The 54,014-nt window shown below is 71.4% G+C and carries 43 protein-coding genes, 1 tRNA gene and 1 pseudogene (1 of these 45 only partly in view); 13 read left to right on the top strand and 32 right to left on the bottom strand.

The features are described 5' to 3' along the window. Positions 1-51: 51 nt before the first annotated feature. Positions 52-741: a DedA family protein gene (locus DY218_RS02330; RefSeq protein ID WP_128554177.1), complete on the bottom strand. Its 690-nt coding sequence runs from the start codon at positions 739-741 to the stop codon at positions 52-54. Between the two features lie 212 nt (positions 742-953). Between DY218_RS02330 and DY218_RS02325 the strand changes: the two genes are divergently transcribed. Both DY218_RS02325 and DY218_RS02320 read left to right on the top strand, forming a co-directional pair. After that, complete coding sequence (locus tag DY218_RS02325) at positions 954-1,322, top strand: YbjQ family protein (protein WP_128554176.1); 369 nt, start codon at positions 954-956, stop codon at positions 1,320-1,322. 7 nt (positions 1,323-1,329) lie between these two features. Continuing rightward, the gene (locus DY218_RS02320; protein ID WP_128554175.1) at positions 1,330-2,754 is read left to right on the top strand and encodes a glutamate decarboxylase; all 1,425 of its coding nucleotides are present in this window, start codon (positions 1,330-1,332) and stop codon (positions 2,752-2,754) included. Between the two features lie 41 nt (positions 2,755-2,795). On the opposite strand, the gene DY218_RS02315 is transcribed toward DY218_RS02320, so the two are convergent. The 6 genes from DY218_RS02315 to DY218_RS02290 form a co-directional block, all read right to left on the bottom strand. Further along, on the bottom strand, positions 2,796-3,584 hold the full coding sequence (locus DY218_RS02315; RefSeq protein WP_128554174.1) for an ABC transporter permease: 789 nt from the start codon (positions 3,582-3,584) through the stop codon (positions 2,796-2,798). Continuing rightward, positions 3,581-4,561, bottom strand: a complete 981-nt coding sequence (locus DY218_RS02310; RefSeq protein ID WP_128554173.1) for an ATP-binding cassette domain-containing protein — start codon at positions 4,559-4,561, stop codon at positions 3,581-3,583. The genes DY218_RS02315 and DY218_RS02310 overlap by 4 nt, the downstream gene beginning before the upstream one ends. 104 nt (positions 4,562-4,665) lie before the next feature. Further along, complete coding sequence (locus DY218_RS02305) at positions 4,666-5,310, bottom strand: PadR family transcriptional regulator (RefSeq protein WP_128554172.1); 645 nt, start codon at positions 5,308-5,310, stop codon at positions 4,666-4,668. Between the two features lie 31 nt (positions 5,311-5,341). Continuing rightward, positions 5,342-5,902, bottom strand: a complete 561-nt coding sequence (locus tag DY218_RS02300) for a DinB family protein (protein WP_128554171.1) — start codon at positions 5,900-5,902, stop codon at positions 5,342-5,344. 105 nt (positions 5,903-6,007) lie between these two features. Continuing rightward, positions 6,008-7,465, bottom strand: a complete 1,458-nt coding sequence (locus DY218_RS02295; RefSeq protein WP_128554170.1) for an aldehyde dehydrogenase family protein — start codon at positions 7,463-7,465, stop codon at positions 6,008-6,010. 105 nt (positions 7,466-7,570) lie between these two features. Beyond that, on the bottom strand, positions 7,571-8,488 hold the full coding sequence (locus DY218_RS02290; RefSeq protein WP_128554169.1) for a helix-turn-helix domain-containing protein: 918 nt from the start codon (positions 8,486-8,488) through the stop codon (positions 7,571-7,573). A 245-nt stretch (positions 8,489-8,733) separates the two neighbouring features. Between DY218_RS02290 and DY218_RS02285 the strand changes: the two genes are divergently transcribed. Then, positions 8,734-9,234 (top strand): ATP-binding protein, encoded by a 501-nt coding sequence (locus DY218_RS02285; protein WP_199566592.1) that lies wholly within the window; start codon positions 8,734-8,736, stop codon positions 9,232-9,234. Positions 9,235-9,295: 61 nt separating this feature from the next. Here DY218_RS02285 and DY218_RS02280 read toward each other — a convergent pair whose 3' ends face one another. After that, positions 9,296-9,517 carry a DUF397 domain-containing protein gene (locus DY218_RS02280; protein ID WP_128554188.1) on the bottom strand — a complete coding sequence of 74 codons (222 nt, stop codon included), beginning with the start codon at positions 9,515-9,517 and terminating at the stop codon, positions 9,296-9,298. 301 nt (positions 9,518-9,818) lie between these two features. Between DY218_RS02280 and DY218_RS02275 the strand changes: the two genes are divergently transcribed. Continuing rightward, positions 9,819-10,310 carry a hypothetical protein gene (locus DY218_RS02275; RefSeq protein WP_233521307.1) on the top strand — a complete coding sequence of 164 codons (492 nt, stop codon included), beginning with the start codon at positions 9,819-9,821 and terminating at the stop codon, positions 10,308-10,310. A gap of 14 nt (positions 10,311-10,324) precedes the next feature. Here DY218_RS02275 and DY218_RS02270 read toward each other — a convergent pair whose 3' ends face one another. Both DY218_RS02270 and DY218_RS02265 read right to left on the bottom strand, forming a co-directional pair. Further along, positions 10,325-12,805, bottom strand: a complete 2,481-nt coding sequence (locus DY218_RS02270; RefSeq protein WP_128554166.1) for an FUSC family protein — start codon at positions 12,803-12,805, stop codon at positions 10,325-10,327. A 123-nt stretch (positions 12,806-12,928) separates the two neighbouring features. Continuing rightward, positions 12,929-14,062, bottom strand: a complete 1,134-nt coding sequence (locus tag DY218_RS02265) for a DUF2786 domain-containing protein (protein ID WP_128554165.1) — start codon at positions 14,060-14,062, stop codon at positions 12,929-12,931. A gap of 132 nt (positions 14,063-14,194) precedes the next feature. On the opposite strand from DY218_RS02265, the gene DY218_RS02260 reads away from it, so the two are divergent. The 5 genes from DY218_RS02260 (at position 14,195) to DY218_RS02240 (ending at position 19,601) form a co-directional block, all read left to right on the top strand. Beyond that, positions 14,195-15,187 (top strand): aldo/keto reductase, encoded by a 993-nt coding sequence (locus DY218_RS02260; protein WP_128554164.1) that lies wholly within the window; start codon positions 14,195-14,197, stop codon positions 15,185-15,187. A gap of 188 nt (positions 15,188-15,375) precedes the next feature. Further along, complete coding sequence (locus tag DY218_RS02255; RefSeq protein WP_128554163.1) at positions 15,376-17,085, top strand: bifunctional 3'-5' exonuclease/DNA polymerase; 1,710 nt, start codon at positions 15,376-15,378, stop codon at positions 17,083-17,085. 116 nt (positions 17,086-17,201) lie between these two features. Further along, complete coding sequence (locus DY218_RS02250) at positions 17,202-18,146, top strand: ABC transporter ATP-binding protein (protein ID WP_233521306.1); 945 nt, start codon at positions 17,202-17,204, stop codon at positions 18,144-18,146. Next, the gene (locus DY218_RS02245) at positions 18,143-19,120 is read left to right on the top strand and encodes an ABC transporter permease (protein WP_128554161.1); all 978 of its coding nucleotides are present in this window, start codon (positions 18,143-18,145) and stop codon (positions 19,118-19,120) included. Before DY218_RS02250 ends, DY218_RS02245 begins: the two co-directional genes overlap by 4 nt. 79 nt (positions 19,121-19,199) lie before the next feature. Next, entirely contained in the window at positions 19,200-19,601 is a 402-nt protein-coding gene (locus DY218_RS02240) for a GntR family transcriptional regulator (RefSeq protein ID WP_128554160.1), read from the top strand. 20 nt (positions 19,602-19,621) lie between these two features. Here the strand turns inward: DY218_RS02240 and DY218_RS02235 are convergent, their stop codons facing one another. The 9 genes and pseudogenes from DY218_RS02235 to DY218_RS02195 form a co-directional block, all read right to left on the bottom strand. Then, positions 19,622-20,317, bottom strand: coding sequence for a maltokinase N-terminal cap-like domain-containing protein (locus DY218_RS02235; RefSeq protein ID WP_128554159.1), 696 nt, complete (start codon positions 20,315-20,317; stop codon positions 19,622-19,624). Positions 20,318-20,583: 266 nt separating this feature from the next. Continuing rightward, positions 20,584-22,401, bottom strand: a complete 1,818-nt coding sequence (locus DY218_RS02230) for an FAD-dependent oxidoreductase (RefSeq protein WP_128554158.1) — start codon at positions 22,399-22,401, stop codon at positions 20,584-20,586. An 81-nt stretch (positions 22,402-22,482) separates the two neighbouring features. Then, a complete protein-coding gene (locus tag DY218_RS02225; RefSeq protein ID WP_128554157.1) occupies positions 22,483-23,397 on the bottom strand; it encodes an AurF N-oxygenase family protein in 915 nt (304 codons plus the stop codon). A gap of 201 nt (positions 23,398-23,598) precedes the next feature. Further along, positions 23,599-24,336 (bottom strand): N-acetylmannosamine-6-phosphate 2-epimerase, encoded by a 738-nt coding sequence (locus DY218_RS02220; protein WP_128554156.1) that lies wholly within the window; start codon positions 24,334-24,336, stop codon positions 23,599-23,601. After that, positions 24,333-25,271 (bottom strand): ROK family protein, encoded by a 939-nt coding sequence (locus DY218_RS02215; RefSeq protein ID WP_128554187.1) that lies wholly within the window; start codon positions 25,269-25,271, stop codon positions 24,333-24,335. The genes DY218_RS02220 and DY218_RS02215 overlap by 4 nt, the downstream gene beginning before the upstream one ends. A 2-nt stretch (positions 25,272-25,273) precedes the next feature. Next, positions 25,274-26,407, bottom strand: a pseudogene (locus tag DY218_RS02210) (sialidase family protein); the annotation flags it as partial. Positions 26,408-26,741: 334 nt separating this feature from the next. Further along, positions 26,742-27,476, bottom strand: a complete 735-nt coding sequence (locus DY218_RS02205) for a FadR/GntR family transcriptional regulator (RefSeq protein WP_128554154.1) — start codon at positions 27,474-27,476, stop codon at positions 26,742-26,744. 393 nt (positions 27,477-27,869) lie between these two features. Then, complete coding sequence (locus DY218_RS02200) at positions 27,870-28,466, bottom strand: TetR/AcrR family transcriptional regulator (protein WP_128554153.1); 597 nt, start codon at positions 28,464-28,466, stop codon at positions 27,870-27,872. Between the two features lie 246 nt (positions 28,467-28,712). Further along, complete coding sequence (locus tag DY218_RS02195) at positions 28,713-29,450, bottom strand: alpha/beta fold hydrolase (RefSeq protein ID WP_407703538.1); 738 nt, start codon at positions 29,448-29,450, stop codon at positions 28,713-28,715. 314 nt (positions 29,451-29,764) lie between these two features. On the opposite strand from DY218_RS02195, the gene DY218_RS02190 reads away from it, so the two are divergent. The 3 genes from DY218_RS02190 (at position 29,765) to DY218_RS02180 (ending at position 32,198) form a co-directional block, all read left to right on the top strand. Then, positions 29,765-30,511, top strand: a complete 747-nt coding sequence (locus DY218_RS02190) for an SDR family oxidoreductase (RefSeq protein WP_128554151.1) — start codon at positions 29,765-29,767, stop codon at positions 30,509-30,511. Positions 30,512-30,593: 82 nt separating this feature from the next. Further along, a complete protein-coding gene (locus DY218_RS02185) occupies positions 30,594-31,484 on the top strand; it encodes an SDR family oxidoreductase (protein WP_128554150.1) in 891 nt (296 codons plus the stop codon). A 63-nt stretch (positions 31,485-31,547) separates the two neighbouring features. After that, positions 31,548-32,198, top strand: coding sequence for a TetR/AcrR family transcriptional regulator (locus tag DY218_RS02180; RefSeq protein ID WP_128554149.1), 651 nt, complete (start codon positions 31,548-31,550; stop codon positions 32,196-32,198). Positions 32,199-32,291: 93 nt separating this feature from the next. On the opposite strand, the gene DY218_RS02175 is transcribed toward DY218_RS02180, so the two are convergent. From DY218_RS02175 to bldG, 11 genes are all read right to left on the bottom strand, one after another. After that, positions 32,292-32,365: transfer RNA gene (locus DY218_RS02175), tRNA-Thr, on the bottom strand. Between the two features lie 113 nt (positions 32,366-32,478). Beyond that, positions 32,479-34,017, bottom strand: coding sequence for an alpha/beta hydrolase (locus tag DY218_RS02170; protein WP_128554148.1), 1,539 nt, complete (start codon positions 34,015-34,017; stop codon positions 32,479-32,481). A gap of 140 nt (positions 34,018-34,157) precedes the next feature. Next, the gene (locus tag DY218_RS02165; protein WP_128554147.1) at positions 34,158-35,369 is read right to left on the bottom strand and encodes a DNA polymerase III subunit delta'; all 1,212 of its coding nucleotides are present in this window, start codon (positions 35,367-35,369) and stop codon (positions 34,158-34,160) included. A gap of 437 nt (positions 35,370-35,806) precedes the next feature. Beyond that, positions 35,807-39,049, bottom strand: a complete 3,243-nt coding sequence (gene tmk / locus DY218_RS02160) for a dTMP kinase (RefSeq protein WP_128554146.1) — start codon at positions 39,047-39,049, stop codon at positions 35,807-35,809. Between the two features lie 98 nt (positions 39,050-39,147). Then, the gene (gene topA, locus DY218_RS02155) at positions 39,148-42,033 is read right to left on the bottom strand and encodes a type I DNA topoisomerase (RefSeq protein WP_128554145.1); all 2,886 of its coding nucleotides are present in this window, start codon (positions 42,031-42,033) and stop codon (positions 39,148-39,150) included. 332 nt (positions 42,034-42,365) lie between these two features. Further along, positions 42,366-42,563 carry a hypothetical protein gene (locus DY218_RS02150; RefSeq protein ID WP_128554144.1) on the bottom strand — a complete coding sequence of 66 codons (198 nt, stop codon included), beginning with the start codon at positions 42,561-42,563 and terminating at the stop codon, positions 42,366-42,368. A 172-nt stretch (positions 42,564-42,735) separates the two neighbouring features. Then, positions 42,736-44,265 carry a N5-glutamine methyltransferase family protein gene (locus tag DY218_RS02145; RefSeq protein ID WP_128554143.1) on the bottom strand — a complete coding sequence of 510 codons (1,530 nt, stop codon included), beginning with the start codon at positions 44,263-44,265 and terminating at the stop codon, positions 42,736-42,738. Between the two features lie 129 nt (positions 44,266-44,394). Beyond that, positions 44,395-44,976: a small secreted protein gene (locus DY218_RS02140; protein WP_233521303.1), complete on the bottom strand. Its 582-nt coding sequence runs from the start codon at positions 44,974-44,976 to the stop codon at positions 44,395-44,397. A 251-nt stretch (positions 44,977-45,227) separates the two neighbouring features. Next, the gene (locus DY218_RS02135) at positions 45,228-47,705 is read right to left on the bottom strand and encodes a sodium-translocating pyrophosphatase (protein WP_128554141.1); all 2,478 of its coding nucleotides are present in this window, start codon (positions 47,703-47,705) and stop codon (positions 45,228-45,230) included. Between the two features lie 283 nt (positions 47,706-47,988). Continuing rightward, positions 47,989-48,429 (bottom strand): ATP-binding protein, encoded by a 441-nt coding sequence (locus DY218_RS02130; protein ID WP_128554140.1) that lies wholly within the window; start codon positions 48,427-48,429, stop codon positions 47,989-47,991. Between the two features lie 102 nt (positions 48,430-48,531). Next, a complete protein-coding gene (gene bldG, locus DY218_RS02125; RefSeq protein WP_119294186.1) occupies positions 48,532-48,873 on the bottom strand; it encodes an anti-sigma factor antagonist BldG in 342 nt (113 codons plus the stop codon). 79 nt (positions 48,874-48,952) lie between these two features. Here bldG and DY218_RS02120 point away from each other — a divergent pair, with 79 nt between their 5' ends. Then, positions 48,953-51,406 carry a DEAD/DEAH box helicase gene (locus DY218_RS02120; RefSeq protein ID WP_199566590.1) on the top strand — a complete coding sequence of 818 codons (2,454 nt, stop codon included), beginning with the start codon at positions 48,953-48,955 and terminating at the stop codon, positions 51,404-51,406. A 24-nt stretch (positions 51,407-51,430) separates the two neighbouring features. Here DY218_RS02120 and DY218_RS02115 read toward each other — a convergent pair whose 3' ends face one another. Both DY218_RS02115 and DY218_RS02110 read right to left on the bottom strand, forming a co-directional pair. Next, positions 51,431-52,723 carry a cytochrome P450 family protein gene (locus DY218_RS02115; protein WP_128554139.1) on the bottom strand — a complete coding sequence of 431 codons (1,293 nt, stop codon included), beginning with the start codon at positions 52,721-52,723 and terminating at the stop codon, positions 51,431-51,433. Further along, a protein-coding gene (locus DY218_RS02110; RefSeq protein ID WP_233521302.1) for a cytochrome P450 crosses the window boundary here: on the bottom strand, positions 52,720-54,014 show its 3' portion. 160 nt of this gene lie beyond the right edge of the window; only the last 1,295 of its 1,455 coding nucleotides appear in the window; its start codon lies beyond the right edge, outside the window; it ends in the stop codon at positions 52,720-52,722. Before DY218_RS02110 ends, DY218_RS02115 begins: the two co-directional genes overlap by 4 nt.

Here is a 54,014-nt window from a genome sequence, read left to right as displayed (position 1 = left end):
GGCTTCTGACCCGGGCCGCCCCCGCCGTACGACGGGAGCGGCCCGGCCGGGTCAGCGCTTGGCGTGGCGCCCGCGCGGCGCCGCGGACGGGCCGTCGCCGCCGCCCTGGGCCGCGGCCTTCTTGGACTTGCTGCGGGCCCGCAGGAACTCGATGACGATCGGCAGCACCGAGATCAGGACGATGCCGACGAGGATCGCCTCGATGTTCTTGTGCACGAACTCGACCTTGCCGAGCGCGGCGCCGAGCAGCGTGACACCGGCGCCCCACAGGACACCGCCGATGACGTTGAACGTGATGAAGGAGCGGTAGTTCATCCGGCTCACACCGGCGATGATCGGCGTGAACGTCCGCACGATGGGCACGAAGCGCGCCAGGACCAGCGACTTCGGGCCGTGCTTCTCGAAGAACTCGTGCGCTTTCTCCACGTTCTCCTGCTTGAAGAGGCGGGAGTCCGGGCGGGTGAAGAGGGCGGGGCCCACCTTGCGGCCGAAGAGATAGCCCACCTGGTCACCGATGATCGCGGCGAGCACGACGAGCACGCAGACCAGCCAGAGCGGCTGGTCGAGGGTCCCCGAGGTCACCAGCAGGCCGGTGGTGAAGAGCAGCGAGTCACCCGGAAGGAAGAAGCCGATCAGCAGACCCGACTCGGCGAAGACGATGACCAGCACGCCGATCAGGCCGAACGTCGGGATCAGATAGTCCGGATCGAGCCAGCTTGGTCCGAGCGCAAGCGTCATCACGGGTCCGGGCTCCTGGGGTGTCGTGTACGGAAACGGCCATGCGGCCGCCCAAAAGTATCAACGCAGCAATTCTGCCCCCGGTTCCACCCCGCGCCACCACCCTGTGCGCGGGCTGTGCCGGGGCTGTCCTTTCCGGGTGCGGCGGGCGGCCGCCGGGGGAAAGCTGGTCGGGACGGCGACCACGAGGCTGCGCGGCAGCGCGGGAGGCAGAGATGGGCATCGAGGACTTCGGGGGCGGTCAGGCGGCACAGTCGGACGTCCTGGTGGTGACCACCAATGACGTACCGGGGTTCCAGGTGGAGCAGATCATCGGCGAGGTCTTCGGCCTGACCGTGCGCTCGCGCCACCTCGGCAGCCAGATCGGCGCCGGCCTCAAGTCGATGATCGGCGGCGAGCTGAAGGGGCTCACCAAGACTCTGGTGGAGACCAGGAACCAGGCGATGGAGCGCCTGGTCGAGCAGGCACGCGCGCGTGGTGGCAATGCGGTCCTGATGATGCGCTTCGACGTCACCGAGGCCGCCGACGTCGGCACCGAGGTCTGTGCGTACGGGACGGCCGCGGTCATCTCGCGCAAGGACTGACACCCCGATGTCCCTGCACCGCGGCGGCACCCCGCACATCCCGGACGACGCCGAACGCCGGCTCGCCCTCAACCCGTTCTACGGCGAGGCGAACCCGGTGAGCGGTATGACCGCCGCTCCCCCGCGGCATCGGCTGCCCGACGGCCCGGTGCCGCCGGCCACCGCGTACCAGCTGGTGCACGACGAGCTGATGCTGGACGGGAACTCGCGGCTCAATCTGGCGACGTTCGTCACGACCTGGATGGAGCCGCAGGCCGCGGCCCTGATGTCCGAGTGCCGCGACAAGAACATGATCGACAAGGACGAGTACCCGCGGACGGCCGAGCTGGAGCGGCGCTGTGTCGCGATGCTCGCCGACCTCTGGCACGCGCCCGATCCGGACGCCGCGGTCGGCTGCTCGACGACGGGGTCGAGCGAGGCCTGCATGCTCGCCGGGATGGCGCTCAAGCGCCGCTGGGCCCGGCGGAACGCCGACCGCTATCCCTCGGCGGACGCCCGGCCGAATCTGGTCATGGGCATCAATGTGCAGGTCTGCTGGGACAAGTTCTGCAACTTCTGGGAGGTCGAGGCCCGGCAGGTGCCCATGGAGGGTGACCGCTTCCACCTGGATCCGGAGGCGGCCGCCGCGCTCTGCGACGAGAACACCATCGGCGTGGTCGCGGTGCTCGGCTCGACGTTCGACGGGTCCTACGAACCGGTGGCCGAGCTGTGCGCGGCGCTCGACCGGCTGCAGGAGCGCACCGGACTCGACATCCCGGTGCATGTGGACGGCGCCTCGGGCGGCATGGTCGCGCCGTTCCTGGACGAGGATCTGGTCTGGGACTTCCGGCTGCCGCGGGTCGCGTCGATCAACACCTCGGGCCACAAGTACGGACTGGTCTACCCGGGGGTCGGCTGGGCGCTGTGGCGATCGGACGCGGAGCTTCCGCAGGAGCTGGTGTTCCGGGTGAACTATCTGGGCGGTGAGATGCCGACCTTCGCCCTGAACTTCTCCCGGCCGGGCGCGCAGGTCGTGGCTCAGTACTACACGTTCCTGCGGCTCGGCCGGGAGGGCTACCGTGCGGTGCAGCAGACCTCACGGGACGTGGCGCGCGGACTGGCGAACCGCGTCGAGGCGCTCGGCGACTTCGAACTGCTCACCCGCGGCCGCGAGTTGCCGGTCTTCGCGGCCACCACGGCCTCCGACGTCACGGCGTACGACGTCTTCGACGTGTCCCGGCGGCTGCGGGAGCGGGGCTGGCTGGTGCCCGCGTACACCTTCCCGGCGAACCGCGAGGACCTGGCCGTACTGCGGGTGGTGTGCCGCAACGGCTTCTCCGCGGATCTGGCGGAGCTGCTGCTGCAGGACCTGGAGCGGCTGCTGCCGGAGCTGCGCCGGCAGCAGGGGCCGATGGGCGGGGACCGGGCGAAGGCCGTCCCCTTCCACCACTGAGCACCCGGGGACCGGGCCCGTGCCCGGTCCCCGGCCCGCAGTCACTTGCTCAGGGCCCGGAACCGCCGTACCGCCAGCGGGAAGAACACCGCGACGATCGCCACCGGCCACACCACCGCGAGCAGCAGCGCATGCTCCGCCGCCCACGAAGTGCCCGCGCCCCCGCCCGCGTTCCCGAACAGGTCGCGGGTCGCGGTCGCCGTGGCCGACATCGGGTTCCACTCGACCGTCGCACCGAGCCAGCCCGGCATCGACTCGGGAGTCGCGAAGGCGTTGGACAGGAAGCCGATCGGCCAGACGAGGATCTGCACGGCGGCGACCAGCTCCGGCCGGCCCGCGACCATGGCCAGATGGATGCCGAGCCAGAGCATCGCGAACCGCAGCAGCAGAAGCAGCCCGATCGCCCCGAGGAACGCGCCGAACGAGCCGTGCCAGCGCCAGCCGACCGCGGCCCCCACCCCGACCAGGACCAGGAGCGACACCGCGGACTGCAGCATGTCCGCGGCCGACCGCCCGACCAGGACCGCACCGTCGGTCATCGGCATCGCCCGGAAGCGGTCGACGACGCCCTTGTTGAGGTCCTGAGTGACCGCGACCATCGTGGCGTCCAGGCCGAAGGCCATGGTCAGGGCGAACATGCCGGGCACCAGATACTCGCGGTAGTCGCCCGCGACCCCCGCCCCGCCGCCGATGAGATAACCGAACATCAGCAGCAGCATCACCGGGAAGGCCAGGCCGACGACGAGCTGCACGGGCTGCCGCGCCCAGTGCGCCAGTTCGCGCCGTGTCATGGTCCAGGAATCGGTCACTGCCCAGCCTGCCGTGCTCATACGGACACCTCCTGCGCCGTCGTCGCCGCCGTATCGTCCGCCCGGTCCGACGGGTCGCCGGTCAGGTGCAGGAAGACCTCGTCGAGGGTGGGCCGGCGCACCGCCACGTCCTCCGCCTCGATCCCGGTCTCCTCCAGGGCCCGTACGACCGCGGACAGGGCCGCCATCCGGTCCGCGACGGGGGCGCTGACCAGGCGCCGGTCCGGGTCGGTGGTGACGTCCGCGGTGCCGGCCCGGTGGCCGATCAGGGCGGCGGCCTCGGTGAGCCGGCCGGCGTCGTGCAGCACGACGTCGATGCGGTCGCCGCCCGTCCGCGACTTGAGCTGGTCGGCGGTGCCCTCGGCGATCGCACGGCCCTTGTCGATCACCGAGATGCGGTCGGCCAGCTGGTCCGCCTCCTCCAGGTACTGGGTGGTGAGCAGCACCGTGGTGCCGCCGCCGACCAGCGAACGGACCGCGTTCCACACCTCCGTGCGGCCGCGCGGATCGAGCCCCGTGGTGGGTTCGTCCAGGAACAGCACCTCCGGTTCGGTGATCAGCGAGGCCGCCAGGTCGAGCCGGCGCCGCATGCCGCCGCTGTACTGCTTGACGGCCTTGCGCCCGGTGTCGGCGAGCTCGAAGCGCTCCAGGAGCGCATCGGCCCGCTCGCGCGCCCGGCGTGCGCCGAGGTGGTAGAGCCGGCCGAACATCTCCAGGTTCTGCCGGCCGCTGAGCTCCTCGTCCAGGGCCGCGTGCTGGCCGAGCAGTCCGATCCGGGAGCGCACCTCACGCTGCCGCCGCAGTACGTCGAGGCCCGCCACCTCGACCTGCCCCGCGTCCGGGGTCAGGAGCGTGGCCATGACGCGTACCGCCGTGGTCTTGCCCGCTCCGTTGGGCCCGAGCACGCCGTGCACCGTGCCCCGTCCGACGGTGAGGTCGAGCCCGTCGAGGGCCCATTTCTCCCCGAACTTCTTGCGCAGTCCTTCGACGACGATCATCACGCCTCCTTCCGTAGTCAAACTTGACCACTCGGGGAAGGTAGTGCCCCGAGAGCGATTGGTCAAACTTGATTAATGAGCGGAGCCGCCCGGCGCGAGCCCGGTCAGGCGACGTCCCCGGGGTGCCGCTCCCCCGTCGCGTACGGGTTCTCGTCCTCGTCCTCGAGCACCGCGACGAAGGGCTCGCCCTCGCCGGCGAAGACGTACGCGCCGCCCTCGATCCGCTCGATCAGACCGCGCGTCCACTCGCGGCCCGCATCGGCGGTATGCAGCCAGAGATTCATGATCTCGCCGATGTGCCCGTACGACTCGGGGCCGTCCTCGCCCGGGGTGTAGTGCTCGCGTACGCCGCGCCGCCACTCCTCGATGCCCTCGATCCGGGCACGGAGCAGCCGGAGCGCCTCGTCCCGCGGCAGGTCCACGATGAAGCCGACCGCGGCCGACTGCACGTCCATCTTCTGGTCGTAGGAGGTCAGGTACTCGCGCAGCATCGCGAAGAACTCCTCGGTGCCGCGCTCGGTGATCTCGTACTCGGTACGGGGCGGGCCGCCGGCGGTGGACGGGGCGACCTCGTGCGCCTTCAACAGGCCCTGTTTCGCCATCTGCTTGAGCGCGTGGTAGATCGAACCCGGCTTCCCGTTCGACCACTCGTGCGCGCCCCAGAACTCGAGGTCGTTGCGCACCTGGTAGCCGTGCGCCCGGCCGTGCTGGCGGACGGCGCCGAGGACGAGCAGCCGGATCGCAGACATGCCCCTGCCTTTCCATTCAAGTTTGACAAGGCTACCCGGGCATGCCCTCCCCCTCCCCGGCCGCCGCCTCCTGCGCGACCAGCTCGAAGGCGGTCCTGCCGTCGAGGGACTCCCGGATGATGTCCGCATGGCCCGCGTGCCGGTCCATCTCGCTGATCAGGCGGAGCAGCAGCCAGCGCAGCGAGACGTCCTCCTTCGGGAACCACGGCTGGTCCGGCAGCGAGAAGGTCTCATCGAGGCTCGGCGCGGACCGTACGAAGTCCTCCAGGTCCTTCGACACCTGCGCCCAGTAGGCGAGTTGGGCGGGAATCGTCTCGTCGCCGATCAGGCGGAAGCACTCGTGCCAGTTGGACTCGTCGCGGGCGACGGCCGGCGGCACGCCCTTGGCGTAGGACAGCCAGTTCTGCTCGACCTCGGCCACGTGCTTGAGGAGTCCGGAGAGGGAGAGCTCGCTCGCGCTCGGCCTGCTCGCCGCCTGCTCCTCGGTGAGGCCGAGCAGCGAACGGCGGATGCCGCCGCGCCCCTCGTCCAGGAATCCGAGCAGCGCGCCGAGCTCGTCGCCGTGAGCCTCTGCGGGTACGTGAGCCACCATGACGGGACCGCCCTTTCGATCCGGAGCCGGCCCTTCGCCGACTTCCTGCGACCGAATCTACGGACCCTTGCGGTCAGTCCCTGTCCGCAACGAGCGGCCACATCCTCAGAGCGGGAAACCGGCCCTGCCGTGCTGCACGGAGATCCACTTCTGGGTGGTGAAAGCGTCCACGGCCGAGTCGCCGTTGAGCCGGCCGAGCCCGGAGTTGCGCTCGCCGCCGAAGGCGACCGACGGATCGTCCTGCACCGTCGCGTCGTTGACGTGGAACATGCCGGTCTCCACCCGCCGCGCGAAGCGCACCCCACGCTCCACATCCGCCGTGTGCACGGCCCCGCCGAGCCCGTACAGGGTGTCGTTCGCCAGGCGTACGGCATGCTCCTCGCCGTCGAAGGGGATGAGCAGCGCGACCGGCCCGAAGATCTCCTGGCGAAGGACCGGGGAGTCCACCGGAAGGCCGGTGAGCACCGTCGGCTCGACCAGATTGCCGACCGTGCGGCCGTGCAGCAGGGCCGTCGCGCCCTCGGCGAGCGCCAGGTCGACGGTGGCGGCGATGGCCTCGGCCTGCGAGGCGTTGATGACCGGGCCTATCTGGGTGCCCGGTTCGCGCGGGTCGCCGGTCTTCAGGGCCCGGACCTTGGCGAGGAACTTCTCGGTGAACTCGGCCTCGACGGAGCGGTCGACCAGGATGCGGTTGGCGGCCATGCAGACCTGCCCCTGGTTCACGAAGCGGCTGAAGACCGCCGCGTCCACCGCGTAGTCCACATCCGCGTCGTCGAGGACCACCAGGGCGCTGTTGCCGCCGAGTTGGAGCACCGAGCGCTTGAAGTGGCTCGCCGTCACGGCCGCCACATGCCGTCCGACGCGGTCCGAACCGGAGAACGAGATGACCTTCGGCACGGGGTGCTCGAGCAGCGCGTCCCCGATCTCCGCGATGTCCGTGACCACCACGTTGAGCAGGCCCTTCGGCAGGCCCGCGGCCTCGAAGACCCGGGCGACCAGGCCGCCGCCGACCACCGGGGTGTTCTGGTTGGGCTTCACCACGACACCGTTGCCAAGGGCCAGGGCGGGGGCGACGGACTTGAGCGTGATGAGGAAGGGGAAGTTGAACGGGCCGACCACCCCGACCACCCCGACCGGGAGCCGGACCAGGCGGTTCTCCCGCCCCGGGGTCGGCGAGGGCACGATGCGCCCCTCCGGGCGGAGCGCCAACTGCACGGCCTCACGCAGGAATTCCTTCGCCAGATGGACCTCGAGGGAGGCCTTCAGACGGGTCCCGCCGAGCTCGTCGACGATCGCCTCGACGATGTCGTCCTCGTACTCCTCGGTGACCTTCAGGGCCCGCTCGATGACGTCGCGACGGGTGAAGGGACTCTCGGCGGCCCAGGCCTGCTGGGCGCGCTCGGCCGCCCGATAGGCCTCGTCGACCTCGTAGCGCGTGGCCACCGTGATCGCGGCGAGCTTCTCACCGTTGTACGGATTGAAGTCGATGATGTCCCACGAGCCGTTGCCGGAGCGCCACTCGCCGTCGATGTACTGGTGCGCCAGGTCGGTGAAGAAGGACATGCGACCCCTTACCCGGGCGCCGGTGCGCCGTCGATACCCCTGCTGCTTCCCTGAGTTGCTGCTGGGCTGCCTCTGCGTCTGATGTCACGTCATCGTACTGGCGTTTCACGAGAGTTGGAGTAGACCACGCAGAAGATCTCGGGTGTCCGATGGCGAGGGGCTGTCTTCGATCAGACCCTCCATCGCCCTTTCGTACTGGGCCACTTCCTCGCCCTTGTCGAGGTAGAGGGCGCTGGTGAGCTGTTCCAGATACACCACGTCCGAGAGGTCGGACTCCGGGAAGCGAAGCAGCGCGAAGGAACCGGACTCGCCGGAGTGGCCGCCGAAGCTGAACGGCATCACCTGGAGCGTCACGTTCGGCCGCTCGGAGATCTCGATCAGATGCTCCAACTGCCCCCGCATGACCTCGCGGTCGCCGTACGGGCGCCGCAGCGCCGCCTCGTCGAGGATGCAGTGCAGGCGCGGGGCGCGCTCGGAGACGAGTATCTTCTGGCGCTCGAGCCGCAGGGCGACACGGCGGTCGATCTCGGCCCCGGTCAGGTCACCGCCGCCGCGCTCGACCACGGCGTGCGCATACGCCTCGGTCTGCAGGAGTCCGTGCACGAACTGGACCTCGTAGACCCGCAGCAGGGATGCGGCGCCCTCGAGTCCGACGTACGTCTGGAACCAGCCGGGCAGGACGTCCGAGTAACTGTGCCACCAGCCCGCGACGTTGGCCTCCTTGGCGAGGCCGAGCAGCGGCCCGCGTTCGGCCTCGGCGGAGACTCCGTACAGCGTCAGCAAGTCCTCGACGTCCCTCGCCTTGAAGCTCACCCGACCCAACTCCATGCGGCTGATCTTGGATTCCGATGCACGGATCGAGTAGCCGGCCTGTTCCCGGGTTATGCCGCGCGACTCGCGCAGCCGGCGCAGCTGCGAACCGAGCAGGATCCGGCGCACCACCGACCCGCCACCGGCCTCGACGGCGCCCGATCCCGGCGATCCCCACGGCTGCCCTGCAGTCACTGCGTCAACCCTCCCCATCACTCAGGCCCCGGATTCTGCCATTAAACGCTCCACCCCGTACACGATCGGTTACGGAAACAGGTCCCTCACAGAACAGCTACGAAAGAAGTCACAGGAAGAAATGACCTGGAACCGGTACGGGATCGTCCAACTCCGGCGCGTGCACGTGCATCTGCCCTTGCATCCGCCCTACGCATTCGGAACGATGGGCCGCGCGCACCACCGCAACATCGCTACCGCCGCGAAACCGGGGAGTGCCTCGCATGGGGACGAACGGATCAACCATGCTCGAGCCGTTAAGGCAGGGGCTACCCCCCATCGACCCCTCGGCCGTGTCGAGCGCAGCCGTCTGCTCGCTGCCCGCGCGGTACGACGCGGTGCGCGGGGCCCGCCGCTTCACCCGCCGGACCCTCGACAACTGGCAGCTCGGCGAGCGCTTCGACGACGTCGCCCTGGTCGTGTCCGAACTCGTCACCAACGCCCTGCGGCACGCGCTGCCCGCCGACACCCCGCGCGACGACGAGCCTCCCGTACGACTGCATCTCATGCACTGGACCTCGCGCCTGGTGTGTGCCGTGCGCGACCCCAGCCGGGAGTCGCCCGCCACTCCGGACGACGAGGAACTGGCCGATTTCTCCGCCGAGTCGGGGCGCGGACTCTTCCTCGTCGACTCGTTCAGCGACAGCTGGGGCTGGCATCCGCTGGCCGGGCGGCTGAGCGGGAAGGTCGTCTGGGCGCTCTTCCGGCTGACCGAAGAGAGCTGACGCCTGCGCGGGGCGGCGGGACGGCGCCGGCCGCGCGGGCGGGGAATCTGGTACGAGCCGGTCAGCTGCCGGCTATGAGGTGGTCGAACTCCCCGTCCTTCACGCCGAGGAGCATCGCCTCTATCTCGGCCCGGGTGTAGACCAGGGCCGGCCCGTCCGGGAAGCGCGAGTTGCGCACGGCGACGTCGCCGCCGGGGAGCCGGGCGAATTCCACACAGGAACCCTGTGAGTTGCTGTGCCTGCTCTTCTGCCAGACGGCACCGTGGAGCTCTGTGGCCGCCATGCCGTTGTACGCGTGGTGCACAGGACGCTCCCGTGAACTGTCCCCGTGGGACGGTGACTGATGAGGCAACATTGATGCAGCGGTCAACTGCCCTGGATCATAGCTGTGTTCACATGCCGATGCATGGGCAGATGCACGTGCACGCGGGGTGTTTGCCTGGTTACAGCCCTTGTCGACCCCTTGCCGAGCTTCGCACGGGGCCCTCACCCGACCCTCACAAACCCGCTCCGGCCGCGGCCCCTTTGGTAGCTTGGCCCGGCTTCGATCCGAGGCCCACGAACTCTCATTGGGGGACTTTCCAGTGCTGAAGCACGTACGCACCTGCGCCGCCGCCGCGGCCGTCGCCGCCGTTCTCGCCGTGAGCGGATGCAGCAGCGACAGCGGGGACGACGGCAAGAAGGACGAGAAGCCGTCGGCGAGCGACAACGGCCAGGGCACGTCCGGCGGTTCGGGCGAGACCGAGGCTCCGGACGGCGGCGCGACGGGCAGCATCGAGGGCAGCTGGGCCACGGTGGCGGACGGCAAGCCGCTCGCCCTCGTCGTCCAGGGCACCCGGGTGGCCATCGCCGGCGCCCATGTGTGCAGCGGGACCGCCACCGAGGAGGCCGGCGAGCAGACGCTCAAGCTGTCCTGCAAGGACGGCAACACCGACCGTACGAAGGGTGTCGTCACCTCGGCCGACGACAAGACCCTGAAGGTCAAGTGGGACGGCGCCGGCGAGGAGACCTTCGCCAAGGCCGACGGCAAAGAGCTGCCGGAGGGCCTGCCGACGGAGGGGCTGCCCAACTCCTGAGCGGGGTGCGGTAGTCAGCGGGGCGAGGGTCCGTCCGGGGGTTGCTGGGTGCCGGCGGGCGGCTTCGTGTCCCTGGACGGCTGTGCCGAACTGTCCGTTCCGTGCACGGACATGGGGACGTCCGTGGTGCCCAGGGCGTCCGACAGTTCGCAGAAGGACTCCATCAGCAGGTCCGCGCCCTGCCGCACGACGCGGTCCGGGACGCCCTCACCCGTCCATGCGTCCAGGGCCGCGCGGATGGGCGCCCAGTCGGGGACGCGGCGTTCGCGCACCGCGCGCGCCGCGTCCTTCGTGCCCTCCTCGATCGCGTCGGCGAGGTGCGCCGCGGACGGCACGGGTGTGGTGCCGTGCTCCGGCAGATGTGCCTCCATCAGCATGGCCGCGCGGGCGATCTGCGCCAGCGCGTGCTCGGCGTCGTCCGCCGCGGAGTGCGAGAGGCCGCGGTGACGCACCGGTTCGCTCTGCGCCCTGGCCACCGCGTCCTGCCAGGCCAGTCTGGCGGTACGGGCGTCGAGCAGGGTGTCCCGTACGGCACTGTCGGGATGGTCCGCGGGCTCCGCGTAGTGGCGGACCACGGCCGCGGCGTATCTGCCGTCCGCGGCCAGCCAGTCGGCGAGCCGGTTGCGCAGCCGGGGCGTCTCCCAGGCCGGGTAGAGCGCGTAACCCAGCATCGCGAGCAGTCCGCCGACCAAGGTCAGGAGCACGCGCTCCGGGACGGTCTGGGTCCAGGCCTCGCCGCCCATGCCGAGCAGGAAGACGACGTACGCGGAGATGGTCACCTGGGAGACCGCGTATCCCGTACGCATCAGCAGGTACGTCAGGCCCGCGCAGACGATCGCGAGCGTACCGGCGAGCGCGGCGTCGGGGCTGAGCAGCTGCACGATGCCGGTGGCCAGGCCCACCCCGAGCAGAGTGCCGCCGAAACGGGCGACGGCGCGGCCGTACGTCTGGGAGAAGTCCGGGCGCATCACCATCACGGACGTCATCGGGGCCCAGTAACCGTGTCCGAGCGGCAGTGCGTCGCCGATCAGATAGCCGGCGACGCCGACCGCCGTGACCCGGATCGCGTGCCGGCGCACCGGGCCGTTCCGCCGGAGCTGATCGCGCATGGCGCGCAGGGCGAGCGGGATCAGGGCGAGGAGTGAGGGGCGGACGAGGAGGGCGGGGCGGGGGGCTTCGGAGTCGCCCGGGTCGCCCGGGTTGTTCGGGTCACTCGGCTCAGTTGTTTCGCCCGGACCCGGATGTTGCGGCTCGTCGGCGTCGTCCCGGTCGGCGGGAACGCTGACCTTCGGGGTGGGGCGGGTCTCGGACGCCGTGGCGTCGTACGGGGTGGACGGCTCGCCGGGCCCGGGGTCGGTCCCCTCTGTCTTCGCCGACGCGTCGGGCGGCGTCGCCGACGAGGCCGGGGCGTCCGGGCCCTTCGGCGCCGATGTCGGGGCGTAGGGATCGTCGGCGAGCAGGCCGGGCAGCAGCGTGGCCCAGCGGCTGCCCGGGCCGTGGTCCGGGTCCGGTGGCGCGCCGGCCGCCTCCGCGACGTCGTCGAGCAGGGCGGTGAGGCGGACCGCTGCCCGGTGGGCCGGGCCGGTCAGTACGGCCTCCGTGTCCGGTGTGCGCAGCACGGCGAGCGCCGGCGGCGGCAGGCGTACGGGCTCGCCGTGCCGGACCGCGCGGGCCGCGGCGTCGAGGACCTGGCCCGCGGCGGCGAGCAGCTCGCGGACCCGTTCGCGGTCCGGGCCCTCCTCCGGTACGCCCACGGCGGGGTCCGCGAGAGAGGCGAGCACCGGGCGGATGCGTTCGGCGAGGCCGCGGGAGCCGCGCAGGTCGGCGGGCCGTCTGCGGGCCTGGCGCCGGGTCACGGCGGCGGCGTCCCTGGCGGTCATCAGCGGCGCGGGGTCGAACGGCGCGACCGGATCGTGCCGCAGGCGGCGCGCGTAGTCCGCCTCCGCGGCCAGCGCGTCCGCCAGGGCGTCACGCTGCGCACCCCATCTGCGGACCGGGAACAGCACGATCAGCGCGGCCTGCACCAGACCGCCGCAGACGATCATCGCGGCGTGGCCCGCGGCCTCCAGGATGCTGGTGGGCAGGGTGATGGTGATCAGCATGATCGCCACGTTGGAGGAGGCCAGGATGCCGACGGTCGGGCCGGCCGACCAGCTCAGCCCGGCGAGGAAGATCCACAGCGCGAGCAGGGCGAGGAAGAGCACGGGTCTGGGGCCGGCGAGATAGCCGAGGAAGGTACTGATCCCGAGGCTCACGCCGGATGCGAGAGCGAGCACGGGCCGCGGCCGCCAGCTGCGCTGGAACGTCGCGATGGCCGCCTGGAACGCGCCGAAAGCGGAGCTCGCGGCGGCGGCGGGGCCGAACAGCTCGAGGCTCACGCCGACGATGACGGCGAGGCCGACGGCGGCCCGTACCGCGATCAGCGGCTCGAGCCGCTTCCGCTCCACGCTCAGCCCGGAGCGGGCGGTGTCACGAAACGCTCGCAGCCAGCTCATTTGGCGAGAATAAGACCGATCGAGCCCGTCCGATGCTCGAGCACGAAGACCACCGGGACCACATCAAGCCCGTCCGGCGATTGCGGACGAGGCCGCCAGGCCGATCGCCTGGAACGGGACCGGCTAGAAGCCGGTTGCGCGCTCCGCGGCTCGCGCTCCGTCGTGCCAACCCGCGAGGTCGTCGGCGCCGCGGACTCGCGTGGACGTCGTGTCGGGGAACAGTTTCTGTGCCCGCGCAGCCACCGCGGCGTCCCGCGCGGTGACCGCAGGGAGGAGATCCCGCGGCGCCTCCTCCTCCGCCTCGCGCGCCGTCGCCGCGAGGCGGTGGCCGATGCGGTCCGCGTACGCGAGCTGGAACGACTGGCGGAAGGTCTTCGTCCGGCGGCGGCCCGCCGCCCGCTGCTCCGCCTCCGCGACGGTCATCGCAGCCGTGCCCTGCACCAGCAGCGAGGCGTACAGGACCTCCACCGCCGCCAGGTCGCTCCCGTACCCGATCACGGTCGAGAAGCCGAACGGCTCGCTCCAGACCGCCCGGCAGTGGTTCGCACGGGCCACCGCGTCCAGGAGGATCGCCTGGGCCGTCTCGTACGGCCGCTCGACACCGATCCGGCAGGCGGCGGGGGTGTCCGCGGCCGGGGCGTGCCCGGCCAGGGCCGCCGCGTCCAGGCTGTGCCGGGCCATCAGCTCCTGCGCCTTGGCGCTGAGCGCCTCGGCCTCCGCGGGATAGCCGGTGGCCTCCGCCTTGGCGAGCAGTGCCCGGATCCGGGCGGGGACACGAGCCTCCGGGTGCGGCGGCGGTACGTGTACGGGGGTGCCGGGGGCCGGGCCGACCGGCTCGATCGCGGGCAGCGCGAGCAGCAGGCGGTACAGCTCGAGCAGTGCCGTGGCGTACAGGAAGGGATCGCGGGGCGGGTCGCCTGCGGGCAGGTCGTCGAGCTGTTCACGCCAGCCGGGCGGGAGGGCGGCGGGATCCGTGCCGTAGGTGCCGGTCTCGTGCCTGATCAGTTCCGCCGCGAGGGAGACGGGGTCGGGGCCGAGCTCGCGCCGCACCATGCGGATCACGTCGACGGGCTGCCAACCGCGCTGCCAGGCCCTGCGGACGAAGTCCGTGCCCCTCCGGAACGCTTCCGTCCGGTCCTCGCCGCGGGCGGCGAGGAGCGCGGCACCGGTGTCGAGACCGGTGTCGTCGCGGCGGCCGGCCGGGGCCGAGTAGAGGGCCGCGGCGAAGGCCCGGTCCACCACGGTCTCGGTCGCCATGCGGCTGCCTCCTGCAGGGGTCGTCGGGTGGGTCTCGTGTGCTCGAGGGCTTGTCCTCGTGTGCGCTTCAACGCTCACACTCACCGACAAGTGCCCGCGCCCCGGATCGGGGCCGGATCAGGGAGGAACCGTATGCGTTACCGCACCATCGGCACGGACCCGGGTACCCGGCGCGAGGTGAGCGTGCTCGGCCTCGGGGCCATGCTGTTCGGCACCAGGACGGACGAGAAGACCTCGTTCGCGCTGCTCGACCGGTATGTGGAGGCGGGCGGCACCTTCATCGACACCTCCGACAACTATGCCTTCTGGGAGAACGGCGGCCAGGGCGGCGAGAGCGAGCGGGTGCTCGGACGCTGGCTGGCCGACCGGGGGATCCGCGACGAGGTCGTCATCGCCAGCAAGCTCGGCGCCCGGCCGCTCGCCCCCGGCACCGGTTACGTCGACAATCCCGAGGGCCTCTCCGCGCGCGTGATCCGCGAATCCGCCGAGGCCGGCCGGGAGCGGCTCGGGGTGGAGAAGCTCGATCTGCTGTACGCGCACATCGAGGACACCTCGGTGCCGCTCGAGGAGACCGTGCACGGGTTCGCGGAACTCGTATCCGAGGGCACGGTCGGCCTGCTCGGCGTGAGCAACCACTGGGCCTGGCGGGTCGAGCGGGCGCGGGGGATCGCCGCGGCGGCGGGGCTGCCGGGGTACGAGGTGCTGCAGTACCACCACACGTATCTGCGGCGGCGTACGGATCTGCCGGGTGAGCTGTCGCCGGACGGATCGCAGGGGGTGGTCGGGGGCGATCTGCTGAGCTACGTCCGCGAGTCGCCCGAGCTGGCGCTTGTCGCGTACACGCCGCTGCTGGCGGGGGCGTACGCGCGCGTGGACCGGCCGCTGCCGGCGGAGATCGCGGATCATCCCGGTACGGGGGCGCGGCTTGCCGCGCTGCGGGAGGTGGCGGCGGAGACGGGGGCGACGGTCCAGCAGGTGGTGCTGGCGTGGTTGATCGCGGCGGACGTTCCGTCCATTCCCTTGGTGGGGGCGTCTTCGGTGGCGCAGCTCGACGAGAGTCTGGAGGCGGTTGAGCTGGTGCTCTCGGGGGAGCAGGTCGCTCGGCTGTCGGGGGCGGGGGGTTGAGTTGGGTTTTGGCCGCGGGCCTCGTCGTGGTCCAGGCCGGGTCGGCCTGCGGCCTCGTCCTCAATCGCCGGACGGGCTTTCTTTGGCCCTGGCGGGCCTCGTCCTCAGACGCCGGACCGGCTCCATCTGTCGCCGGACGGGCTCTGTCTGTCGGAGTGGTTGTCAGTGGGGGCTGTTTCAATCGGGGGATGGGTGTGCGGTGGGTGGTTTCGGGGGGTGAAGGTGGGGGCGAGGTGGTGGTCGTGCCGGTGCGGGGGGACGGGGTGGTCGATGGGGCGGCCGTGCGGGAGGTGGATCTGGCGGCGGCGGTGCGGGCGCGGCCGGATGCGGTGCGGTGGGTGTGGCGGTCGACCGCCGATACGTATCCGCGGCTGCTCGCCGCCGGCGTCCGGGTCGATCGGTGCTACGACATCGAGGTCGCCGAGTCCTTGCTGCTCGGGCACGAGGGGCGGCTCGGCGAGCCGCGGTCGGCCGCCGCCGCGTTCGCGCGGCTGCACGGGCTGCCGGTGCCGGACGACCCGCCGCAGCGGGCCGTGGAGCGGGGCGCCGGCGCCCAGTCCGCGCTCTTCGAGCCCGATTCCGAGTCCAGGCAGCTCCCGCTGGAAGGCCTCCTCGAGGTCTACGCGGACCAGCTGCGCCGGCACCGGCGGACCGAGCATCCCGACCGTATGCGGCTGCTCACCGCGGCCGAGTCCGCGGGCATGCTGGTCGCGGCGGAGATGAACGCCACGGGCCTGCCCTGGCGCGCGGACGTGCACCGCCGGGTGCTCGACGATCTGCTCGGCGAGCGGTACGCGGGCGGGGGCGAGCCGCGGCGGCTCGCGGAGCTTGCGGGCGAGGTGTCGGCGGCGTTCGGCCGGCGGGTGCGGCCCGATCTGCCGGCGGACGTCCTGAAGGCGTTCGCGCAAGCCGGCATCCGGATCAAGTCCACCCGCCGCTGGGAGTTGGAGCCGCTCGACCATCCCGCCGTGCGGCCGCTCCTCGAATACAAGCGGCTGTACCGGATCTGGGTGGCGCACGGCTGGTCCTGGCTGCAGGACTGGGTGGCGGACGGCCGGTTCCGTCCCGCGTATCTGCCCGGCGGCACGGTCACCGGTCGCTGGGTGACCAACGGCGGCGGGGCCCTGCAGATCCCGAAGGTGATCCGCCGCGCCGTGGTGGCCGACCCCGGCTGGCGGCTCGTCGTGGCGGACGCGGACCAGATGGAGCCGCGGGTCCTTGCCGCGATCTCGCACGATCCCGGTCTGATGGAGGTCGCCTCGCGTCCGGGCGACCTCTACCAGGCGGTCTCCGACCGGGCGTTCGCCGGTGACCGGGAGGCCGCGAAGCTGGCGGTGCTCGGCGCGGTCTACGGCCAGACGTCCGGCGACGGCCTGAAGAATCTGGCCCAGCTGCGCCGCCGCTTCCCGCGCGCGGTGGCGTATGTGGACGAGGCGGCGCGGGCCGGCGAGGAGGGCCGGCTCGTACGGACCTGGCTGGGCCGCACCTGTCCGCCGGCGCCCGGGTCCGACGTACGGGAGGAGGCGGGGATTCCGCAGGAGGACGCGGGAGCCGGGGAGGCGCGCGAGGACGAGTGGGTGCCGGGGTACGCGTCGACGAATGTCCGGGCCCGCGGCCGTTTCGCGCGGAACTTCGTGGTGCAGGGCAGTGCGGCGGACTGGACGCTGCTGATGCTCGCGGCGCTGCGGAAGGCGCTGAGTGAAGGGGGGATGAGTGCGGAGGTGGTGTTCTTCCAGCACGACGAGGTGATCGTGCACTGTCCTCTGGCCGAGGCGGATGCGGTGGTCGCGGCGATCTCGGCGGCGGCGGACGAGGCGAGGCGGATCGCCTTCGGCCCGGTGCCGGTGCGGTTTCCGTTCAGCACGGCGGTGGTGGAGTGCTACGCGGACGCGAAGTAGCGCAGGGCTTTTCGTGCACGACCTCGACCGTGCCCAGCTCGGTTGACACGTACACGCGGCGTAGATCATGATTCCACTAGTTGACTAGTGGAATCATGGGGATCGAGGGGAAGCGCGTGTCAGACACCGAACTCCCGGGTGGACCGCCCGGGGCCTGGGCGCTCGAGGCTCGTGGGCTCGGGAAGCGATACCGGCGCGGCTGGGCGCTGCGGGACTGTTCCTTCCGGCTGCCGGCGGGGCGTATCTGCGGCCTCGTCGGGCCGAACGGCGCGGGCAAGACCACCCTGTTGAAGCTCGCCGCGCAGCAGGCGACGGCGACCGAGGGGCGGCTCGCGACGTTCGGGGTGCCGGCCGCCGACTCCGCCGCACTCCCCCGGTTCGCGTATCTCGGGCAGGACAAGCCGCTGTTCAAGCGGTTCACCGTGGCCGAGACGCTGCGGATGGGCCGCGAGCTCAATCCCCGCTGGGACGGCGCCGAGGCGGAGCGGATCGTACGCGCCGGCGACATCCCCCTGGACGCCAGGATCGGCACGCTCTCCGGTGGCCAGCACACCCGGGTCGCCTTCGCGCTCGCCTTCGGCAAGCGTCCCGAACTGCTGCTGCTCGACGAGCCGATGGCCGATCTCGACCCGGTCGCGCGGGACGAGATGAGCGGTCTGCTGATGGCCGAGGCGACCGAGCGGGGCACCACGGTGCTGATGTCCTCCCATGTGCTCACCGACCTCGAGGACATGTGCGACCACCTGCTTGTCGTCGCGCGCGGCCGGCTCCGCCTGGCCGGCGACGTCGACACCCTCGTACCGGCGCACACCCTGGTCACCGGCCTCGCCGAGGACGGCCGCGCGCCCGCGGCACTCGACGCCCACACCGTGATCGAAACCCGGGTGCAGGGACGGCAGTTCCACGCTCTCGTACGACCCGCAGGTGAGCTGTCCGACGACTGGGAGACCGCCGAGCCCAGCATGGAGGAAGTCCTCCTGGCGCATCTGCGCGCACCGGACGCCCCCGCGCTGCTCACCGGCGCCTCCGACCCCGATGCCGAAGGGAACTCCGCCGCATGAGCGCCGTCCTCACCGAAACCCCCGGCCCCGGTGCCGGGCACGCACCTCGACGGCGCCTGCCGCGCGGCCTCGCCTGGCTGGTGCTCACCCAGCACCGCACCCTGACGTATCTGTATCTCGCGGTCCTGGTCCTCGGGCCGCTCTGGATCCTGTACCAGCACCACCGCATGGCCGGCCAGATCGACGCCGGCATCTCCGGCGCGGACGCCAGGATGCAGCTCGCGGGCAACAGCGGATTCGACCAACTGGCCGCCGGGCTCACCTCGTTGCCCGTACTCATCGCGGTGTTCGCCGCGGCCCCGCTGCTCGCCGGCGACCGGGAGCACGGCACGGTGCAGCTGGTGACCACGCAGTCGGTGACGCGCGGCCGGTGGGTCGCCGCGAAGGTGCTGTGGTGCCTGGGCCTCACCGGGGTGGCCGGCATCGTGCTGTCCGTGCTGTTCACCTGGTCGTGGCGCTCGCACCGGGAGTACGTGATGACCTCCTGGCTCGACGGCCAGATCTTCGACAACACCGGTCCGGTGTTCCCTGCCCTGTGTCTGTTCCTCGCCGCCGCCGGGATGACGGTGGGGCTGCTGGTCAAGCGGCAGTTGGCCGCGATGGGGATCACCTTCGTGTTCTGCTTCGCGGTGCAGATCGTGTGGGCCGAGGTCCGCGACCGGTTCGCGGCCACCCGTACCGTCTCGTTCCCGATCGACTCCGGCGAGCCGGCCGTGCTGGACAACGCCTACGAGGTGGACCGCTGGATCGGCACGGCCGACGGCAAGCTGTTCGGCTGGGGCCACTGCGCGGAGCCGACCGAGGCCGCGTCGGACGCCTGCATCAAGCAGAACGGCATCGTCAACGACGTGGTGGAGTACCTGGGTTACGACCAGATGGGCGCCCTGCAGTGGACCGGCGCGGGCATCCTGCTCGCGGGGGCGGCGCTGCTCACCGCGTTCACCGTGTGGCGGGTCGCCCGGACACCGCTGTAGGTCACGGCCCGGGGGACCGGGCCTTCGTACGGTGTCGGAAGTCCAGTAGGTCCAGTAGGTCCAGTAGGAGGAGAGGGCGGTGGTCGTGTTCCGGATCGACCGGCGCAGCGGAGTGGCGACGTATCTGCAGATCGTCCGCCAGGTCGAACAGGCGCTGCGGATGGGCGCGTTGGAAGAGGGCGACCGGCTGCCCACGGCCGCGCAGGTGGCGGCGGCCACCAAGGTCAATCCGAACACGACGCTCAAGGCGTACCGCGAGTTGGAGCGCAGGGGGCTCGCCGAAGTCCGCCAGGGCGCGGGCACGTTCATCACCCGCTCCCTCGCCCGCGCGGAGTCGGAGCCGGACTCACCGCTGCGTGCGGCGCTCGCCGAGTGGATGACCCGGGCGCAGGCACAGGGGCTCGGCCCCGAGGACGTCCGGGCGCTCTTCGATTCGGTGCACGAGGCGGCGTATCCGGCGGGCGGGGGGAGCGGGTCGTAGGGCCAGGACTGGTCGGGGGGTCAGGACTGGTCGGGGGTTCCGTCCAGGATCACGACGTACTTGCCGCGGGCCGGGGTCTCGTCGATGAGGGTCCAGTCGGCCGTGAGGTGGCCGAGGGCGGACCAGGGCTCGCCGACGGGGCCCTCGCCGATGCCCTCGTTCGTCAGGACGCGGTTGATACGGAACGTCAGCGGGCCGGGCTCGACCACGATGTCCGTGGTGCGCGGGCCGGACTCCGTGCGGGTCGTACGGAACTCCGCGGCGGTGTGCGCGGCGCCCGTGTAGTGGTGGGCCACCGACGGGTCGGGGGTGTTGCTCTCGCGCTGGGCCTGGGCCTCCGTCTCGCCGAGGAAGAGGGCGCAGAGCTGGGTGACGAAGACCGGGTCGTGGGCGGCGTCGTAGATCCAGCGGGTGCCGAGGACGCCGTGCTCGGCGGTGCCGAGGAGGGCTTCGTCGGGGGCGTCGGGGAGCGGTGCGCCGCGGTAGGTGAGCGGGGCGAGGTAGTACTGCGGGGTCTCGCCCGCGGTGTCGCCGACGACCATGAGCTCGATGCCGACCTCGCCCGCGGGGTCGTCCAGGCGGAAGCCGCCGAGGCGGGTCAGGGTGGCCGGGGACGGAGCCTTGCCCTTCGCCTGGTACCAGGGCCTGCTGGGCAGCCAGTCGCTGATCAGGTCGAGCTTGGTGGGGGTCAGGGTTGTTCGGTGCACGATCGCCATGTCAGCCACGGTAGCCCTCCCGGGTAGGGGGCGGGGGATCGGTCTGGACTGCGTCCGCGGCTTGTTCTTGTGCGCGGCCTTGCCGCGCGGGGCGCTTGTCCTCAAACGCCGGACGGGCTTCATTACACGCCCGACGGGCCTCGTTTTGGTCTGCAACCACGGCTCCCCCTGTGCGCAGCCATGCCGCGCGGGGCGCTTGTCCTCAAACGCCGGACGGGCTCCATTACACGCCCGACGGGCTTCGTTGAACGCCGGGCGGGCAGGCGCTACTTGCGTAGCAGGTTCCAGCGGGTGGTGCGGGACTTGGAGGCGGAGAGCAGGGCGTCTATGGTGGTCAACTTGACGCGGGGGCGGCCCTGTTCGTGGCCGAGGGTGGTTTCCGCGTGGTGGATGGCCGCAAGGCCGCGCGCGTCCACGACGCGGCGGTTGCGGGCGCGGACGAAGCGGGTGAAGGACTTCGGCTCCCTCGTGGGGGCCGGCAGCGCGCCCGCGACCGCGTCGGCGAGCAGCGTGCCGACCGTCTCCGCCGCACAGGTGCGGTTCGCGCCGATGCCGCCCGAAGGGCCGCGCTTGATCCAGCCGACCACATAGGTGCCCGGCATTCCGGCGACCCGTCCGCCCTCGTGCGGCACCGTGCCCGCGGCCTCGTCGAACGGCAGTCCGGCGACCGGCATCCCGCGGTAGCCGATCGCCCGCAGCATCAGACCGGTCAGGATCTCCGTGATCTCCGTACCGCCACCGCCCTGCGTACCGTCACCGGCCCGCGCACCGCCGCCGTCACCGCCCCCGGTGACCCGTACGCCCCGAACGGCCGGGTCATCGGCCGGAGTTGAGCCGGCGACCAGTTCGGTGGACGAGGAGTGGAAGCGCAGGACGATACGGCGGCCCGGCGCGGGCGGCGCCGTGAGGTCCGGCGTGGTGCGGGTGACGCCCTGCAGCAGCCCCGCCTTGTCGGACGCCGCCGCCGCGTCGATCGTGGTCCCGATGCGCGGATCGTGGTCGTCGACGAGCAGGTCGACACCGGGCAGATGCTTGAGGGCGAGCAGTTCGGACCGGGTGTACGCCGCGTCCTCGGGGCCGCGGCGGCCGAGTACGACGACCTCGCGCACCTTGCTGTCGCGCAGCGCGGCGAGCGCATGGTCCGCGATGTCCGTGCCTGCCAGCTGCTCCGGGTCCGCGACCAGGATGCGCGCCACGTCCAGGGCGACATTTCCGTTGCCGACGACCACGACGCGTTCCGTACCCAGATCGGGGGCGTCGGGCGCGGCCTCGGGGTGGCCGTTGTACCAGGAGACGAACGCGGTGGCCGAGACACTGCCGGGCAGATCCTCGCCCGGGATGCCGAGCCGGCGGTCCGTGGAGGCACCCACCGCGTAGATCACCGCGTCGTGGTGCGCGGCGAGTTCCTCCGCCGTGAGGTGCTTGCCGATCTCGACCCCCAGATGCATCCGGACCCGGGGGTGGTCGTGGAAGCGCGCGAAGGTGTCGCCGACCTTCTTGGTCGCGGGGTGGTCCGGTGCGACTCCGTAACGCACCAGACCTCCCGCCACCGGGAGCCGGTCGACGAGGGTGACCTCGGCGTTGGTGTGCAGAAGCAGGTCCTCGGCCGCGTACATGCCGGCCGGTCCGGTGCCGACCACAGCCACCCGGAGCCGCGCGAAGTCGGGCGGCAGGACCCGGTCGAACGCAGGCCGCCCCCAGGCGTGGAAGTTCGGACTGCCGGCGGCGGGCTGAGCGGCCTCCCGTACCGGAACGGCCTGTTCACCCGTCGCGTCACCGGTCACGTCACCGGTCGCGGCCGAATCCGCATCCTCGGCGCGAGCCCCCGGCCCCGTCTCGTAGTACTCCGCATTGAGCCGGATGTACTCCCGCTGCCCGCCCATCAGACTGTCCGCCGGGAAGATCGCGTCCACCGGGCAGGCGTCCGCGCAGGCCCCGCAGTCGATGCAGGCCTTCGGATCGACGTGCAGCATCTCGGTGCTGCCGAACGCCCGCTCCTCGGGAGTCGGATGGATGCAGTTGACCGGGCAGACGGCGATACAGGTCGCATCGCTGCAGCAGGTCTGGGTGATGGCGTAGGTCATGGTCCGGTCCCGGTGCGAAGAAGCCGAAGAAGAAGCCGAAGAAGAAGCCGAAAAGGAGACGTGGTTGCGGCAGCCCGGTCGTCAGATCAGGTTCGCGCGCTTGTAGAAGTACAGGGCCGGCTTGGTGAGCAGGCGGGCCGAGGCGAGGAACTCCATCAGGCCGGCGCAGCTCGAGCGCATCATCGACTTGTGGTGCTCATTGGCCGCGGCCTCGGCGAGGGCGCGCTCGGAGTCGAGGCCCGCGTTCTTGTAGACCTTCTTGTTCACCATGCTGGTGACGATGACGTACGCGGCGATCGCGATCACCAGGGAGCTGATCCGGCGGCGGACGAAGCCCGCCTTCCGCATCCGCTTGCGCGTCTCGTCGCGGGCGAACTTCATGTGGCGGGACTCCTCGACCACATGGATGTTGTTGATGGTCCGTACGAACGGCACCACCCGCTCGTCCCGCATCCAGTCCCGCTGCATGACGTCGAGGACTTCCTCGGCCACCAGGATCGCCGCATACGCGGACTCGCCGAAGGCCAACGTCTTGAAGGCGCGCCCGAGTTCGACGGCCGCGCGGTGCGGGCGGTACGGCGGGGCCTGCAGCTTCTCGGCGCCGCGCGCGAACATGATCGAGTGCCGGCACTCCTCGGCGACCTCGGTGAGCGCCCACTGGAACTGCGGATCCGTCGGGTCCTTGGCGTAGATGTCCCGCAGCACCATCTGCTGCAGGATCATCTCGAACCAGATGCCGGTGCTGGCGACCGAGGCGGCCTCCTGCCGGGTCAGCTCCTTGCGCTGCGCCTCGGTCATGTCCTGCCAGTACGCGGTGCCGTAGAGCGTGCTCCACTCCGGGCTCGCGCCGTGGAAGTCCTTGTCGAGCGGCGTGTCCCAGTCGACCTCGGTGGCCGGGTCGTACGCGAGCTTCGCCGCCGAGTCGAGCAGTCGCTGGGCGACCTCCTGGTCACTCGCCGGAAGGGACCCCGAGGGCGGAACGGTGCTGCTTGCCATGGTGCGGCTCCTCGATTCGCGTCGAGTCTGAAGATCCTTGGCCGGTGGGGCGGTTGACCGGATGTGCCGGGTACGGGGGTATGCGTGGCACACCACGGGCATACGTGCCGCAGGGGGCGGCACAAGCCCTTGTTAGACGGACCGTATAACAAGGGCGCCGGGGTGCCTACCCCCCGGTAAGAATCCAGTTGCCGCAAGGGGTTACCGGCGGGCACACCCCCGGCCTCCGCCGTGCGCGCCGAGCCCCTCCGTGAAGCGCGCGGTCAGGGCGGTCGGTGCGGTGATCGCGGTGCCGACGACCACGCCGTGCGCGCCGTGCGCGAGCGCCGCGGCGGCCTCATCGGGGGTACGGATCCGGCCCTCGGCGATGACCGGGACGCGGACGGCGGCCGCGAGCTCGGCGACGAGCTCCAGGTCGGGGCCGTCCTGCCGCGGACGGCCGGGCACGTATCCGGCCAGGGTGGTCGAGACGAGATCCGCGCCCGCCTCCGCCGCCGCGACACCCTCCGCCAGGGTCCCGACATCGGCCATCACCAGGGCGCCGGCCTCGTGCACGGCGCGGGCCAGGCCCGGGAAGGTGGTGGCGTCCGGGCGGCGCCGCTCGCCGGCGTCGGCGGCGACCACGGCCGCACCCGCCTCGACGACCGCGAGGGCGTGCCGGATCGTGGGCGTGATGTAGACGTCGTCGCCGCCGGTGCCGCCGTCCTTCCAGAGGCCGATGACCGGCAGGTCCACCGCCGCGGTGACGGCCGCGACGACCTCGGGGGCATTGGCGCGGATCGCGGCGCCACCGCCGAGCTCGGCCGAACGCGCCATCCGTACCAGCGTTTCGGTGTCCCGCATGGGGTCTCCGGGCGGCGCCTGACAGGAGACGATCAGACGGCCCGCGAGGGAGACGGTCAACTCGTGGGCGGTCCAGGGGTGTTGAGGTGCGGTCATCGATGGGCTCCCGGGTGGTGGAGGGGCAGGGTCGCGGTCAGGGCGGCGGCTCCGCGTACGGCCGCGTCGGCACCGAAGCGCGGCGGTACGGGCACGAGTCCGCGCAGCCGGGGCATCAACTCCGCCTGGAACGCGGCATCCAGGGCCTCCCGGTACAGCGCCCCGATGCCGGTCACGCCGCCGCCGACCACGACGCGGTCGGGGCCGAGGGCGTTGGCGAGGCCACCGAGCACCTGACCGGCGGCGGCCGCGCCGGTGGTGATGGCGCGCACCGCGGGCGCGTCCCCGGCCGCGGCGCGGGCGGCCACGGTCTGCAGCCGGTCGACGGGTGTCCCGGTGAGCCGCGCGTAGTGGGCGGCGATGGCCGGACCGGAGGCGATGACCTCGAGATGTCCGGTCGCCCCGCAGGTGCAGGGCAGTCCGGCCGCCGGTGCGCTGGGCAGGTGCCCGAGGTGTCCGGCGATGCCGAAGGCGCCGTGCAGCATCCGCCCGTCCACGGCGACCGCTCCCCCGACGCCGGTGCCGATGGCCGCATACAGGAGCGACCCGAACTCACCGTCCAGTGCGTCCAGTTCGGGCCCCGCGGTGGCGCGTACGTCGTTGTCGCAGGCCACCGGGCGTCCGGTACGGGCGGCCAGGCCGGCGCCGAGTTCGGTGCCGGCCCAACCGGGCAGCGAGTCGGTCGCGCTGGTGACCCGGCCGGTCCGCGGGTCGATCACTCCGGCCGCGGCGACTCCGACCGCGGCGGCGGACCGGTCCGGGTCGACCGCGGCCGCGGCGGCCGCCAGCGCGTCGAGCACCGCCTCGGGCCCCTCCTGGGCCGGGGTCGGCCGGGTGTCCCTGGCCGGCACGCTGCCGTCTGCCGCGAAGAGCGCAGCGGCGATCTTCGTACCGCCGAGATCGAGCCCGATCACGGGAGCGGGCACGGCTTCGATCCGCCGCCGAGCCACTTCAGGCCGAAGGACCGGTAGGTGATGTGCTGGTAGTCGGCGCGCTCGTACAGCAGCCCGATCCGGCCGTCCGGCAGCCTGGTGAGCGTCGAGTAGGCCGACGGGCCGGCGTCGACGAGCTTCTGAGTGCTCCAGGTCCTGCCGTCGTCGCAGGACATCTTGACGGTCAGTCCGCTGCGGCTCGAGCTGTTGGCGGTGTTGCTGAAGAGCAGCCACTTCGACCGGGGGTCGGAGGGGTCCGCGTCCGGGGCGTAGCGCATGATCGAGCCGTTGTTGGCCGGATCGGGCAGCTGCTCGTCCTGCTCGAACGGGGTGTACGTGACACCGCCGTCGCTGGAGTACGCGACCGTCCGGTACGGCGCTGAGCGGTTGTTGAGCATGATCCGGCCGTCGGACAGTTCGACGGTCTTGTTCTCGTCGCCGCCGGGACCGACCGGCCGGCCCGTCCGCCAGGTCTCGCCGTGGTCGTCGCTGTAGGCGGAGACCGCGTAGTTCTGTCCGTCGTGGCGGACGGCGTACTGCTGGATCAGCCGCCCCTCGTACGGGCCGTGCCGCAGCTGGATGCCCTCTCCGGACGCGGCGAACATGCCGCCCCACGCGGGATCCTTGATCTGCTCGGTGATACGGCGGTGGGTCCAGGTCCTGCCGTCGTCGTCGGAGTAGCTGTAGTCGGTCTGCTGGACGTCCGGGTCGTCCTCGTCGTTGCCGGTGTGCGAGCCGAGGAAGCCCTGGTTCACGGTGGCGGAGTAGAAGGCGAAGACGCGTCCGGTGTCGCGATCGACGAGCAGGCTCGGATCACCGTTGCCCTTGGGGGCGTCCTCCTTCCGTAACACCTGCCGGCCCTGCCAGCTGCTGCCGCCGTCGGTGCTGCGGCGTATCACGACACCGATGTTGCCGGGCAGGTCCGCCGCCGACGGCCGGGCGTCGTAGACCGCGAGCAGGGTGCCGGCGTTGGTCGTGGTGAGCGCCGGAATGCGGTAGACGGGCGAGCCCACACCCGCGGTCGCCAGATCCTGCCCGGTGCGCTCACCCGGCACGGGTTCAACGGCCCTGGCAGGCAGGCCAGTTGCCACTACGAGGACGGCGGCCGAGAGGACGGCCGCGCGGACGATGCGCTTCATGACGATCGCTCTCCTCAGAGACGAGACACACAGAAGACATCAGACGTCTGACAGGCACCGGGGACCCTAGGCAGCACAAGCCCCACCGTCAAGACACCAGACCCCCTCCCAAGCCCGCCAACTCGCCCACCCGGCACGCGAGTCCGGCCTTGAACCCGAGCTCACGGACTCGGCCCGCGCCGCACAAACTCAGCCTGTCCGGCGTTTGAGGACGAGCCCGAAGGGCGAAATTCCAGCCCGTCCGGCGCTTGAGGACAAGGCCCCCGCCGGGGCGGAGGCGGAGGCGGAGGTGGCAGTAGGCGCCCCCGGGTAAACCACAACACCCACCCCCGACCTACGCCGCGCCCCGCGCCCCCGCAATCCGCCGCCGCAACGGCGCATAGTGCTGACTCAAAGCCGAGAGAAACCCCGCCACATCCCCCGCCCGCCCCGCGTCCACAATCGCCTGATGCACAGCGATCGTCGAAGCCTCACAACCCCCCTCGACCCCGTCGAGACGCGGCGCCACCACGGCATACACCTCCCAGAACGCCATCGACAGCTGCCCGATCAGCTCATTGCCCAGCGGCTCCACCAGCTTCGCGTGGAACGCCCGGTCCGCCTCCACGAACCCACCCGCGTCCTTCGCCCCCGCCTCCCGCATCCGGCCCACCAGACCGTCCAGCTCGTCGAGTTGGGCCGTGCTGAGCAGCGACACGATCCGCTCCGCCATCCCGCGCTCGAAGAGCTCCCGTACGTCGACGAGATCGGCCATCACCCGGAAGTCGTCGTCGGGCGAGAGCATGCCGCGGAAGGTGAGGCTCTCCACCAGGGCGGACAGGCTCAACCGGCCGACGTACGTGCCGTGCCCGTGCCGCACCTCGACGATGTCCAGGGCATTGAGGATCTTCACCGCCTCGCGGACACTGGAGCGGCTCGCGCCCAACTCCTCGCACAGCGCCGCCTCGCTGGGCAGCGGATCCCCCGGGCGCAGCTTCTCCTCGAGGATGTGACGCTTGATGCCCTCGACGACCTCCTGCCGCAGCGACTGCCGGACGGCCTTCGCGCCGGGCGCATGCCTACCGCTCACCCCTTGACCCCTCTCGGTAGCTCGGCCCGCCTTCCCACGCTAGCAGCGCATCAGACGTCTGACGCCTGCCGATCCCACCACCACGACCTGCACCACTCGGTCCACGGCAGCCACGCTGCGGCGGCCGAACTCCTCGTGCAGCAAGGGAGTTGGCCGCGAACCCNACTCGGTCCACGGCAGCCACGCTGCGGCGGCCGAACTCCTCGTGCAGCAAGGGAGTTGGCCGCGAACCCGCTCGGCTCAGGACCACGTTCCTCTCAGGACCATGTTCCGCTCAGAACCACGTTCCGCTCAGAACCACGTTCCGCTCAGGACCACGTTCCGCTCAGGACCACGTTCCGCTCAGAACCACGTTCCGCTCAGAACCACGTTCCGCTCAGAACCACGTTCCGCTCAGGACCGCCCGACAGAGCTCCATATCCGGTCCGGCAGGACCGCCGCCGCCTCGTCGAGATCGACGTCGTCCAGACCGGACACCCACCGGCGGGCCACCGCCACCACCGGCCCCATGATCAGCGCCTCCAGCAACGGCGCCGGGAGCGGGGCCAGTTCACCGGCCGCCACCCGCCCGTGCAGCCACTCGGCCAGCGGCGAGAGCCGCGCCTCCTGGGCATCGCGCAGCCGCCGCGTGTCCGCCATCCCCTGCCGGTCGGCATACGCCGAGTGCAGCAGCCGGGCCGCGTCCGGATGCTCCCGCACGAAGGTGAAGTAGCCACCGATCAGGGCCTGTACGCCGGAGCGCGCAGTGCCACACCCCGCGATCGCGGCGCCGAGCGCCTCGAGCAGCCGGCCGAGCCAGCGCACCAACAACGCGTTCAACAACCCGTCCACGCTGCCGAAGTGATGGTAGAGACTGCCGAGGCTGACGCCGCTCGCACGAGTCAGGGCACTGACCGTGATGCCCTGTTCGCCGGCTTCCGCATACAACCGGAGTGCGGCGTCCAGGAGACGGCCGGCCGTCTCCTCTCCTCGCTGCTGCTTCGGACTCATGGTGGCCCTCAGCGTAGAGCACGACGATTCCGGTTCCGTCCTGCCGTTCCTAGAGCGATCTTCTAGAAACTCCTTCCACTTCGACGCATCCATGGTCCAGACTGAACACCGCGCCCGAGCCTGCGCCGGTCCCCCACGCGCTCAGGGGGAGGCACGCGGGATGTGCGGCCCTCACCCGGCCCGCACCGGACCGGACTCGGGGGAGGCTCGGGCGCGACCCACCACCGATCCCCCGCCAGACGCCCCTCAGGCCTCGCCCTCCCTCTCCCCCTCCAGCTCCCGTGCGAAGCGGCGTACCGCATCCGTGAAGGCCTCCGGCTGGTCGAAATTCGCCAAGTGCCGTGCCCTCGGGATCAGTTCGATACGCGCCCGCGGATGCTGCGCCGCGAACTCCCGCTCGCCGGAACGGAACACCGTGTCCTTCTCACCATTGAGAATGAGCACGGGCGCCGCCACATCCCGCATGTCCTCAGGACCGAACCTCCCCAACACCTCACCCCACGCTTCCGGCAGTACGTCGAAGGCGTACCCGGCCCGCACCGTCGCGCCCGCCACCTCCGGCGGATACATGCGGCGCAGCACCCGGTCGTTCCACCGCGTCAGACGCTCCTGCGGTATCCGCGGCACCAGACCGGCCACCCATCGGTACGGAATCGCCCATCGCCCCCGAGTCGACGCACTGGCCCCCGCGAGCACCATCCCCCGCAGCAACTCGGGCCGCTCCCTCGCGAATTCGAGCGCCACATACCCTCCGAGCGAGTGCCCGACGACCAGCGCGGGCCCCTCCCCGAGCGCCTCCACGGCCTCCGCCACCACATCCGTGGCGGCCGACAGACTCCACGGCTCGCCCCGCCGCTTTCCGTGCCCGGGCAGATCCACCGCCTCGACCGCGAACTCCTCCCGCAACGGCCCCAGTTGCGCACTCCACTGCCCCGCACTGAATCGCGTCCCATGCACCAACACAATCCCCGGCACCACACCCACCCCGCCTTCCGTGACTCCCCGACCACACCCACCATCTGCACGCGCCACCGACTGTAAACGCCCCCACTGACAAGCCCCGACCCCCGCCCGGGAGCCGGGCCGTGTACGGACCCGCGGAACCTCAGGCTTCGTCGGTCCAGTAGCGCACGGCACCGGTGGCCGCATCGGCACTGTCGCGTGTCGCGGTGGCTGCGGAGGACGGCGTCGGCGAACAGATGCGCAACAGCCCAGACAACTGGACGCCCCGTTCATTTCGTGGTTATATGAACGCAGCGTCCAAATGAAGAATGCAGGCATCGACGGAGGAAACGGTCATGAACAGCACGACTCCAGCCCAGGACCGCGTCGCGCTCGTCACAGGCGGCTCGGGCGGCATCGGCAGCGCCGTCGTCCGTCGTCTCGCCGACGAAGGCTTCGCGGTCGCCGTCCACTACGCCGGCAACCCCGCCCGCGCCGAGAAGCTCGTCGCGGACATCGTGAGCGCGGGCGGATCAGCCATCGCGGTCCGCGGCGACGTGGCCGACGAGACCGAGATGGCAGCCGCGTTCACGGAAGCCGAACAGGCCTTCGGCGGACTCGACGTCGTCGTCAACACCGCCGGCATCATGGTGCTCGGCCCGATCGCCACGCTCGACCTCGACGACCTCGACCGGATGCACCGCACCAACATCCGCGGCGCGTTCGTCGTCTCCCAGCTCGCGGCGAACCGCCTCCGGGCCGGCGGCGCGCTGATCAACTTCTCCACCACGGTGACCCGCACGCAGTTCCCCACGTACGGCGCCTACGTCGCCTCCAAGGCAGCCGTCGAGGGCATGACACTGATCCTCGCCCGGGAGATGCGCGGCAAGGACATCACCGTCAACGCGGTCGCCCCCGGCCCCACCGCCACCCCGCTCTTCCTCGACGGCAAGGACGAAGAGACCGTCACCAACCTCGCCAAGGCCGTCCCGCTGGAACGACTCGGCCAGCCCGAGGACATCGCGGAGACCGTCGCGTTCCTCGCCGGCCCCGCCCGCTGGGTCAACGGCCAGATCATCTACACCAACGGCGGCCTCGCCTGACCCCTCCCGTCCGAGTCCCCTCCCGCCCGAACCGTCCACTCCCATCCGAACCCTCCACGCGGTCACGCGAAAGGCAGCAGACATGAACAGCATCGTCGTCATCACGGGTGCCTCCAGCGGATTCGGCGCCCTCACCGCCCGGACCCTCGCACTCGCCGGTCACACCGTGTACGCGGGTATGCGAGAGACCACCGGGCGCAACGCCCCCGCCGTACAGGCCGCCCGCGACTTCTCCACCGAACACGGCGCCGACCTGCGGCCGATCGAGCTCGACGTGAACTCACAGGACTCCGTGGACACCGCCGTCGCACAGATCGAGGCCGAGCACGGGCACATCGACGTCCTCGTCCACAACGCCGGCCACATGGTCGTCGGCCCCGCCGAGTCCTTCACCCCCGAGCAACTCGCCGAGCTCTACGACGTCAACGTGCTCTCCGCCCAGCGCGTCAACCGCGCAGCGCTGCCGGGAATGCGCCACCGCGGGGCCGGCCTCGTGATCTGGGTGTCCAGCTCCAGCGTCAAGGGCGGCACACCGCCGTACCTCGCCCCCTACTTCGCGGCCAAGGCAGGCATGGACTCCCTGGCGGTCTCCTACGCCGCCGAGTTGTCCCGCTGGGGAGTGGAGACGTCCATCGTCGTGCCGGGATCGTTCACCAGCGGCACCAACCACTTCGCCCACGCCGGGCACCCTGCCGACCGTACGACCGAGGCCGAGTACGAGACCAAGTACACCGGACTCATGGAACAGGTCTCCGAGAAGCTCGCCGCCCTGGCCCCCGCCGATGCCGACGTCTCCATGGTCTCCGACCAGATCGCCCGGATCGTCGGCCTGCCCGCAGGACAGCGCCCCTTCCGGGTCCACATCGACCCGGCGGACGACGGCTCCGCCGAGGTCTCCGAGGTCGCCGACCGCATCCGCCGCGAATTCCTCACCCGCGTCGGCCTCGGGGACCTGCTCGCCATCGCCGGGTAACTACACGATCATGTCACCGCAGCGACAGACCACCACGCGTCCAGAACAGAGCACCACGCGTCCATGAGCCGACAGGAAGGCACCGTGCCCCATCCACCGAGCAACCCCGCAGACGAGCAGCCGACACCTCGCCGCGGACGGGGCCGCCGCCCCAGCGACGAGGTGCGCGCCGACGTGCTGCACACCGTGGGCGAGATCCTGCTCGACGAAGGGCTCGCGGACTTCACCATCGAACGCGTCGCCCGCCAGTCCGGGGTCAGCAAGACCACCATCTACAAATGGTGGCCGTCGCGCGGCGCCCTGGCCCTGGACGGCTACTTCCACAAGGTCGAGACCACCCTCGCCTTCCCCGACACCGACGACATCCGCGCCGATCTGACCACGCAGCTCCACGCCTTCGGGCACCTGGTCGGCGACACCCCGGCCGGCCGACTCCTCGCCGAACTCATCGGCGCCGCCCAGACGGATCCCGAACTCGCGACCGCCTACCGCTCGCTCTACTCGGCCGAACGCCGACGCCTCGCCGTGACACGGCTGCTCCGCGCCCAGGAATCCGGCCAAGTACGCCCCGAGGTCGACCCCCAAGTCGTCGTCGACCAACTGTGGGGCGCCGTCTACCACCGCCTCCTGATCCCCGACGAGCCCATCAACCCGACCTTCATCACAGCCCTGCTCGACAACCTCCTCACCGGCATCATGACTCCCGGCCACTAGCCGACCACCGCGTCCCAACCCGACAGACGCCCTGCACGAACCATGCAAAGCAAAAGGTCCAGAACAGTGACTACCTGTCCTGGACCTCCACCGAGCCGCCTTCGGGATTCGAACCCGAGACCTACGCATTACGAGTGCGTTGCTCTGGCCATCTGAGCTAAGGCGGCGTGCCTGCTGTCGCGGAAAGACCTCTCCCGCACGGGAAGAGGTTCGCATCAGCGGCGACGGCAAGTCTACAGGCTTTTGCGGGTGCCTCGGACCAGGGGCCCGGCGCCCCTGGTCAGCACTTCGTGCCGTCCTTCGGGGGCTTGCCCTGCAGGAGGTAGCGGTTGATCGCGGTGTCGATGCAGTCGCTGCCGCGGCCGTACGCCGTGTGTCCGTCGCCGTCGTACGTCAGGAGGGTGCCGGAGCTGAGCTGGCCGGCCAGGGCCTGCGCCCATTTGTACGGGGTGGCGGGATCGCGGGTGGTGCCGACGACCAGGATCGGGGCGGCTCCGTCGGCCTCGATGCGGTGGGCGGTGCCGGTGGCGTCGACCGGCCAGTCCGAGCAGTTCAGGGAGGCCCAGGCCAGGCCCTCGCCGAAGACCGGGGAGGCCTTCTCGAAGTCCGGCAGGGACTTGACGACGTCGGCCGGGCCCTTGAACGCGGGAGGCAGGTCGAGGCAGTTCACCGCGGCGTTCGCCGACATCAGGTTCGCGTATTTGCCGTTCGGCTCGCGCTCGTAATAGCTGTCCGAGAGGGCGAGCAGGCCCGCGCCGTCGTTCTCCTTCATGGCGGTGGTGAGGCTGTCCCTGAGCTGGGGCCAGGTCGCCTCGTCGTACATCGCGGCGATCACGCCGGTGGTGGCGAGCGACTCGCCGAGCCTGCGGTCCTCGCCCGTCGGGATCGGCTTGGCGTCGAGGCGGCGGAAGAAGTCCTTGAGGCGGCGGCCCGCGTCCGCGGGGGACGCGGTGCCGAGCGGGCAGTCCTCGAGCTTGACGCAGTCCCGGGCGAAGGCCTGGAAGGCGGTCTCGAAACCGGCGGTCTGGTCCCTGTTCATCCGGCGGGCCGACAGCTCCGGGTCCATCGCACCGTCCAGGACCAGACGGCCGGTGCGCTGCGGGAAGAGTCCGGCGTACGTCGCCCCGAGGAAGGTGCCGTACGAAGCACCCACGTACTGCAGCTTCTTGTCGCCGAGCGCGGCCCGCAGGACGTCCATGTCGCGGGCCGCCTCGACGGTGGAGACGTGCGGCAGCATGCGGCCCGAGTTCTTCTCGCATCCCTCTGCGAACTTCTGGAAGGAGGCGACGAGTTGCTGCTGCTCGCCGTCGTCGTCCGGCGTCATGTCGGTCTCGGTGTACGCGTCCATGCGGGCGCCGTCCAGGCACTTCACCGGCTCGCTGCGGGCCACGCCGCGGGGGTCGACGGCGACCATGTCGTACTGCGCACGGACCGGCTCGGGGAAGCCGATGGCAGCGTACGCCTGCAGGTACTCGACGGCGGAGCCGCCCGGGCCGCCCGGATTGACCTGGAGGGTGCCGAGGCGCTTGCCCGGGCCCGTGGCCTTCTTCCGGGCGACGGCGAGCTTGATGTCGCCGGCCGACGGCTCCTCGTAGTCGAGAGGGGCTCTCATCGTGCTGCACTGGAAGCCGGGGACGCCGCAGTCGCGCCAGGTGAGCTTCTGCCCGTAGTACGGCTCGAGGCCCTCCGGGGTACTCGCCGGGAGTGCGGACGACGAGGCGCCGGTGGACGAACTCCCCGACGAACAGCCGGAGATCAGCAGGGCAACGGCCGCGAGCAGAGTGCCGCCGGTGCGGAGCAGAGGGCGCCTGGATTCCATGCCCGCGAGGGTAACTCTCCGGTGAGCGGCTACGCACACTCCGTGTCCGTCAGGGCTCGTACGAGTGAGAGTCAGAGTGAGAGTGAGATACGCGCGGGGTGCACGGGTGCACGGGTGCACGGGTGCACCGTCCGGGACGGTCAGCCCGCGCGCAGCGCGACCGCCATCGCCTCGACGGCGAGCAGCGGAGCCACGTTGCGGTCGAGGGCCTCGCGGCAGGCGCCGATCGCCTCTATGCGGCGGAGCGTGCCCTCCGGGGATCCGTCCCGGGCCAGTCGCTCGAGGGCGTCCTGCTGGTCCGTGTTGGCCAGGGCGGTGCGGGAGCCGAGCTGGAGGGCGAGGACGTCGCGGTAGAAGGCGGTCAGGTCGACCAGGGCCAGGTCGAGGCTGTCGCGCTGGGTCCTGGTCCTGCGGCGCTTCTGGCGGTCCTCGAGCTCCTTCACCGCGCCGGCCGTGCCGCGCGGCATCCGGCCGCCCTGGGCCGCACCGAGGGCGGCCCGCAGCTCCTCTGTCTCCTTGACGTCGATCTCCTCGGCGACCTGCTTCGCGTCCTCGGCGGCGGCGTCGATCAGCTCCTGGGCCGCCTTGAGGCAGCCGCCGATGTCGGCGACGCGCAGCGGCATGCGCAGGACGGCGGCGCGGCGGGCGCGGGCCCGCTCGTCCGTGGCGAGGCGGCGGGCCCGGCCGATGTGGCCCTGGGTCGCGGCGGCGGCGGTCGCGGCGGCCTCCGGCTCGACGCCGTCGCGGCGGACCAGCATGTCCGCGACCGCGGCCACGGAAGGGGTGCTCAGGACGAGGTGACGGCAGCGGGAGCGGATCGTCGGCAGCACGTCCTCGACGGAGGGGGCGCAGAGCAGCCAGACGGTGCGGGGGGCGGGCTCCTCCACTGCCTTCAGGAGGACGTTCCCCGCGCCCTCGGTGAGGCGGTCGGCGTCCTCGAGCACGATGACCTGCCAGCGGCCGCCTGCGGGGGACATCTGTGCGCGGCGTACCAGGTCGCGGGTCTCCTTGACGCCGATGCTCAGCAGATCCGTGCGGACGACCTCGACGTCCGCGTGGGTGCCGACGAGGCTGGTGTGGCAGCCGTCGCAGAACCCGCAGCCGGGTGCCCCGCCGAGCGCGCGGTCCGGGCTGGTGCACTGCAGGGCGGCGGCGAACGCCCGGGCTGCGGTGGAACGGCCGGATCCGGGCGGGCCGGTGAACAGCCAGGCATGTGTCATCCGCGACGCCTCGGGCACCTCCGCGCCCTGCGCCTGCGCCTGCGCCGTGACCAGGGAGTCCGCGTCCCTGGCCGCGCCGTCGAGCTGCGCCGACACCCGCTCCTGGCCCACCAGGTCGTCCCATACGGCCATGGGGCACCGCCCTTCTGCTTCCCGTCTCGTACCGCGGCCTCGTACCTCGGCGTCGCCGCGGCCTCGCACCTCGGTCACCGCACCACGCTGTCAGTACCGGTGATGCATGGCGCCGCATCACACGTGCCGGTCCGTGCGTGCCGGTCCGTGCCCGGTCCGTGCGTGCCGGTCCATTGTGGAGCACGGGTCGGACATCGCCGGACTGCCGATGGACGCGGTACGCACCGAGGCGGCCTCGCACCCGGGGCCGCGCCACCTCGACAGCACGCCGCCTGCCGGGTCATACGCGCAGTCACCGCGGCCGCGTCCCACGGCAGCACCCCGACGGGGCAGTCGGCGACAGCATCCCTACGGACCCACACCAGGCACGGTTGTCCGGGTCGGACCGGCGCCCCGCCCCGCCGCCCGTCGGAGGCCTGTACGGACGGTGGGTGGGGTCAGCCCCGGCCCCGGCCGCCGCCGTCGTCCTCGTCGTGCGGGCCGAGGAGTTCGTCGGCGAGGGTGGGCAGGTCGTCGAGCGGGGTCTCCTCCGCCCAGTCCGACCGCGGACGGCGCCGCGGCGCCTCGGCGGACGGATCGACCTGCGGGAGCTCGCGGGTACGGTCGCTCCCCGAGGGCTGCTGGGTCTGCCGGGACTGCTGGGGCTGCTGGGCGCGGTCGCCCTGCGCCGGACGCTCGTCCCGGAAGTAGCCGGGCGGCACACGGTCCGTCCCCGCTCCGCCCCGCTCGCCGGGACCGTCCTCCGGCGCGGGCGGCTGCGGCAGCACAGCAGTCTCGTCACCGGCGGAGCCGTCCGGCACCGAAGGCAGCACCGTGGTCTCGTCGGCGGGCCCTGCGGACACCGGAGGCAGGGCGCCCGTCTCGTCGGCGGCAGGCCCGTCGGGGACCGACGGCAGCACCGTGGTCTCGTCGGCGGCCGCGCCGCCCCGCGCGGCGTCGGACGGCGGTACGAAGACCGGCGTCGGCACCGTCGTCTCGCTGTCCGCCACCGGTGCCGACGCCGTGCCGTCATCGCCCACGACGGGCGTGGGCACCGTCGTCTCGTTGTCGACGGCCGGGCTCGCCGGCCCGCCGCCACCGACCACGGGTGCGGCCCCGGCCGCCGCCGCAGCCTCCGCCGCCCGCCGTGCCTCCTCCGCGCGCAGCAGGGACTCCTCGGCCTTGCGCTGCTTCTCCCGGCGCCGTTCCTCGGCCTCGGCCCGCAGCCGCTCCTCCTCCTCGGCCTGCCGACGCCGCCGCTCCTCCTCGGCGGCCCGCACCTGCTCCTCGGCCTCGCGCCGCCTGCGCTCCTCCTCGGCGAGCCGGCGAGCCTCCTCGGCCTGCTGCCGTGCCTCCTCCGCGCGGCGCTCGGCCTCGACACGGCGGGCCTCCTCCAGCTCGCGCCGCTTGCGCTCCTCCTCCTCGGCGCGGAGCCGGGCGAGCTGCTCCTGGCGCTCGCGCTCGATCCGCTCCTCCTCGGCCTTGCGCGCGGCTTCCTCCTCGGCCTTCCGCCGGGCCTCTTCCTCGGCTGCCTTGCGGGCCTCCTCCTGGGCGTGCAGTTCGGCCTCGGAGAGCGGCAGCATGCGGTCGAGCCGGTGGCGTACGACCGTGGTGACCGCCTCGGGGTCCTGTGCCGCGTCGACCACCAGATAGCGGCCCGGGTCGGCCGCGGCGAGGGTCAGGAAACCGGACCGTACGCGCGCGTGGAACTCGGCCGGCTCCGACTCGAGCCGGTCCGGCGCCTCCGTGAAACGCTCCCGGGCGGCCTCCGGCGAGACGTCAAGCAGCACCGTCAGATGCGGGACAAGGCCGTCCGTGGCCCAGCGGGAGATCCGCGCCACCTCGGTCGGCGACAGGTCGCGGCCGGCGCCCTGGTAGGCGACGGACGAGTCGATGTACCGGTCGGTGATCACCACCGCGCCGCGCTCCAGGGCGGGCCGTACGACGGTGTCCACGTGCTCGGCGCGGTCCGCCGCGTACAGCAGGGCCTCCGCGCGGTGCGAGAGACCGGCGGACGAGACGTCGAGCAGGATCGAGCGGAGCCGCTTGCCGACCGGGGTCGCACCCGGCTCGCGGGTGAGGACCACCTCGTGTCCCTTGGCCCTGATCCACTCGGCGAGCGCTTCGGCCTGAGTGGACTTGCCGGCGCCGTCCCCGCCCTCGAGGGCGATGAAGAAGCCGGTGGCGGCGGGCGCCTGCACCGGGTCGCCGCCGCGCAGCGCCTCCCCGAGGTCGCGCCGCAGCGGGACACCGGAGCGGTCGTCGGTACGGGCGAGCACCAGCGCGGCGACCGGCAGCAGCAGCGCGCCGGCCAGCATCAGCGTGAAGGCGGCACCGCCGTGCGCGAAGACGAACTTGCCGGTGACCAGGCGGTGCGGCCCGATCACCGCCGTGAGCAGCGGTCCGGCGAGCGCGGCGACCGCGATGCTCAGCCGGACGACGGCCTGCAGGTGCTCGGTGGTCCTGGCCTGGCGGAAGTCCTCCACCTCGAGGTCCAGGAGTGCATGCCCCGTGTTCGCCGCGACGCCGGCGGAGAGGCCGGCCAGGGTCACGATCAGGAGCACGGTCGTCGGATCGGGCACCAGGCCGGCGGCGAGCAGCGCGACACCGGTGACCGCGGTCGCCAGCGCGAGCAGCCGGCGCCGGGACAGCGCCGGCAGCACCGAGGGCGCGACCCGGATCCCGAGCGCGGAGCCGCCGGTCAGGCCCAGGACGAGGAGCCCGAAGAGCACCGGCCCGCCGTGCAGGTCCTCGGTGTGCAGTACGGCGACGGCGACCGAGGCCGCGATCGCGCCGGCGACCGAGGCGCAGGCGAGGACGATCAGCGGGACGGCGCTGGTGCGTCCCTTGTCGACGCCCGATCCGGTCTTCGGCCGGCGCAGGCCCTCGAGCGGGGACCGCGCGCGCGGTGTCTCCGAGTCGGGCAGTTCGATGAAGTAGACGACGGACAGCGAGGCGGCGAAGAGCCCGGCAGCGACGTACGAGGCGAGGGCGGCCTGATGCTGCTCGAACCAGACGAGGCCGGTACCGATCAGATTGCCGATGAGCGTGACGCCGATGAGCGCGAGGGCGGCGACGGGCAGCGAGACGAACGTCGTCCGCAGCGTGAGCCGGCGCAGCGCGTCCAGATGGTCGGGCAGCGGGCGCACCGCGGCGCCCTCTATCGGCGGCGCGGGCAGCAGCGCGGGCGCCGCGCTCTCCCGCGCCACGGTCCAGAACCGCTCGGTGACACCGATGACGAACCCGGTGACGAGCAGTACGGCGAGCGCACTGTCCGGTGTCCAGTCGATCCACAGCGGCGCGACGATCAGGAGCAGCGCCCGCAGTCCGTCGGACACGATCATGGTCCAGCGCCGGTCGAGCGGGCCGCCGGGCGAGGTCAGGGCGGTGAGCGGTCCGAGCAGCACCGCGCCGAAGAGCAGCGTGGCGAGGATCCGGACGCCGAAGACAGCCGCGACGGCGAAGGCCTCGCCGCGATATCCGCCGCCGAAGGCCCCCTCGACCCGGGCCGCCTGCCAGGCGAGCACCACCAGGACGAGCAGTGCGAGCGCATCGCCCACGCTCCCCACGAAGTGGGCGCTCCACAGGCGCTTCAGCGGGGCGGTCCGGAGCAGGGCGCGCACGGCGCGCTCCCGGGAATCGGCCGCCAGGGCATCGTCGCGGTCGCCGTTCCCGACCGCCTGCTTGTCCGCTCGCGTCATCCCGACAGCCTATCGGCAGCCCCTGACACCCCGGAGCCCCGTCCGAACAAACGGACGGGGCTCCGGGACGGTGCTCAGCGGTACGCGGCCGGTCGGCGTCAGTCGTCCGAGGAAGCCGCCGCCGCGGTTGTCTTCTTCGCCGGTGCGGCCTTCTTGGCCGTCGTCTTCTTGGCCGTCGTCTTCTTGGCCGTCGTCTTCTTGGCAGCCGTCTTCTTCGCTGCCGTCGTCGTCTTCTTGGCGGCGGTCTTCTTCGCTGCCGTCTTCTTGGCCGCGGTCTTCTTGGCGGGTGCCTTCTTGGCCGCCTTCTTCGCGGTCTTCTTGGCAGGGCCCTTGGCGCGCTTCTCGGCGAGCAGCTCGAAGCCGCGCTCGGCGGTGATCTCCTCGACGGAGTCGGCCGCCCGGAGCGTCGCATTCGTCTCGCCGTCGGTGACGTACGGGCCGAAACGGCCGTCCTTCACCACGACGGGCTTGCCGCTGACCGGGTCCTCACCGAGCTCCTTGAGCGGCGGCTTGGCGGCGGCCCGGCCGCGCTGCTTGGGCTTGGAGTAGATCTCGAGGGCCTCCTCGACGGTGATCGAGAAGAGCTGCTCCTCGGTCTCCAGGGAGCGCGAGTCCGTGCCCTTCTTCAGGTACGGGCCGTACCTGCCGTTCTGCGCGGTGATGTCGACGCCCTCGGCGTCCTGGCCGACGACGCGCGGCAGCGACATCAGCTTCAGCGCGTCCTCGAGCGTGACGGTGTCCAGGGACATCGACTTGAACAGCGAGGCGGTACGCGGCTTCACCGCGTTCTTGCCGGTCTTCGGGGTGCCCTCGGGGAGCACCTCGGTGACGTACGGGCCGTACCGGCCGTCCTTGGCGAGGATCTCGCGGCCGGTCTCCGGGTCGGTGCCGAGCGCGAAGTCGCCGCTGGGCTTGGCGAGCAGCTCCTCCGCGTACTCGACGGTCAGCTCGTCGGGGGCGAGGTCGTCGGGCACGTCGGCGCGCTGGTGGTTCTCGGCGCCCTTCTCGCCGCGCTCGACGTACGGGCCGTACCGGCCGACGCGGAGCACCACGTCCTCGCTGATGGGGAACGAGGAGACCTCGCGCGCGTCGATCGCACCGAGGTCGGTGACGAGTTCCTTGAGTCCGCCGAGGTGGTCGCCGTCGCCGTTCCCCGCGTCGGAGGCCGCGCCCGAGACGTCGCCCTCACCGAAGTAGAAGCGCCTCAGCCACGGCACGGCCTGCGCCTCACCGCGGGCGATGCGGTCGAGGTCGTCCTCCATACGGGCCGTGAAGTCGTAGTCCACGAGCCGCCCGAAGTGCTTCTCCAGGAGATTGACCACGGCGAAGGACAGGAAGGACGGCACCAGGGCGGTGCCCTTCTTGAAGACGTAACCGCGGTCCAGGATCGTCCCGATGATCGAGGCGTACGTGGACGGGCGGCCGATCTCGCGCTCTTCGAGCTCCTTGACCAGGCTGGCCTCGGTGTACCGGGCCGGGGGCTTGGTCGCGTGGCCGTCGACCGCGATCTCCTCGGCGGTCAGGCCGTCGCCCTCGGCGACCTGCGGGAGGCGGCGCTCGCGGTCGTCCAGCTCCGCGTTCGGGTCGTCGGCGCCCTCCACGTAGGCCTTGAGGAAGCCGTGGAAGGTGATCGTCTTGCCGGAGGCGCTGAACTCGGCGTCCCGGCCGTCCGAGGCCGTGCCGCCGATCTTGACGGTGACCGAGTTACCGGTCGCGTCCTTCATCTGGGAGGCGACGGTCCGCTTCCAGATCAGCTCGTAGAGCCGGAACTGGTCACCGGTCAGACCGGTTTCGGCCGGGGTGCGGAAGCGGTCGCCGGAGGGGCGGATCGCCTCGTGCGCCTCCTGCGCGTTCTTGACCTTGCCGGCGTACGTGCGGGGCTTGTCCGGCAGGTAGTCGCTGCCGTAGAGCTGGGTGACCTGGGTGCGGGCCGCGGTGACCGCGGTGTCCGACAGGGTGGTGGAGTCCGTACGCATGTAGGTGATGAAGCCGTTCTCGTACAGCTTCTGGGCCACCTGCATGGTCGCCTTCGCGCCGAAGCCGAGCTTGCGCGAGGCCTCCTGCTGCAGCGTCGTCGTACGGAACGGGGCGTACGGAGAGCGGCGGTACGGCTTGGACTCGACGGAGCGGACCGCGAACTGCGCGTCCTCGAGGGCCGCGGCGAGCGCCCGCGCATTGGCCTCGTCCAGGTGCAGGGTGTTCGCACTGCCCGGCTTGAGCTCACCGACCGAGTTGAAGTCCCGGCCCTGCGCGATGCGCTTGCCATCGACGGTGGTGAGGCGCGCGACGAGCTTCGCGGGGTCGGAGGAGTCGCCGGTGCGGCCCGTGCCGAAGGTGCCGGTCAGGTCCCAGTACTCGGCGGAGCGGAAGGCGATGCGCTCGCGCTCGCGCTCGACGACGAGCCGGGTGGCCACGGACTGGACACGGCCTGCCGAGAGCCGCGGCATGACCTTCTTCCACAGGACCGGCGAGACCTCGTAGCCGTAGAGGCGGTCGAGGATGCGGCGGGTCTCCTGGGCGTCGACCATGCGCTTGTTGAGCTCGCGCGGATTGGCGACGGCGCCCTGGATGGCGGCCTTGGTGATCTCGTGGAACACCATGCGCTTGACCGGGACCTTGGGCTTGAGGACCTCGAGGAGATGCCAGGCGATCGCCTCGCCCTCGCGGTCCTCATCGGTGGCGAGGAGGAGTTCGTCGGAATCCTTGAGCAGGTCCTTGAGCTTTTTGACCTGGGCCTTCTTGTCCGCGTTGACCACGTAGATCGGCTGGAAGTCGTGCTCGACGTCCACCCCGAGGCGGCGCACCTCGCCGGTGTACTTCTCGGGCACCTCGGCGGCGCCGTTCGGCAGGTCGCGGATGTGCCCGACGCTCGCCTCGACGACATAGCCGGGGCCCAGATAGCCCTTGATCGTCTTCGCCTTGGCAGGCGACTCGACGATGACGAGTCGGCGGCCGCCCTGTGCGGTCTCGCTGGTCGGGGACAACGTGGCTCTTCTCTCCGGTCGACACTGAGTGGATTGCGGACAGTCGGTGCGCTGACTCTGCGTTCAGCACGCTGACGCTGCGGAGTGTGACGGTACATCCCGCCCCCGTGTCAAACGGGAAAAGCCCGCAACGGCCACTCGAACGGTAACCCGACTACCGCCATTCCTGCCGCCCGGAGTACGGACCTGCTGTCCCGCCCGTTTCCGGAGTGCTTCTTCTCAGATTCCCGGTGATCTTCTCCCCTGTGCATCCGGAGTGCTTCCAACGCGCGCGTCCCACGCGCGCGCCATATTGCCCACGAGCCCTTCCGGGTATTCCGGAGTGCCTCGCCTCAGATGCGTGTGAAGCACCACACCCCGAGGAGCAGCGCCCCGGCCCCGGCGAGTGCGGTCAGTGCGGCCGATGTCACGGGATTCACTCCGTGCGCGACCGGCGCGCGATGCGCGACCCGCGCGCCCGTCCACGTCAGCAGGCCCGCGCCGAACAGCGCGAACACCACACCGGCGAAGATCGCTGGTCCGCTCTCCATGCCCCGTCTTCCTTCCACCGTCGTCCCACCCGCGGTCCAGGAGGACCGCCATCCAGGAGGGCGACGCTGACATGTCAGAGCCACCAGGGAGCGTCGCCGGGCCGAACCCCGGGTGAACGGCGGACGGGAAACCCCGATACGGCGGACCCGGCGCCGCGCAGGCCGGTCCCGGTCAGCCGACGGGCTCCAGGAAGCCCTGCTCGACGAGCAGCCTGATCTGCTCCGGGCTGCGCTCCCGCAGCAGCACCGGGTCCTCGCCCATCAACTGCGCGATGGCGTCCAGGATCCGGCCCGCACTCAGCGAGCCGTCGCACACCCCGGCGAAGCCCGCGCCGACCGTGTCCACCTGGGTGGCCCGGCGCATCCCGCGGTGCTGACGGAGGACCACATGCTCGGGATCCTCGGAACCCGGCAGTCCGACCTGCTCCTGCACGACCTCGCCGGCCAGCTCGAAGTGCCCTTCGAGCAGCGCCGCGTCGTCGTGCTCCCGCAGCCAGTCCTGCCGCTCGAAGTGCGCCCGTACGGTGTCGCCGAGCGGCTGCTCCACGGGGTGCGGCCACTCCTCCACGACGATCGACGGCGTCCGGGCACCGGACTTGCGCAGGGTGATCCAGCCGAAGCCCACCGCCCGGGTGTCGAGCGCCTCGAACTCGTCGAGCCAGGCCTCGTAGCGGGCGGCGTACGCGTCCGGGTCGGTGCGGTGGTCGCCCGCGTCGCGCAGCCAGAGCTCGGCGTACTGCGTGACGTCCTGGACCTCGCGCTGCACGATCCAGGCGTCGCAGCCGCGGGGCACCCAGGAGCGAAGGCGGTCCTGCCACTCCTCGCCCGCCACGTGCTGCCAGTTGGCGAGGAACTGCGCGTAGCCGCCCTCGTTCAGACGCTCCCCCGCCTCCTGCACGAGGGTCCGGCACAGGTCGTCGCCGGCCATCCCGCCGTCCCGGTAGGTGAGCCGGGCGCCGGGCGAGATGACGAACGGCGGATTGGACACGATCAGGTCGTACGTGGCGTCCCCGAGCGGTTCGAAGAGGGAGCCCTGCACGAGCTCGGCCTCCGGCGCTCCCGACAGGGCGAGGGTGAGCCGGGTGATGTGCAGGGCACGGGGGTTGAGGTCGGTGGCCGTCACCCGCGTGACGTGCTGGGCGGCGTGCAGCGCCTGGATGCCGGAGCCGGTGCCGAGGTCCAGGGCGCTCGCCAGCGGCGTACGGACCGTGAGGCCGGCCAGCGTGGTGGAGGCGCCGCCGACGCCGAGCACCACGCCCTCGTCGTGACTGCCGATGCCCGCGGCACCGCCGACCGCACAGCCCAGGTCGGAGACGATGTACCAGTCCTCGCCGGACGGGCCGCCGTAGGGCCGTACGTCCACGGTGGCGCGCAGCTCCTGCGCGGCGCCCTCCCCCGTACCTTCACCCGCGACCGTCAGCCAGCCGTCCGCCAGGCAGGCGTCCACCGGCAGAACGTCGGCCACGCGCGCGTGGGGCACGGTCTGCTGGAGCAGGAAGAGCCGCACCAGGGCGGGCAGCGGGCCGCCGCCGCGGGTCGCGCGCAGGGCGGGCACGGTCTCGCTGCGGGCGAGCGCGGTGTAGGCCGGGGCGCCGAGCAGATCGAGGAGTCCGTCGACGGTGAAGCCGGCGGCGAGGAAGGCCTCCCGCAGCCGTGCCGCGGTCGGGGAGTTGTCGGTCCTTGGCAGAGTCGTCGTACGCACCCGGCCATTGTCCTCCGCGGGGTGCGGCCCGGCTGCCGCACCCACGCCGAACGGGTCCCGCCGGATCGCCCGCGCTCCGGCCGGACCGGGAGCGGGCTTCCGCCGGACCGGGAGCGGGCTTCCGCCGGGTCAGGCGCTGGACGGACTCGGCGAGATGCTCTCCGACTTGCACTCGGACTGCTGGGAGATGGCGTCGCCGACCTCGCCCTCGAGCAGCGTCTTCAGCGCGCCGTCACCCTGCTTCTGGATCTCGCCGAGGTCCTTGCCGACCTTCTCGAGCCCCTTGGAGAAGGCGTCGAGCCCCTTGGCCGAGTCGTCCTTCGCGTCCAGCTTGTCGACCTGCTTCTTGAGGTCGGCGTAGCCCTTGGACGCGGCGGTCAGGTCGGCGATGGCGTCCTTCTGGATCTTCTCGCCGTCGTCGACCGGCGGCGGTCCCGCCTTCTTCAGTGCGGCCGCGATCGCCTTGTCCGCGTCGGAAATGGCCTGGAAGGCCTCCGAGTCGGCCTTCTTGACGTCCTCCGGCTTGCCGTCCGCCGCGGTCGAGATGATGGTCTGCTGGGCCTTCACGCTCTTCTCGAGCTGAGGCTGGATCTGCCCGCAGAGCGACTTCGCCCAGTCGTTCAGCTCGTCGTCCTTGTCGTCGCTGCAGCCCGACAGGGCCAGTACCAGTACCGCACCGCCGGACAGTGCGGCTGCAAGCTTCTTGTTCACCGGATTGGTCCCTTCCATGGCTCTCGGCCCCGGAACATACACGCCAAGTGGGCGACAACCGCGAGTCGTACGTCCGCTTCGAACACGATTGAAGCCATTTGCACCAAGGAGAGCAGTATCACGGAAACAAAAGCGGGGCGGACGACGCATCAAAAAGCGTCGCCCGCCCCGCCGTTGAGCCCAGCGGTGAACTCACGGGCCGGATCTCGGGACCGCCCCGCAGGTCGGTCCCGGCCCGACCCCTGCCGTACTCAGGACGAAACCGGGGCCGTGTCCGCCGAGTTGGCGACCCGTTCGGTCTCCGTGTCGTCCCCGACGGTGATACTGCGCCGTTTGGAGACGTAGACCGCGACCATGATGACCGCGATCGCAAGCACGGCGATCACCGCCCGTACGCCGGGACTGGCGTCGTCGCCGTAGCTGAACTGTACGACCGCGGGGGCGATCAGCAGCGCCACCAGGTTCATCACCTTGAGCAGCGGGTTGATCGCGGGGCCCGCGGTGTCCTTGAACGGGTCGCCCACGGTGTCGCCGATGACGGTCGCGGCATGGGCCTCACTGCCCTTGCCGCCGTGATGGCCGTCCTCGACGAGCTTCTTGGCGTTGTCCCAGGCGCCACCGGAGTTGGCGAGGAAGACCGCCATCAGCGTGCCCGCCCCGATCGCCCCGGCCAGGAACGCGCCGAGCGCACCGACACCGAAGGTGAAGCCGACCGCGATCGGCGTCATCACCGCGAGCAGACCCGGCGTCGCCAGCTCCCGCAGTGCGTCCTTGGTGCAGATGTCGACGACTCGTCCGTACTCCGGCTTCTCCGTGTAGTCCATGATCCCGGGATGCTCGCGGAACTGCCGCCGCACCTCGTACACCACCGCGCCGGCGGACCGCGACACCGCGTTGATCGCGAGCCCGGAGAAGAGGAACACGACCGCGGCGCCCAGGATCAGACCGACCAGGTTGTTGGGCTGGGAGATGTCCATCACCAGGTTCATCGGAGCCCCGTCGCCGAGCTTCTCCCCCACGTCCCCGGCCGCTTCCGCGATCGCGTCGCGGTACGAGCCGAAGAGCGCGGCCGCCGCGAGTACGGCGGTGGCGATGGCGATGCCCTTGGTGATGGCCTTGGTGGTGTTGCCCACCGCGTCCAGGTCGGTGAGCACCTGGGCGCCGTCGCCCTCCACGTCACCGGACATCTCGGCGATGCCCTGGGCGTTGTCGGAGACCGGACCGAAGGTGTCCATGGCGACGATCACACCGACTGTGGTGAGCAGTCCGGTGCCGGCGAGTGCCACCGCGAACAGCGCCAGCATGATCGACGTACCGCCGAGCAGGAAGGCGCCGTACACCCCGAGACCGATCAACAGCGCGGTGTACACGGCGGATTCGAGGCCGAGCGAGATACCGGCCAGGATCACCGTCGCGGGCCCGGTCCCCGAGCTCTTGCCGACGTCGCTCACCGGACGCCTGCTGGTCTCGGTGAAGTACCCGGTCAACTGCTGGATCAGCGCGGCGAGCACGATGCCGATGGCCACCGCGACCACGGCGAGGACCCGCGGGTCGCCGCCCTTGGCCTGGATCACCGCGTCGGTGACACCGTCGAGTTCGGCGTACGTGGACGGCAGATACGCGTACACCGCGCCCGCGACGAGTACCAGGGAGATCACCGCGGAGATGAAGAAGCCGCGGTTGATCGCCGTCATGTTGGTGCGGTCGCCGCGGCGCGGTGCGACCGCGAAGATGCCGATGATCGCGGTGACCACGCCGATCGCGGGCACCATCAGCGGGAACGCCAGACCGGCGTCGCCGAAGGCCGCCTTGCCGAGGATCAGCGCGGCGACCAGGGTGACGGCGTAGCTCTCGAAGAGGTCGGCGGCCATGCCGGCGCAGTCGCCGACGTTGTCGCCCACGTTGTCCGCGATGGTGGCGGCGTTGCGCGGGTCGTCCTCCGGGATACCCTGCTCGACCTTGCCGACCAGGTCCGCGCCGACGTCGGCGGCCTTGGTGAAGATGCCGCCGCCGACTCGCATGAACATGGCGATGAGCGCGGCGCCGAGACCGAAGCCCTCGAGCACCTTCGGCGCATCCGCCGCGTACACGAGCACCACGCACGCGGCACCGAGCAGGCCGAGCCCGACGGTGAACATGCCGACCACGCCACCCGTACGGAACGCGATCTTCATGGCCTTGTGGGAGACGGCGGTGAGATCCTGCGCCCCGGCCGGCGCGGGGGCGGCACCCTCCTTTTCACCGGATGTCGTATCCGTACTCGATGCCGTGTCCGTACTCGCGGAGGACGGGACCGCGGTGGCTTCGCGGGCGGCGGCCGCCACCCGGACATTGCTGCGGACGGCGAGCCACATACCGATATAACCGGTGGCCGCCGAGAAGAGCGCGCCGATCAGGAAGAAGATCGATCGGCCGGCGCGCTGATTCCAGTCGTCCGCGGGAAGCAGCATGAGCAGGAAGAACACCACGACGGCGAATACACCGAGGGTGCGCAACTGCCGTGCCAGATAAGCATTTGCCCCTTCCTGTACTGCCGCCGCGATCTTCTTCATGCTGTCGGTGCCCTCGGACGCGGCGAGCACCTGGCGCACCAGGACTCCGGCCACGGCGAGGGCCACCAGGGCCACGACTCCGACGAGCACCACGATGAGGCGGTTGTCGGACGTGAGCACTGCGGCTGCGAAGGTTGAGGGATGGTCCAGCTGATGAGGGGTAGAAAGCCCCGCCATTCGTCCTCCTTGACGCTTGGGCTGAGCTCAAGATGTGGACGGATTGTAGGGAGCGGAACCTGATCAAAACAGTGGGCTGCAAACGGAATTGCTCTTGGCCGCTCGTCAGCAAATGATCGCACTCAAAGATTACGCCCGATAGTGCTAATGCCCCAAAGGCATTGACTCGGCATTCGCCGCGGAGCCGGTCGAAGATCGACGATCTACCGAAAAGAAAAAAGGCCCTGATCACCAGGGCCTTCGCTCGGAGTCTCGGGGCGACACCTCATGCGGTGCCGTCGGGTCACGTCGCCAGCGGCTCCGGCGCCGTCGGCCAGCTCATCCTGATGAGCCCGCCCTCCTGCGACGAGGAGACCTCCACGTCGTCGACGAGTCCGCTGATGACGGCGAGGCCCATCTCGTCCTCGCCCTCGGCCTCCGGGTCGTCCAGGGCCGCGACGATCCCCGGCACCGAGCCGCTGTTCACCGCCGTGTGCGGCGCCTCGTCACCGACCTCGATGGAGAACTGCTTCTCCTCCTCGGTCAGCGCCACCCGGACCGGAGCCTCGATCCCATGGCTCTGGTGCAGGCCCACGGCACGGGAACAGGCCTCCCCGACCGCCAGTCTGACCTCGTCGAGAACCGCCTCGTCCACCCCGGCCCTGCGCGCCACCGCGGCCGCGACCAGCCTCGCTGTCCTGACGTGCTCCGGCAGCGCACTGAAGCGGAGTTCAACGGTGGGCATGCGTCCCCCTCGGATCTTCGAGCGTGCTTACGGGGGGCCGGGCCCGCGGGCCCGGTACCCCCCTTCGAGCTTCCCGGGCTCGGGGCCCGGGGCGCACCCACCTCAGTCGGTGGCCGCCACCGCCTCGTCGACCGAGGCGTGAATCGGGAACACCTTGGTGAGCCCGGTGATCCGGAAGATCTTCAGAATGCGCTCCTGATTGCACACCAGGCGCAGCGAACCCTCATGGGCCCGCACTCTCTTGAGACCGCCGACCAGCACACCGAGGCCGGTCGAGTCGAGGAAGTCCACACCCTCCATGTCGACGACCAGATGGAAACTGCCGTCGTTCACCAACTCGACCAGCTGCTCGCGCAGCTTGGGTGCGGTATATACATCAATTTCGCCACCGACCTCGACGACCGTACGATCGCCGACGGTACGGGTCGACAGGGACAGGTCCACGGATCCTCCAGCACCTTGCTATCGAGCGCTCGCCCCTCGGACGCCTGGAACCCCAGGCCTGAGGCGGTCGCCAGCCGCGATGGCATTCAATCACCTATGGGCAGGCGTGCACGACGCCTTCGGACCATTGTCCGTCACGCCGGTGACACACTCGGTGCCGATGGCCAAGAAACAGCGCCCCGAGCACGCCCCGCCGGGCACCTCCGCACGGCCTTCCCCGCACACGGTCCTGGACCGGCTCGCCGCGGGGGAAACCCGGGCTGCGCGCATCACCCATACGGAGCACTTGCCCCCGCGGGCCGGTCGCCATGCCGTCTGGCCGCACCGCATCCGCTCCGAGGTCGTCGCCGCGGTGCAGGCGGCCGGGATCGCCGATCCGTGGGCCCATCAGGCGCAGGCCGCCGAGCACGCGCTCGACGGCCGCAGTGTGGTCGTCGCGACCGGCACGGCGTCCGGCAAGTCCCTGGCGTATCTCGTGCCCGTCCTGTCCGCCCTCCTGGACGGCTCCGAGGCGGCCAACGGGCGCGGGGCCACCGCGCTCTATCTGGCGCCCACCAAGGCCCTCGCAGCCGATCAGCGCCGCTCGGTGCAAGAGCTCGCCGGCCCGCTCGGCAAGGCGGTACGGCCGGCGGTCCACGACGGCGACACCCCCTTCGAGGAACGCGAGTGGGTGCGCCAGTACGCCAACTACGTACTGACCAACCCGGACATGCTGCACCGCGGGATACTCCCGTCCCACCCCCGCTGGTCCTCGTTCCTGCGCGCCCTGCGCTACGTCGTGATCGACGAGTGCCACACCTATCGCGGCGTCTTCGGCTCACACGTCGCCCAGGTCCTCCGCCGACTGCGCCGGCTGTGCGCGCGCTACGGATCCGATCCGGTCTTCCTGCTCGCCTCCGCCACCGCCGCCGAGCCCGCGGCCGCTGCCGGGCGGCTCACCGGACTGCCCGTCGAGGAGGTCGCCGACGACGCCTCACCCCGCGGCGAACTGGTCTTCGCCCTGTGGGAGCCGCCGCTCACCGAACTGCACGGCGAACAGGGCGCCCCGGTCCGCCGTACCGCCACCGCCGAGACGGCCGATCTGCTCACCGATCTGACCCTGCAGGGCGTGCGCTCGGTGGCCTTCGTACGGTCCCGCAGGGGCGCCGAACTGATCTCGGTGATCGCCAAGGAACGGCTGGCCGAGATCGATCGGTCGCTGACCGGTCGGGTGGCCGCGTACCGGGGCGGCTATCTGCCGCAGGAGCGCCGCGCCCTCGAGCGCGCCCTGCACTCCGGCGAACTGCTCGGCCTCGCCGCGACCACCGCGCTGGAACTCGGCATCGACGTCTCGGGCCTCGACGCCGTGGTCATCGCCGGCTACCCGGGCACCCGGGCCTCGCTGTGGCAGCAGGCGGGTCGCGCCGGCCGGACCGGGGAGGGGGCGCTCGCGGTCCTGGTGGCCCGTGACGACCCGCTGGACACCTATCTCGTGCACCATCCGGAGGCGATCTTCCGGCGGCCGGTGGAGGCCACGGTGCTCGACCCGGGCAATCCGTACGTCCTGGCACCGCATCTGTGCGCCGCCGCGGCCGAACTCCCTTTGACCGAAAATGATCTGTCGCTCTTCGGGCCGGGCGCGGCGGAGGTGCTCCCTCAGCTGGAGGCGGCGAAGCTCCTTCGGCGCCGCGCGACCGCCTGGCACTGGACCCGCCGCGAACGGGCCGCGGACCTCACCGACATCCGGGGCCAGGGCGGCCCGCCCGTGCAGGTCGTGGAGGCGGGCACCGGACGACTGCTCGGCACGGTGGACGCGGCCGCCTCGCACGCCGCGGTGCACGAGGGCGCGGTCCACCTGCACCAGGGGCGTACGTACCTCGTCGAGGAGCTGGACCTCGAGGACTCCGTCGCCCTGGTGAAGGAGGCGAACCCGCCGTACTCGACGACGGCCCGGGACACCACCTCCATCTCCGTACTGGAGACGGAGGTGACCGTGCCGTGGGGCGAGGGGCAGCTGCACTACGGCTCCGTCGAGGTCACCAGCCAGGTCGTCTCCTTCCTGCGCCGCAGGCTCATCACCGGTGAGGTGCTCGGCGAGTCCAAGCTCGATCTGCCGCCGCGCACGCTGCGCACCCGGGCCGTGTGGTGGACGGTCACCCAGGATCAGCTGGACGCGGCGCGGATCGGCCCGGAGATCCTCGGCGGCGCGCTGCACGCCGCCGAGCACGCCTCGATCGGCATCCTGCCGCTCTTCGCTACCTGCGACCGCTGGGACATCGGCGGCGTCTCGGTGCCGCTGCATCCGGACACCCTGCTGCCGACCGTGTTCGTGCACGACGGGGAGCCGGGCGGCGCCGGCTTCGCCGAGCAGGCCTTCCGTACGGCCCGGGAGTGGCTCACCGCCACCCGCGAGGCCATCGCGTCCTGCGAGTGCGAGGCCGGCTGCCCGTCCTGCATCCAGTCCCCGAAGTGCGGCAACGGGAATGAACCCCTGCACAAGCGGGGCGCCGTCCGCCTCCTCACCGAACTCCTCAAGGGCGCGCCGGAGTCCTGACGGACCGGCCGGATGCCTGTATGCCTACTGGCCGCTCCCCTGCGGCCGGACCGGGAGCCGCTGCACGCTGTTCCCCACGAACGAGGCATGGCGCGGGAGTTCGGGCTCGGGCAGCGCCAGGTCGAGGTCCGGGAAGCGGACGAAGAGCTGCTCCAGGGCGATGGTCGCCTCCATCCTGGCCAGCGGTGCACCCATGCAGAAGTGGGCGCCGTGGCCGAGCGAGAGGTGCCGCCTCGTGCCGCGGGTGAGGTCGAAACGGTCCGCCTCGGGGCCGTACGCCTGCGGGTCGCGGCCGGCCGCGGAGTAGCCGGCGAGGACGGGCGTGCCCTTGGGGATGGTCGTACCGTCCAGGGTGAGGTCGCGGGTCGGGTATCGGAACGGGAAGTAGCTGACCGGGCTGTCCCAGCGCAGGGTCTCCTCGACCACGTCCGACCAGGTGGCCTTTCCGGCCTGGACCAGGGCGAGTTGGTCGCGGTGGGTGCACAGGGCGCGGACCGCGTTGGTGATCAGGTTCAGCGTCGTCTCGTGGCCGGCGATGATCGTCAGCATCAGGGTGCCGAGCAGCTCGTGCGGGCCGAGCCGGTCGCCGTTCTCCTCGCGGGCCGCGATCAGGGCGCTGGTGAGGTCGTCGCCCGGGGCGGCGGCGCGGGCGGCGGCGACCTGGCTGAGCACCTCCACCATCTCCTTGTTCGCCGCCATGGCCTCCTCGGGGCCGATGTCGGTGGCGACGATCTGGTTCGAGAGGTGGTGCAGGCGGTCGTGGTGCTCGGCGTCGACACCGAGCAGTTCGCAGATGACGCCCATCGGGAGCGGCAGCGCGAAGTGCCGGCGCAGGTCCGCGACGCCGTCGCCGTCCGCCGCCGCGGCGTCCAGGCCGTCGAGCAGCGACTGCGTCAACGCCTCGATGCGCGGTTGCAGTTCGGCCACCCGACGGGCGGTGAACGCCTTGCTCATCAGGGACCGAAGACGCCGGTGGTCGGCACCGTCCGCGGTGGTCATGCCCTGCACGGTGGCGAAGGTCTTCAGCGGCCAGCCGTCGGGTATCCGGCCTTCCTGCAGCTCGGTGAAGTGCTGGGCGTTCTTGGCCACGTCGGGGTGCGCAAGGAACTCCTTGAGCGCGTCATGACCGAGTACGGCCATGCCCTCGACGTCGCCGGGCAGGGTCACCGGAGTGACGGCGCCCTGGGCGAGCAGCCGGGCGTTGGCGGCGTGCGGGCAGCCGCCCGCGGGGTCGAGGCGGTGCGATGGCCTGGGCGCATCGGCGCTGTCGTCCGCGGTGCCCGTGGTGGACGCGGGTGCGTTCGGCGGTGTGGTCAACGGAGGCTCTCCTGCTCGTGGGACGGAAGAACGGCCGGGTGCTGGGCGGCGGATGACTGCTGCTGGGCGCTCGACGGGGGCTGAGGGTGCGCCGTGTGCTGAGGGTGTGCCGTGTGCTGAGCGTTCGCCGACTGCTGAGCGCTGGGCGACCGGCGCCTGCGGAGGTCGGTGAAGGTGACCGGCAGCGCCGCGAGCCCCTTGCTCCAGGGCGACTTGATCCACTCCAACTCGTCCGGGGATATGGACAGTTCGAGATCGGGCAGCCGGTGCAGGATCGTGTCCACCGCGGTACGGGTGATGAGCCTGGCCGGGTCCTGCGCCGGGCACAGGTGTGGGCCGGCGCCGAAGGCGAGGTGCGCGCGGTTGCCCACCACGGGGCTGCCGTCGTCGGGCAGGATCTCCGGGTCCATGTTCGCCGCGGCGAGGCCGAGTATGAGCATGTCGCCGGTGCCGATCTGCCGGCCGCCGAAGAGCATGTCGCGGGTGGCGTAGCGGGCCGGGAAGTTCTGCGTGGGCGGGAAGCGCCACAGGACCAGGTCGAGGGCGTCGTCCACGCTGAGCCTGCCGCCGGTCAGCGAGGAGCGGAACTGCGGGTCGCAGAGCAGGATCCGCAGGGTGGTCGCGATCCAGTTGACCGTGGTCTGGTTCCCCGCGACGAACATCACGACCAGGTTGTGCAGTACTTCGTCGTCGGTGAGCTGCGCGGGGTGGTGCAGCAGGGCCGAGGTGACATCGTGGCCGGGGCGGCGGCGCTTCTCCTTGATGAGGGCGTCCAGGATGGCGCCCATCCGCCTGCTCGCGTCCGCCGATGCGCTGGTGGCGGCGACGGTGCCGGCGACCGCCTCGACCAGCTGCCGGCCGGTGTGTTCGTCGACGCCGAGCAGGGCGGTGATGACTCGCATGGGCAGCTGGCGCGCGTAGTCGGCCACCAGATCGGCCCGGCCCGGCTGCGCGAACGAGTGGATGACCTGCTCCGCGGTGTCCCGCACCAGTCGCCGCAGCTCATGGCCGTTGATCCCGGACAGCGCGGTGGAGACCGCGGCCCGCATCCTGCGGTGCTGCTGCCCGTCGGCGAACAGCAGGGCCGGCCGCCAGCCGACCATGGGCAGGATCGGGGAGTCCGCGGGCACCCGGTTCTCCCGCAACAGGCGCCAGCGGCGCGGGTCGTGGGAGAAGTCCTGCTCGTCGCGGGTCAGCCGGAGCAGCTCGTGATAGCCGAGTACGAGCCAGGCGTTGATGCCCGGGGCCACCGACACGGGCGCCACCGGGCCGTGCTCCCGGCGCAGTTCCT

The organism is Streptomyces triticagri, from assembly GCF_003429565.1.
GTDB lineage: Bacteria > Actinomycetota > Actinomycetes > Streptomycetales > Streptomycetaceae > Streptomyces > Streptomyces triticagri.
Note: the sequence above shows the minus strand (reverse complement) of the source record. Positions and strands in the feature narration are given on the sequence as shown.

Excerpts from the sequence above, each read along its gene's own strand:
- DY218_RS02120 (WP_199566590.1), top strand. The coding sequence starts at position 48,953 with ATGGCATTCAATCACCTATGGGCAGGCGTGCACGACGCCTTCGGACCA.
- DY218_RS02200 (WP_128554153.1), bottom strand. The coding sequence starts at position 28,466 with ATGAGTCCGAAGCAGCAGCGAGGAGAGGAGACGGCCGGCCGTCTCCTG.
- DY218_RS02265 (WP_128554165.1), bottom strand. The coding sequence starts at position 14,062 with ATGGCGACCGAGACCGTGGTGGACCGGGCCTTCGCCGCGGCCCTCTAC.
- DY218_RS02230 (WP_128554158.1), bottom strand. The coding sequence starts at position 22,401 with ATGACCTACGCCATCACCCAGACCTGCTGCAGCGATGCGACCTGTATC.
- tmk (WP_128554146.1), bottom strand. The coding sequence starts at position 39,049 with ATGACGCGAGCGGACAAGCAGGCGGTCGGGAACGGCGACCGCGACGAT.
- DY218_RS02260 (WP_128554164.1), top strand. The coding sequence starts at position 14,195 with ATGCGTTACCGCACCATCGGCACGGACCCGGGTACCCGGCGCGAGGTG.
- DY218_RS02220 (WP_128554156.1), bottom strand. The coding sequence starts at position 24,336 with ATGACCGCACCTCAACACCCCTGGACCGCCCACGAGTTGACCGTCTCC.
- DY218_RS02165 (WP_128554147.1), bottom strand. The coding sequence starts at position 35,369 with ATGGCCGTATGGGACGACCTGGTGGGCCAGGAGCGGGTGTCGGCGCAG.
- DY218_RS02135 (WP_128554141.1), bottom strand. The coding sequence starts at position 47,705 with ATGGCGGGGCTTTCTACCCCTCATCAGCTGGACCATCCCTCAACCTTC.
- DY218_RS02300 (WP_128554171.1), bottom strand. The coding sequence starts at position 5,902 with ATGGTGGCTCACGTACCCGCAGAGGCTCACGGCGACGAGCTCGGCGCG.
- DY218_RS02315 (WP_128554174.1), bottom strand. The coding sequence starts at position 3,584 with ATGAGCACGGCAGGCTGGGCAGTGACCGATTCCTGGACCATGACACGG.
- DY218_RS02190 (WP_128554151.1), top strand. The coding sequence starts at position 29,765 with ATGAACAGCACGACTCCAGCCCAGGACCGCGTCGCGCTCGTCACAGGC.
- DY218_RS02185 (WP_128554150.1), top strand. The coding sequence starts at position 30,594 with ATGAACAGCATCGTCGTCATCACGGGTGCCTCCAGCGGATTCGGCGCC.
- DY218_RS02295 (WP_128554170.1), bottom strand. The coding sequence starts at position 7,465 with ATGTCCTTCTTCACCGACCTGGCGCACCAGTACATCGACGGCGAGTGG.
- DY218_RS02270 (WP_128554166.1), bottom strand. The coding sequence starts at position 12,805 with ATGAGCTGGCTGCGAGCGTTTCGTGACACCGCCCGCTCCGGGCTGAGC.
- DY218_RS02235 (WP_128554159.1), bottom strand. The coding sequence starts at position 20,317 with ATGGCGATCGTGCACCGAACAACCCTGACCCCCACCAAGCTCGACCTG.
- DY218_RS02255 (WP_128554163.1), top strand. The coding sequence starts at position 15,376 with ATGGGTGTGCGGTGGGTGGTTTCGGGGGGTGAAGGTGGGGGCGAGGTG.
- DY218_RS02290 (WP_128554169.1), bottom strand. The coding sequence starts at position 8,488 with ATGGGGAGGGTTGACGCAGTGACTGCAGGGCAGCCGTGGGGATCGCCG.
- DY218_RS02130 (WP_128554140.1), bottom strand. The coding sequence starts at position 48,429 with ATGCCCACCGTTGAACTCCGCTTCAGTGCGCTGCCGGAGCACGTCAGG.
- DY218_RS02245 (WP_128554161.1), top strand. The coding sequence starts at position 18,143 with ATGAGCGCCGTCCTCACCGAAACCCCCGGCCCCGGTGCCGGGCACGCA.
- DY218_RS02150 (WP_128554144.1), bottom strand. The coding sequence starts at position 42,563 with ATGGAGAGCGGACCAGCGATCTTCGCCGGTGTGGTGTTCGCGCTGTTC.
- DY218_RS02325 (WP_128554176.1), top strand. The coding sequence starts at position 954 with ATGGGCATCGAGGACTTCGGGGGCGGTCAGGCGGCACAGTCGGACGTC.
- DY218_RS02310 (WP_128554173.1), bottom strand. The coding sequence starts at position 4,561 with ATGATCGTCGTCGAAGGACTGCGCAAGAAGTTCGGGGAGAAATGGGCC.
- DY218_RS02280 (WP_128554188.1), bottom strand. The coding sequence starts at position 9,517 with ATGGCGGCCACAGAGCTCCACGGTGCCGTCTGGCAGAAGAGCAGGCAC.
- DY218_RS02225 (WP_128554157.1), bottom strand. The coding sequence starts at position 23,397 with ATGGCAAGCAGCACCGTTCCGCCCTCGGGGTCCCTTCCGGCGAGTGAC.
- DY218_RS02305 (WP_128554172.1), bottom strand. The coding sequence starts at position 5,310 with ATGTCTGCGATCCGGCTGCTCGTCCTCGGCGCCGTCCGCCAGCACGGC.
- DY218_RS02320 (WP_128554175.1), top strand. The coding sequence starts at position 1,330 with ATGTCCCTGCACCGCGGCGGCACCCCGCACATCCCGGACGACGCCGAA.
- DY218_RS02170 (WP_128554148.1), bottom strand. The coding sequence starts at position 34,017 with ATGGAATCCAGGCGCCCTCTGCTCCGCACCGGCGGCACTCTGCTCGCG.
- DY218_RS02180 (WP_128554149.1), top strand. The coding sequence starts at position 31,548 with ATGAGCCGACAGGAAGGCACCGTGCCCCATCCACCGAGCAACCCCGCA.
- DY218_RS02285 (WP_199566592.1), top strand. The coding sequence starts at position 8,734 with ATGGGGACGAACGGATCAACCATGCTCGAGCCGTTAAGGCAGGGGCTA.